Raw genomic sequence first — 57,671 nt, 5'->3', positions numbered from 1 at the left:
TTCACTCTGCTAGCCGATAATGCTGATGAGATTAATCAAGGCTCAACGTTAGTTTATCGCGGCATTGATGTGGGTAAGATTCATCAAACCCAACTAACTGAAAACGGCGTGAAGTTTTTAGCTAAGTTTGATAGTCAATACCAACACTTATTAAACGCAGATACCCAATTTTGGATTGCAGGTGCTGATATTTCTTTAGAGGGCGTTAAGCACGCTGCAAGGTTGATCACTGGTAGTGTAGTCAATGTACTACCTGGAGTGAGCGACAACGCGCTGCCACAAGAGTATCAATTACAATCTCAAGCACCGGACCTTATGCAAGCTAGCCAGTTGACCATCAAATTAACGTCTGATGAACACAGTGGTTTAAGCGCTGGGGCTGAGTTGCGTTACAAACAAATGCCTATTGGTGAGATTAGCCAAGTAAAATTATCTGATGACTTTAGCCGTGTTGAATACTCAGTGGACATTCAGCCTGAATATTCATCATTACTCACTGTGGACAGTTATTTTGTGTCTGAATCGGCGCTTGCCATAGATGCCTCCTTAGATGGCGTAAAGGTCAAAACCCGAGATATTAATACCCTGCTTGCTGGCGCTGTATCTTTGGTGCCAGGTAAAGCTAAGGCTGTAGTTAAACCTCAAGCAAAATTTTCGTTATATCAATCTGCTGATCAAGCCTTAACGGCCTTGAATAAATCATCAATGAGTACCTTGGCGCTAGACAGTATTGATGGCGCAGGTTTAGCTCATGGCTCACCGGTTTATTACAAAAAAATGCGTATTGGCTCTGTCTCAGAAGTAAATTGGAACAGTCAAACTGATAAGTTTTCAATCACGGTGGCCATTCAAAAAAGGTTTACTAACTTGGTTCGAAGTAACAGCGTATTTTGGCGAAATGATGCCGCCAGTATCAATGCAAGTTTATCTGGCATTGATGTTGATATCGCTCCATTAGAAGGCGCCTTAAAAGGCAGTATTAGCCTAGGTTTGTTGCCAGAAAACCAACAAGGCAATCAAACTCGTTTATATGATTCTAAAGAGCTGGCCCTAAAACAGGCCAAAGCCATAACACTATCACTACCAGCTGATGCCAAAGTAGCTGCAAAAGCAGCGATTCGTTATCAAGGCCATCAAGTGGGTGTGATCCAACAGGTTAAACTCAATCAAGACTTAGCCAACTTAACCGTGAGTGCTTATCTTTATGGTGAATACGCACAACATTTCACCAAAGAAGACAGTGAATTTTTTGTCGTCGATGCACAAATTTCATTAGTGGGTATTAAAGCGCCAGAAACCTTGATAACCGGCCCTTACATTGGCGTGTTACCTGGCACGTCAGAACGACAAGCAACACAGTTTGATGGTCTCCTAGCTGCGCGTTACGATGCGGATATCGATGAAGATGCATTAAAAGTGACCCTAGTTGATAGTCAGCTTGGTTCGATAAAAATTGGCACCCCAATTTTCTTCAGAGGTATTGCTATTGGGCAAGTGGATGGTTACTCATTATCTTACAATGGCAACCAAGTATTAATGTATTCACACATTGAAAAACAATATGCCCACTTAGTGAATCAAACAAGTCAGTTTTGGGATGCATCAGGTATAAAACTTGAAGTGGGTATTTTCTCTGGCGCTCAAATTGAAACAGGCTCTCTTGAAACGCTGCTTTCAGGTGGCATTTCAGTCGTGACCGAGGAAGTAACGGATAAAACGAATCAATTAGCTCTCGATGAAAGATTTACCCTGCATAACAAAATGAAAGCCGAATGGCGTAAATGGAAACCTGAACAAGTGAAGCCTTTATAACCTTTCTGCGCGTAGATAACATCCAATAAAAAATCGGCATTTGCCGATTTTTTATTGCTCGTTTAATAGCTGTTGTGCTTAGCCATAAAACCAATAACAAACGGCGATGGCAGCCATTATTCCGCCGACGTCTGCCGCTAAGCCACAGCCCAATGCATGGCGGCTATTTCGAATACCGACAGAGCCAAAGTACACCGCAAGTACATAAAAGGTGGTTTCTGTGCTTCCTTGAAAAATCGCCGATAAACGACCCGCAAAAGAGTCTACCCCATGATGCTCCATCGTTTCTAACATCATCGCCCTTGCCCCTGAACCACTAAATGGTTTCATTAACGCCGTAGGCATGGCATCGACAAAACGGCTGTCAAACCCCAACAAGCTCACTAGGCCTGCTATGCCTTGAAGGGCAAAGTCAAGGGCGCCCGATGAGCGCAATAATCCAATGGCGAGTAACATTGCCAACAAATATGGAATTAACATTATTGCTTGGGAAAAACCGCTTTTGGCCCCTTCGACAAACTCATCATAAATGGCGACTTTGCGGTAACCAGCAATCAGGATAAAACTCATAATTAAGGCTAATAATATGCCATTACCTAATACAGTCGATAATGTTCCAATGGCTTCAGCAGATAGGGTTAATAAATAAAACACACCCGCAATTAATATACTAAACAAAGTTGCGCAATAAGCCAGCACCACACTATTGATTAAAGAAATACGCTGAACAATTGCCACGACAGATAAACCCACTAAGGTTGATGCCACTGTGGTTAATAGAATAGGTAAAAACACATCTGCTGGATTGACTGCACCTTGCTGAGCTCGATACAAAAATACCGTCACTGGCACTAAAGTGACTGAGGAAGTATTGAGCACTAAAAACAAGATCTGCGCATTGGTCGCCACGTCTTTATTTGGGTTTAGGCTTTGTAAGTCTTGCATCGCTTTAAGACCAAGCGGCGTAGCTGCATTGTCTAGGCCTAACATGTTTGCGGTGAGATTCATGGTGATACTGCCGTAAGCTTTATGCCCCCTTGGCACCTCTGGCATTAACTTTGATAATAACGGCTCAAATAGTTTAGCAAATACCGTAACCACACCGGCTTTCTCACCCACTTGCATCAGCCCCATCCATAGCGCTAATACACCAATTAAGCCAATGGATATTTCAGCAGCTAACTTAGCGCTACTAAAAATAGCTTTAACCGACTCCCCTAATACCTCAACATGGCCATTAAACAATTGCACGATTATGGCGATTGCTGCCGTTAAGAAAAAAAACAACCAAACTCTATTTAGCACTGAATACTCCGTTATTTTTCACAGCTGTAGTTTTCAACATCATCTGTTAGCGAATGTGTTGGTTGCGCTTTCTTTAACAGGGTGAGCGACACCGTGAAAATGCATGATATAATCTATCGCATTATTACACAGTTGTTTTATCGATATTTTTACTATGGCTCAAATAAATCCGCAATACTTAACCCATATTGCTACAGAACTCCCCGCACATCTTAATATGGACGACTTTATTGCTGCCTGTAATCGTCCTTTACGTAAATCAATCAGAGTAAATACTTTAAAGATTTCCGTGGCGCAATTTACCCAAATAATGACTGATAATGGCTGGCAGTTTGAAGCTATCCCTTGGTGCGCTGAAGGGTTTTGGGTTTCAGTCAGCGATGATGTGCAAATTGGTAATATGATTGAGCATATTCAAGGCTTATTTTATATCCAAGAAGCCAGTTCGATGTTGCCACCTGTTGCGCTGCTACAAAATGATAACCACAGTAAACTGATCCTCGATGTCGCCTCAGCGCCTGGCTCAAAAACGACTCAGTTAGCCGCCTTAATGGATAATCAAGGCTTATTAATTGCTAATGAGTACTCTGCCAGTCGCGTTAAAATTTTGCACGCCAACGTGCTTAGAATGGGCGTAAAGCAATGTGCCCTCACCCATTTTGATGGCAAAGTCTTTGGGGAGTATTTATTTGAAAAGTTTGATGCTGTGTTGCTCGATGCACCATGCGGTGGCGAAGGTACGGTTAGAAAAGACGTTAATGCGCTTAAAAACTGGCAATTAGATGATGTTGTTGATATTGCCGAGACTCAAAAACAGCTGATCCAATCCGCCTTTTTAGCCTTAAAGCCCGGTGGCACATTGGTTTATTCCACTTGCACCTTAAGTCAGCTTGAAAATCAGCAAATTTGTCAATTTTTAAAACAAACCTATGCCGATGCGGTTGAATTTATTCCTCTAACTGATTTATTCCCTGGCGCAGAACAAGCCTGTACCCAAGAAGGTTTTTTACACGTTTGGCCACAAATTTATGATAGCGAAGGTTTCTTCGTCGCTAAAATTGCTAAAACCGCATCTGTTGAACGAATTAAAAAGCAGCCTAAGCCTCAGCGTAACTTCCCGTTTTCTGTTGCGAATGCCAAACAAGTATCCGCCATTGAACAATACTTTAGCACCACTTTTAATCTCACTTTACCTGCAGATCATACGGTGATGATCCGTGATGATGAGTATTGGTTATTTCCAGCTGAATTTAACGATTTCACCGGTTTAATGCGTTATCAACGCATTGGGGTAAAATTGGCCGATGTGATGAAAAAAGGCTTTAAGGTGAAACATGAAGCCATTATCTGCCTTAGGCGCTATATCAGCTCAGACGATAAAATTATCGAACTTGATGCTCAACAAGCGAAAGACTTTTTAATGGGCCGTGATATCGCCACTGATAGCTTTAGCGATTTAGACTTAACCCCAAAGGGCGAAATGATTGTCACTCATCACCACAGTCCATTAGGGGTGGTAAAGCATTTAGGCCATAGATTGAAAAATAATTTACCAAGAGAATTGGTAAAAGATAAAATAGAGTAGATACACTTTATTGCCGATAATTCAGCGACTTTTATCGTTTAACAATTATCAGTAGGCGCTAGTTGTTAAGCTATTGCGGCATAAAACACTGACCGGTTGCGCGATTTTTAGGCAAAGTATGATTAACGGGTCTATACTGAGAAGTAAGATTTTTAGTGAAATTGGTTTTCGACAGTAGCGCAAGGCTCTTTTCTAAAAGAGCCGTTCCCCTAGACCCAGAACAATTGGATAGTTTTGGGTCTCTTTTTGCCTAAAATTCAGCCTAAACTTAATATCAAAATTTACCACAAAAGCGTAAGTTAACGCTTGGCTAATATTGCAGCCTCTTTGAACAAGTTAAAAAAGTTCTCCGTGGTATATTCGGCTAAATCGATATATTTCTCACCCCGTAACTCGGCAACAAACTCAGCAACATCTCGCACAAAAGCTGGTTGGTTTTCTTGCCCTCTGTGCGGTACTGGCGCTAAATACGGTGAGTCAGTTTCAACCAGTAGCCTGTCTTTAGGTACTTTACGGATCACGCTACGAAGTTCACCGGCATTTTTAAAAGTGACAATACCTGACACTGAGATATAAAAACCTAAATCAATCGCTGCTTTGGCCATTTCCCAGTTTTCAGTAAAACAATGCAATACCCCACCCACTTTGTCTGCGTGGCCAGCTTTTAGCATGTTAATAGTATCTTCGCGGGCATCACGAGTGTGAACAATCAGCGGCTTATTCACCTCTACGGCTAAGGCTATTTGTTGTTCAAAGCATTGTTGCTGCAATACTTTCGTTTCAGGGGCATAAAAATAATCAAGGCCAGTTTCACCAATTGCCACGACTTTTTGATCAGTGGCAAATTGCTTTATTTCACTGACATTGAGACCGTCTTTAACGTCAAGTGGATGCACCCCTGATGATAAGAATATATTATCAAAGTCGGCCATTTTATCGCGCATGGCTTCAAAACCTTGCTGGCGAACATTAACACAAAGAAGATATTCAACCCCGCGAGATTTTGCAGCATCTACAATAGCGTGCAAACTAGCTTGATCTGGCGCGGATTTTAAGCGGTCTAGATGACAGTGAGAGTCGATTAACATGATGATTCTTTAAAGGCTTAAACAAGCCAGCAAGAATACCTAGGGGAGGATTATCTTTCAAGCTGATTTTCATATCAGCAGTTACCACAGTTTAATCAAAGGTTAGATTTGGTTTTGACATTTTTTGTTTAACTTAATTGTATTAGCCAAATAAAACCTATGATAGAGGAAGAACCTTTACAGTACCCTTGTTTAACTATTACATGGTACAAGTCATGTCACTTGAAGATAACTGAGTAGAAAGCAGCTTTTCAATATGATGTTTATGACTTTCAGGATCGGTTTTTATTTTTACGCCAATACCCGCAGGTCGGCCGCCTGATGCACCAAGTGGATTAATCCACACCACCACACCTTGAAAATCAGCCATTTGTGAAGTACCTGGCAACTTATAAGCTATGGATAACTCCTGACCTAGAAAGTGGCTTTCTGTGGTCGAAATAAACAAACCCGCAGGTTTAATGAATGGCATATATGCTCTGTACAACTGGTGCAGAGTATCAAAATTTACAACAAGATCGGTCATAGTGTAATTCTATTGTCTGTAATGAATAAGTTGTCTAAATTCAAGAATGTAGTCTTGACATAATGCAGGCGCGTTTATACTCGCCATCGTCGCTAATTTTTGGCACATTTGCGCGACTTTCGATGAGAAACCAATGATGTTACTCGCAGCTAATGCGTCGAGCTCTTTACTTTTTAACACATATTGCCTTAAGTACAAATATAAAACATTAAGTGCATCAATAATTTGTTGCTCTGATAACTTAATTAAACTGCCAGTCAAATGTCCTGATTTAATACTGTTTGCCCAATCGACTCGATATTGCAGTAGTTGTTGGTAATGTTGATTACCTAGGCTTTCAGCTAATTTCAACGGCCCACCAATCATACTTAAACACCAAGTCACATCATGGGCTTTCTCGCCATAAGGAGGTTGTGGTAATAATTGATGGGAAGACAGCCAAGCTAATACTTGGCGTCTATCAGGGGCATTAAAGGCCACATTCTGGCAGCGACTTTTAATGGTTGCTAACAATCTTGAAGGCACGTCTGTTTGTAAAATAATTAAAATATTATTACCCGGCTCTTCTAAGGTTTTTAATAACGCATTGGCTGACGCTAAATTAAATTGCTCGCAGTTTTGAATAATGGCGACACGTTGACCGCCTTGCTGGGCTGTGACCGTTAATTTTTGACATAAGTCGCGAATTTGATCGACCTTGATTTGATTGCCATCAGCTTTAATCACATGACAATCAGGGTGTGTTCCCGCTTTAAATAACAGACAGCTTTTACATTGACCGCATGCCCCAACAGGGGTTAAGTTTTGGCACATGGCGGCATGGGCCATTTCATGAGCAAATAAATACCCTCCTAGACCGGTATCTATGGTTAACAGTTGTGCGTGAGCACTATGCCCGTTTGCTAACTCATTTAAGAATCGCTGAAACGGTTCATCTAACCAGGGCAACTGATTTAATCCAAAAGCTTGCATCAATGACTCACTTTACGCTGTTTTAATCAAGGTCATTACCATTACACAAGATTCGCTGCTAATGCGACTCGGATCTGTTCATGGACTTGATCAATGGGTTTACTAGCATCAATAACTAAAATTGAGCTATCTTCAGCAGCAAACGCTAAAAAGGTTTCTCGAGCACGAATAAAGAAATCCAATTCTTGTTGCTCGATGCGATCTAACTCACCACGTTTGGCTGCGCGGGCTAAGCCTAATTGCGGTTCAATATCTAAATAAAGGGTTAAATCGGGCTTGAAGCCCTGTAAACAAGCATCACTAATGGATTTTACTAATGGCATTAATCCTCTACCGCCGCCTTGGTAAGCTAACGACGAGAGGTTATGTCTATCGCCTAATACCCAAGTTCCGTTGGCTAAAGCGGGCTTAATGACATTTGAAATTAACTGAGTACGGGCTGCGTAAAACAGTAAACATTCAGCCTCATCACACAGTGGATCACTATCATCAGCAATTTTGACTAAATCTCTAATTTTTTCTGCTAATGGCGTACCGCCTGGCTCACGGGTGCATATTGGCACTTGATGACAATGGTCTGTAATAATTTGCTTTACTAATTCAACTGCGCTGGACTTACCCGCGCCTTCTAATCCTTCAATTGTAATGAATTTAGCGTTGTTTTTACTCATTTTCTATTTCTCTGATATTCGTTAACTGCACGGTTATGTTGTGCAAGTGTCTTTGAAAAAACATGGCTGCCATCATTTCTTGAGACAAAGTATAAATAATCGACTTCAGCAGGTTTTGCTGCTGCAAACAAAGCAGCTTTACTTGGCGCTGCAATCGGTGTTGGCGGTAAACCATTTATACGATAAGTATTAAATGCCGTGTGTTCTCGTAAATCACTGCGAGTGATATTACCTTGGTAGCGATCGCCCATGCCATAAATAACGGTCGGATCTGTTTGAAGACGCATGCCTAATTTTAAGCGATTATTAAATACTGCAGCGACCCAATCGCGCTCTTCTGGCTTGCCTGTTTCTTTTTCGATGATTGAAGCAATGATCAATAACTCATAGGGTGTTTTTAGTTTAAGATCTTTATCGCGCTGTTGCCACGCAGCCTCTAAAGTGGTTTGCATTAATGTATAACTGCGTTGCAGCACCGACTCTAAACTATCGCCTGCATGATATTGATAGGTCTCAGGGAAAAACTTACCTTCTGGTAAATTTGAATCGTCACCATTTTTCAATAACACTCGATTGAACACTTGCTCATCAAAAGTTAGATGCGGTGATGTGGCCAACACTTGTTGCCATTCCTTAATGGTCTTGCCTTCGATTAACGTTACTGAAAAGCTGATTTGGTCACCCGAATTAATCTTATTCAGTAAAGAGGCCAAGCTGTCACCCGGCTCAATTTGATATAAGCCTGTTTTGATATGGGCATATTCAGGTTTAAGCTTAACCAGATATTTTAATTTCCAGCTATCTGTTAGCCATTGTTTATGCTCTAAATCTTTAGCAAGCTTGGTGACATTCATGCCCTGTGAAATAGTTAACTCAACAGGCGCATCGACGGTGAGAGTCTGATTGGGATAAGCAATTATCTGTTGATATCCCCAGTAACCGACAATGCAAGCCACTGTGGTTAGGGTCATCAAAAATGCGAGTAAAACGGTCAGTATTTTTTTCATATTAGAGTGATAATTGTAACTGTTTAATTAAGTTATGGCTCATAGGCCAGCTGGAATATTGGTTATCATCAAGATGATTAATATTAACAACGCCCAACAGGCTGTTGCTGATAAAAACATGATCTGCTTGCTTAAGCCTGGATAAGCTGATTGGTTCAGCATAAACGTTAATGTTGTTTTCTAATAACGCGATAATAACTTGTTGTCGCATCACCCCTGATACACCGCTGTGGCTGATTGCTGGGGTATAAACATTTTGGCCTTCTACAATAAAGACATTGGCCATTGATGATTCAACCACATTGCCATCGGTGTCAAGTACCAGCCAGTCATCGCAACCTTGTGGTAATAGGTTTTGCTTTATCAGCACTTGCTCAAGCCGATTAAGGTGTTTCATCCCAGCAAGTATTGGTTGGCGCGCTAAGCTAATCGCCGCTAAAGATAAACTGATCCCCTGCTGTTGCCATTGCTGATAGTGAGCGGGAAAATCATGTAAGGAAATGACGCTTGTTTGCTCCACAATGTCTGGGGCACTGTAACCTCGACCACCTACACCGCGGCTAATGAGTATTTTGATACAGCCTTGGTTTAAAACCTGGCCGTGCTGCTCAAGCTGATTTATTAACTCAAGTTGATTTTGTAATGCAAAGCCCAAACGCAAACATGCTTGCTGCAATCGCTCAATATGTTCATCAATGAATAACACCTTACCCTGTAACACACGCATGGTGGCAAATGCACCATCACCGTAGGCTAAACCTCTATCCAGTGGGTTAATTTGCTGTTGTGGTAATCCATTAACAAATACTGATGCCATTCTCGTTCCTGAGTGTTATCTGACTGCCAGCTTGATATTAGCATGTCGATTCAAGCGGTTTTACACAAAAGAATGGCCCCATTTGTAGGAGCCTTTCTGTGTCATCATTTTATCTTAATACAATTTTAATCCGCAAAACACGGCTATATTAAGCGTGCTAATATCTAGCGTGCCAATAAATGCTGTATTCTTGCTTTAAGAATATCGGTTGCAATACGGTTTTTACCACCACGAGGCACGATAATGTCAGCATGTTGCTTAGATGGCTCAATAAATTGTAAAAACATCGGCCTAACGGTCGCTTTATACTGAGAAATCACAGATTCCATGGTACGCCCGCGCTCAGCAACATCACGTGATAGACGACGTAAAAAACAGATATCTAACGGCGTATCCATAAATACACTGGCATCCATTAATTCACGCAGTTTAGGATCCGTTAATAATAAGATACCTTCTAAAATAATCACCTTTTTAGGTTGCATATCTAAGGTCTTGCCAATACGAGTATGTTCCTTATAGCTGTAGCAAGGAATATCAACCGACTCGCCTCGTTTTAGCTGTTTTAGATGCTCAGCCAACAACTGATGATCCAATGCTTTAGGGTGGTCATAATTGGTTTTAACACGATCTTCCATTGATAAATGGCTCTGGTCGCGATAATAGGCATCTTCATTGATTACGCCAATTTGGTCGGTACCTAAATCACGCTTTAACTCTTCAAAAATAGTTTGAGCAATTAAACTTTTACCTGATGCTGACGCACCCGCGATACCGATAATGACACATTGCGGAGAATTCATTATTTAAAACCTTACTCGTCGTCTGAAATACTAATTGATACTGTCTTTTTACTTTGTTGTTTGGCTAGTTGAGCCCCAACTTTACGAGCGATCTCACGATAAATCCCTGCCACTTCAGAATCAGGCTGACTCACAACTGCAGGGTTACCTTCATCCATTGATTCACGAATGTTGATATTAAGCGGCAAAGCACCTAATAACGGTACTTCATAACGCTCGGCAATTATACTGCCACCATGAGTACCAAATGGGTGTTCTTTATGGCCACATTCTGGACATAAATGAAAACTCATGTTCTCAATAATCCCTAACACTGGGATATCCACTTTTTGGAACATGGTAATGCCTTTTTTCGCATCTTCAAGGGCAATATCTTGCGGTGTAGTCACCACAACCGTGCCACTCACAGGAAATTTTTGCGAAAGGGTTAATTGGATATCACCGGTTCCAGGTGGTAAATCGATAACCAAATAATCAAGTTCTGGCCACTGGGTTTCAGTTAATAACTGATTTAAAGCACCGGCCGCCATTGGGCCACGCCATACTGCAGCTTCGCCATCACCTAACATAAAGCCGATTGATTGGGCAGTAATGCCATGAGCACTGGCTGCGGTCATCATTTTCCCGTCAGGTGAAGTCGGTTTAAAACCTTGTAAACCCAGCATCATAGGAATTGAAGGACCGTAAATGTCAGCATCTAAGATGCCCACTTCAGCACCTTCTGCTTTTAAAGCTAATGCAAGGTTAACTGCCGTGGTTGATTTACCCACGCCGCCTTTACCTGAAGCCACAGCAATGACTTGCTTAATATTTGGCAATGGCGCTACAGAGCTAACCGCAGAAAATACTCTTGGCTGAAAATCAATTTCGCACTCTACTTCATCAATAGCATCAAGTACGGCTAATTTTTTAGTCACATCCATGACAGTATCACGATATTGCGTCATACATGGGTATGGATAAACTAACCCAAGTGATAAACGTTTGCCTTCAATTGAAAGCTTAGTGACACAACCTGCAGATACAAGCCCTTCGGCTAAATATGGATCTTGATATGCATCTAAAATACTCAACACGGGACCTAATAGGTCAGCACTTAATTGATAATCTGTATGCGAAGTAGACAAAAGCAGAACTCCCAGCGATAAATTTGTTCAAGTGTACCAGAATTCAAGAAAAATGAGCGCAAATTTAGCCCATTTTGTTGTTGTTTGATGAAATAATCACTTTGATCGGTTAGTATCATCAACATATATTTGGTGTAATCGATTGTTGAGACAAAATGACAAATTCACAACGTAAAATTCTGGTGACAAGTGCCCTCCCATATGCAAATGGTCCTATCCATTTAGGTCATATGCTTGAGTATATTCAAACTGATATTTGGTCTCGTTACCAAAAACTTCGTGGACATGAATGTCACTATATTTGTGCAGATGATGCCCATGGCACCCCAATCATGCTGAAAGCCCAACAACTGGGTATTACACCAGAAGAAATGATTGCTCAAGTTCAAAAAGAACATGAACAAGATTTCGCTGATTTCAATATCAACTTTGATAACTTCCATAGCACGCACTGTAAAGAAAACTGTGAGCTTGCCAGCGATATTTATCTGAAGTTGCGTGATGGTGGTTACATTAAAACCAAAACCATTTCTCAATTATTCGATCCTGAAAAAGAAATGTTTTTACCAGACCGCTTTGTCAAAGGCACTTGCCCGAAATGTAAGAGTGAAGATCAATATGGTGATAACTGCGATAACTGTGGTGCGACTTATAGCACCACAGATTTAATCAATCCTTACTCGGTCGTGTCAGGTGCTACGCCAGTAATGAAGGACAGTGAACATTTCTTCTTTGACTTACCTGCATTTGAAACCATGTTAAGTGAATGGCTTGCATCAGGTTCACTACAACCTGAAATCGCCAACAAGCTAAGAGAATGGTTCGAACAAGGTCTGCAGCAATGGGATATTTCCCGTGATGCGCCTTATTTTGGTTTTGAAATACCAGAGCAACCAGGTAAGTTTTTCTACGTATGGTTAGACGCACCTATCGGTTACATGGGCTCGTTTAAAAACTTATGTGATAAACGTGGTGACCTTGATTTTGACGAATTTTGGAAAAAAGACTCTACAACAGAGCTTTATCACTTCATTGGTAAAGATATTGTCAACTTCCACGGTTTATTTTGGCCTGCAGTGCTAGATGGCGCGGGTATTCGTAAACCTACTGCTGTTTATGCACATGGTTATGTTACGGTAAATGGTGCCAAAATGTCTAAGTCAAAAGGCACGTTTATTAAAGCGCGTACTTATTTAGATAATTTAGATCCTGAGTATCTTCGCTATTACTACGCGGCGAAATTAAACAGCCGTGTTGATGACTTAGATTTAAATCTAGAAGACTTCGCACAGCGAGTGAACTCTGATCTAGTTGGTAAATTAGTGAACTTAGCTTCACGTACCGCTGGTTTTATCAGTAAACGTTTTGACGGCAAGTTAGCTAAAATCAACGATATGACTTTGACTGAGGCCTTTTTAGCTAAACAGGATATCATTGCTGATTTATATGAGACTCGTGAGTTTGGTAAAGCGATGCGCGAAATTATGGCTTTAGCTGACATGGCAAATGCCTATGTTGCTGATGCCGCGCCTTGGCAGTTAATCAAACAAGAAGACAAGCAAGATGAAGCCCATCAAGTGTGTAGCAATGCACTTAACTTGTTCCGCATCTTAGTCACTTACCTTAAACCGGTACTACCTAAGCTAGCTGACAATGTTGAAGCTTTCTTACAGACGCCATTAACATGGGATAATTTAGCTGTAGATCTAGCTGGCCATGAAATTGCTAAGTTTAAAGCATTAATACAGCGCATTGAAATGAAAAGCATTGAAGCTATCATTGAGGCATCAACTGAAAACTTACAAGTAACTGCAAGTAAAGTGACTGATGCTGCGCCGGAAGCTACTCAAACTGAGCTTGAGAAAGAGCCCCTAAGCCCTGAAATTACTTTTGATGATTTTGCCAAAGTTGATTTGCGTATCGCGCTTATTTCAAAAGCTGAGCATATTGAAAAAGCCAATAAACTACTCCGTTTAGAGTTAGATTTAGGCGGCGAAACCAAGCAGGTTTTTGCAGGCATTAAATCTGCTTACGCACCAGAAGATTTGATTGGCAAACACACTGTGATGGTTGCCAACCTTGCACCACGTAAAATGAAGTTCGGTGAATCTGAAGGCATGGTATTAGCCGCCGGCCCTGGTGGAAAAGATATCTGGATTTTAGAGCCTCATGCAGGCGCGAAACCTGGCATGCGAGTCATGTAATTAGCAACAAAGCTTGAATAGTAAGGCCATCAAAAGATGGCCTTTTTTATGGCACTAGCACTCAGATTTTAGGCTGAGATTTATACTAGACTTTGAGATGGTTTTTGACTTGGATTTTGACAATCATCAGAGCTATCACAAGGCGCCTCTTTGGCAAAGTTACGGCTATTATAAGCCTCTGTATCTGCTTCAATGGCTTGCTTCATTCGCTCTTCGTAAAGCATAAACAGACTGATGAAATCATTGCCATAGCGTTCACCTTCAGGTCGCTTCAACCATTCTTTATATAAGGCATCTGCCGCTTCTTTTTCAACTCTTTGATATGTTAGCTTTTGCTGACTGACTAACTCATCAGAAAATCCCATTGCCCGCATCGACGCCGCACCAACTTTCAGGGCGGAGTGGAAGGTTTCTGACTCGACAAAATCTGCGCCAGCTTCTCGCAATAAGTGCCCATGACCACGGTCAAAAGCACGGCTGATGACTTTAAGCTGTGGGTATTTATGTTTAAGGTACTTAACCAACTCAATACTACTTTGCTGATCATCAATGGCAATGACAAAGGCGGCAGCGTTGGCAACACCTGCTGTTTCTAATAAATCAGGCCTGGTGGCATCACCATAAAAGGCTTTGGTTTTGATTTTTCTCAATGTATCCACTTGGGATGCCTGACGGTCTAGTACAACCGTTTTCACCCCGTTAGATAACAGTAATCGATTGACTATTTGACCAAAACGACCGATACCGGCAATGATCACCACACCTTGCTCATCAACCGTATCTTGTTCCCGCTCGTTTGAGTTCTTTTCATATTTGGGCACAATAAACTTTTCATAGAAGATGAATAAGCCTGGAGTCAAAAACATCGACAAGGCAACCACAATAGATAATGGCTGGGCGATATGAATGGGTAATACATCATTTTGTTGGCTAAAGCTCAATAACACAAAACCGAATTCACCCGCTTGAGCGAGACTTAGGGTAAACAGCCACCTATCACTACCTGTAATTCGGAATATAAAAGACAATATAAATAACACCAATGCCTTTAAAAACATCACCCCAAAAGTAATGGCTAAAATGGCTCCTAGATATTGCCATAAGATGTCAAAATCAATCCCCGCCCCCACGGTAATGAAAAATAGCCCCAGTAATAAACCTTTAAACGGCGCAATATTCGCCTCAAGTTCATGCTTAAACTCACTATTAGCCAGTACCACACCTGCTAAAAATGTGCCTAAAGCAGGTGAAACCTCAACCAAACTCATTAATGCCGCAATGCCAATAACTAACAATAATGCCGCAGCAGTTGAAATCTCTCTGACACCAGAATCTGCAACAAATTTAAAAATGGGTCGAGTTAAATAATGGCCGCCAAAAATAACAAAAGCGATTGAGAGCACTAAAACGATGGCATACACACCACTGGAGAGTTCAGCCACCAAGGATAACTCTTCATGATGGGCTGCTGCCTCAGACACCGCTGTTTGTGTCACTGCGACTAATTCAGGTAACGCTAGCAATGGGATTAACGCCAACATGGGGATCACGGCAATATCTTGAAACAGAAGCACTGAGAATGCATTTCGACCGGCAGGCGTTTTAATTAAGCCTTTTTCATTAAAGGTCTGCAATACAATTGCTGTTGAAGACAATGAAAAAATCAAACCTATGGTTAATGCGATTGACCATTGAATATCAAATAACATCGCAATGGCCATCACACCGCCCACTGACAAGCCAACTTGTAAGCCGCCCATGCCAATAAGACGATGCCGCATGGACCACAGCATTTTAGGCTCTAACTCTAAGCCCACCAGAAATAACATCATCACTACACCAAATTCAGCAAAATGCTGAATGGTGCTGGTTTCACTGCCAACAAGGCCGATGATGGGACCAATGACCAGTCCGGCAATTAAATAGCCAAGCACTGAGCCAAGCCCTAAACGCTGAGCCAATGGTACGGCGATAACTGCAGCTGATAAATATATAAACGCTTGTAAAAAATACTCAGTCATCCATTTATTCCTTATCTGTAGTTATTTTGCGCTCAGGTGACAAACATTACACAGGGTTCACAATATCAATATAGTGATGGGTTAAACCAAATTCATTGGCTAAATGTTCACCTAAAGCTTTTATACCAAATTGCTCTGTAGCATGATGACCGGCGGCAAAGTAATGGATCCCTTGCTCCATAGCGCAATGAAAGGTCCTTTCTGACACTTCACCACTGATAAAGGCGTCAACGTTCAAGCCTGCAGCATGATCAATATAATCCTGCGCCCCGCCAGTACACCAAGCAATAGATGAAATAACCTCAGTCTCGTCACCAATGTGTAATGGCACTCGATTAAGCTTCTCTGTTAACAATGCATTAACTTGTGCAACAGTTAATGGCTGAGGAAATTTCCCCTGCCATAGTAAATTTTGCGGTATATCGGTACACACCTCAACATCGACAATACCTAATTCTTTAGCTAATTCAGCATTATTACCCAGTGTTTGATGTGCATCTAAAGGTAAATGATAGCCGAATAAATTCATATCGTGGGTCATTAGTGATTTTATTCTTTGGTATTTCATACCAGTAAGCACTTCGGGTTCATTTTTCCAAAAAAAACCATGGTGCACTAAAATCGCGTCTGCATTTAATGCTGCAGCTTGATCGATTAATGCTTGGCAAGCGGTAACGCCAGTCACAATCGTGCTGATGTGTTCAGTGCCCTGCACTTGCAGCCCATTGGGAGCGTAATCTTTAAACTGATTCACATTCAGAAAATCATTGAGATATTTAGACAATTGTTGGCGAGATACAGACGTTAATGACATAAAACTAACCCTAAATTTATTGATAGTAATAGTGTAACGCAGACCAATACTTATTGAAAAACCCTTGTTAAGATTGGCTAATAGCTGAGCGATATTTGCATAAATTGGACTTTTAAGTACATTAAACATTAAAATTAGCCCACGGGATGTTGAACACATTAAATAAACTATTCAATAAATAAAAATAGGTCTCAAAATGTCAAACTTGACAAAAGAAGCGCTTATCGCTGAATTAACCGCGGCTCTTGAAAATCAAACTGGTAAATCTGTTGAAATTGAACAGAAAGGCAGTTGGTACAAAATTGATGGCGGCAAGTCGATACGCTTTAGCGAACTTGAGAAAATGCACCTTGAAGCCACACAAGGTCAAACCGCTGTTGCGCCTGTAGCAGATAAGCCGGTTAAAGCAGTTGTCGCAAAAAAAGCAGTTGCTAAAAAGCCTGCTGTTAAAGTTGCAAGTACACCAGCAACGTCAACTTCTGGTGGTAAAACGCCAAAAGAATTATGGCGTGAAAAACTAGCTGCGGCAGGTAAAAGTACCTTACCTCGCGGTTTCTAGTTTCAGGTGCGTTTACACAATAAAAAAGGAGCTTAGGCTCCTTTTTTATTGTGTCCTTTTTTATTGTGTAAATTACATCCAGACTTACATGGCTAAATCAACTCTGACATAGCCTTTTAGATAAACCACCCTCACTTCGTCACCTGCGTTAAATGCCATGCCAGGATCTTGATCTTGAATCACCATCACTTGGCTACCATCATCAAGGTTTATCATCATTTCAATGAGTTTATATTCTAATGTTCTGGTCGTGTTTCCATACTGATTTGCAGCAGCGCCGCCCACTAACGCACCAAGCACAGTTGCAACATCTTGGCCTGAGCCACCACCAAATTGATGGCCAATAACGCCGCCCACCAAGGCGCCGCCAAATGTTTTCCAGCCAACATTTCGATCTTCCACCAACTGGGTTTGAGTGACATGTTTAATTGATTCAACTTGGCCGTAGACAACCTTTTCTACTGGGACAGCTTGATTTCGGTCGTAGGCCGCACTTGCTGGCACTGAGATTAAGATAAACAAAATCGCACTAAAAAGTGCTCGAGAACAGTTTGTGAGTTTCAACATAGGCAAAATTCCGCTAACGTATGCATAAGGTCTACTCATTAATATACTCAATTGTGAACTCACTGTCCTATTTAAATAAACTGCCTTTGTTTCCTGATCCACAACAAGCATTGTCAGATCCCAATGGTTTACTAGCTGTTGGTGGTGATTTAAGCCCGCAACGCCTTGTGGAAGCCTACTATCAAGGCATATTCCCTTGGTTTAATGAACACGACCCCATCCTTTGGTGGTCACCAGATCCTAGAGCCATTTTTATCCCCAAGCGACATGCAGTAAATAAAAGTATGTTAAAGCTGCTCAAAAAAAGTCCATGGCGCTTTAGTATTAATAAAGCCTTCACTGAGGTTATCCATGCTTGCTCACAACCTAGGCTCACACAGCAAGGCACTTGGATTTCATCTGACATCCAGCAGGCCTATATACAGCTGCATAAACTGGGAAAAGCACATTCAATTGAAGTGTGGGATAATGATGAGCTAGTTGGCGGCTTATACGGCATTGCAGTGGGAAGCGTGTTTTGTGGCGAGTCAATGTTTCATCGTCAATCTAATGCCTCAAAAGCGGCCTTTGCTATGCTCAACCAGCATTTATTCGACAAGGGTTTTAAACTCATTGATGCACAAATTATGAACCCTCACCTAGCCAATTTAGGCGCCGTAGACGTTCCCAGAAAAGCATTTTTAGCTCAACTAAAACAATTACGAAATCAAGTTATTAACGATGATACTTGGTTACAACAAGAGGTCTATTTTGAGTTCTAGAAGCATTAGCGTTGGCCTAACCCAGCCGTTTGATTGTAATTATATTGACGGTTTACAAGAGCAATTACTTGTTATTCAAGAGTCTGAACTTGACGCAAACTTATTCGAACAATTGTTAGGAATAGGTTTTAGACGTAATGGCAGTTCAATTTACAAACCCAGATGTCCTAGCTGTCAGGCTTGTCAGTCCATTCGAGTGGATGTTGGCCAGTTTAAGGTATCCAAAAGACAAAAAAGAACCTTAAAGAATAATCAAGATTTAACCTGGAAAGTTACGCACGAGCGTACGGCGGCACATTATCAATTATATGAACAATATATTATTGGTCGCCATTTTGATGGTCCTATGTATCCTCCCTCTGAGAGCCAGTTTAACGACTTTCTTGCTTGCCAGTGGCTACCTGATACCTTCATTGAAGTTTATGACCAACAAAAGCTCATTGGCGTTGCTGTAACCGATATGATGACGCATTCAATGTCGGCAATTTACAGTTATTTTGACCCCGAATATGCAAAACGTTCCTTAGGGTCATATATGATTTTATTGCAATGCCAGCTCGCGCAGCAAAAACATAAGCAATTTCTTTATTTAGGCTACCAAATTGATGAAAATCGTAAAATGAATTACAAGCGTTTATATCGTCCTTATCAAATCTTAACAGCTCAAGGATGGCAACATATTGAAAAAGAACCTATGCTTTAGTGTTTCAAGCCTTTACAGCTCGCGCTTTTTACGGCATGATACGGCGAATTTTTTATATTTGAAGGCATAAAGGTAACCAATTAATGGCGAAAGAAGACAACATTGAAATGCAGGGCACTATCCTTGAGACCTTGCCAAATACAATGTTCCGCGTAGAACTTGAAAATGGTCATGTAGTGATAGCACACATTTCTGGCAAGATGCGCAAAAACTACATCCGTATTTTAACGGGTGATAAAGTCACTGTTCAGTTGACTCCTTACGATTTAAGTAAAGGTCGTATCGTCTTCCGCGCACGTTAATCCTGCCTCATATATTAAAAACCCGGCTTTAATGTCGGGTTTTTTATTTGCTAGCTATCCTGGCAAATACTAAGAATTAGCAGTAATTTTTAGTAATAGTAATTAGGCGATTAACGTCAAGAAAAAATGGCTATCTGAAAACAGATAGCCATTTTTATTTGAGCCAAATAATTAACAAGGTTTAAGAGACTTTCTCTTCACATTCGCAACTGATCACCAGCTCATTATCTTTGACATCAACTTTTGCTATTCCACCAGCTTCAAGCTTGCCAAATAAGATTTCATCAGCCAATGGTCGTTTGATTAACTCAGTAACAACACGGCTCATCGGGCGAGCGCCCATATTTTTATCGTAACCCTTTTCAGCTAATAAAGTGCGCGCTTCATCAGTGACCTCGAGGGTGACACGCTTCTCATCTAACTGCGCTTGCAGCTCAATAAGGAACTTATCGACAACCTTAGCAATAATGGTCATATCAAGATGATTAAACCAAATAATCGAATCTAAACGATTTCGAAACTCTGGTGAAAACACTTTATTAATTTCTGACATCGCATTAAGGCTGTTGTCTTGTTGCTTAAAGCCTATTGAAGTACGGATAGACTCTTGAACGCCAGCATTGGTGGTCATCACCAAGGTCACATTTCTAAAGTCTGCTTTGCGACCGTTATTATCGGTTAAGGTACCGTGATCCATGACTTGCAACAGCAAATTATAAATGTCAGGGTGAGCTTTTTCGATTTCATCTAGCAGCACCACACAATGCGGGTTTTTAATTACGGCATCAGTAAGTAAACCGCCTTGCTCGTAACCGACATAACCGGGTGGTGAACCAATTAAACGTGAAACCGTATGTCTTTCGGTATACTCAGACATATCAAAACGGATAAGCTTCATGTTTAAACATGATGCCAACTGATTAGTCACCTCGGTTTTACCCACCCCAGTAGGGCCGGCAAATAAGAAACTGCCCACAGGCTTTTTCTCTGCACCTAAGCCGCTTCGAGATAAACGTATGGCAGAGCTAAGGCCCTCAATGGCTTTGTCCTGCCCGAATACCAACATCTTAAGGTTACGTTCAAGGTTCTTAAGTAAATCTTTGTCAGTAGACGATACGGACTTCTCAGGAATACGTGCTATTTTGGCAATAATGGCTTCAATTTCTGGCTGACCGATGGTTTTTTTACGTTTGCTAGCTGGCAGCATCACCATTCTAGCGCCCGCCTCATCAATCACATCAATGGCCTTGTCAGGCAAGTGACGGTCATTAATGTGCTTAGCTGACAAGCTGGCCGCAGAACTGATTGCAGCCTGAGTGTAACGAACCCCATGATGTTCTTCATACTTTGATTTAAGTCCCAGTAAAATCTTAGTGGTTTCAGCAACCGAAGGTTCGTTAATATCAATTTTTTGGAAACGACGGGCTAAAGCCCTGTCTTTCTCAAAAATACTTTGGTATTCCTGGAATGTGGTTGAGCCCATACATCGAAGTGAGCCGTTGGATAACAAAGGTTTTAACAGATTTGAGGCATCCATTACCCCTCCTGAAGCGGCACCTGCACCAATGATGGTATGAATTTCATCAATAAATAAAATCGCATGTTCATTTTTGGCCAGCTCTTTTAATAGCCCTTTAAAGCGTTTTTCAAAATCACCACGGTATTTAGTGCCCGCGAGTAATGAGCCTAAATCTAACGAATACACAGTAGCATCTTTGATAACATCAGGTACTTGCTCATTAACGATACGGTAGGCTAAACCTTCAGCAATGGCTGTTTTACCCACACCAGCCTCACCGACCAATAATGGGTTATTTTTACGACGACGACATAAGGTTTGAATCGCACGCTCAACTTCATCATCACGGCCAATGAGTGGGTCTATGACCCCATCTTTAGATAATTGATTTAAGTCTGTAGCAAATTGAGCCAATAAACTTCTATCTTCACCGGCTTCAGTGCCTTCTTCGCTGGCTTCTGGGTTATTTATCTCTTCGTCACTATCGTCTTTTGGTAAACCGTGGGAGATATAGTTAACCACATCTAAACGCGTTATTTCGCAGCGACGCAGTAAATATACAGCCTGAGACTCTTGCTCACTAAAAATAGCAACTAAGACATTGGCACCTGTGACTTCATTACGACCTGATGACTGCACATGAAATACTGCACGCTGAAGCACACGTTGAAAGCCTAAGGTAGGCTGAGTTTCACGTTCTTCTGTGGTGTCAGCGATTAATGGGGTTGTTTGTTGGATGAAGTTAGATACTTCCTCGTGTAAACGAGACAGATCTGCACCACAGGCTAATAGTGCTTCTTTAGCCGATGGGTTATTAATTAATGCTAATAATAAATGTTCTACTGTCATATATTCATGACGTGAATCTCGAGCTTGTTGAAAAGCGAGATTCAAGGTGACTTCAAGATCTTTGTTTAGCATAGCACCCCCTAAAAATACTCAAATACTGCAGAGTTACCGGTTGTGAACAGCAAGTTCACTATGCGGCTTCTAATGTACACAGCAACGGATGTTCGTTTTCTCTGGCAAATTGATTTACTTGTAAGACTTTGGTTTCAGCGATCCCAAATGAAAAAACACCACATATTCCTTTACCTTGGTGATGGATAGCCAACATGATGTCTGTGGCTTGCTGTTCATCCTTGTTAAAAAAGCGTTGAAGCACTTCAATAACAAAATCCATCGGTGTGTAATCATCGTTATTTAACACGACCTTATACATTGAAGGTGGTTGTAGCTCCGATTCAACACGCTCTTTAGTGTGCTCTACGCTGCCTAATCTACCCATGTGTTAATACTAGCCTCTAGTTTGGTACAAGACCAATTGATATTATTAAATTAATTAAATGTTGTCATTTTGTTAATTTTTACTTGACATCTTTTCGTACAAATTTCATTCTGTTTGCAGGCGGCACATGTAGACCGCTCTTAATAAGTTTTACTATCTTACTGGTAAGTAGGCAACAGAAGGAAGTGGAAGTATGGCAAGCGGAACTGTTAAATGGTTCAACAACGCCAAAGGATTCGGGTTTATATGCCCAGATCAGGGTGGCGAAGATGTTTTTGCACATTATTCAACTATTGAAATGGAAGGCTACAGAACGCTAAAAGCGGGTCAGCCTGTCGATTTCGAAACTGAGCAGGGCCCAAAGGGCATGCATGCTTCAGCCATTTCACCAACAAAATAGTCGGTGAAACTATAAATCAAAAAGGCAGAGATTTTAATCTCTGCCTTTTTTATTGGGCAAATAAAAAGTAAATATTAAACTGTTTGCCCAAAAAAACACCTAATCGTAAATAAAACTGAGGTTCAATTCATCTTAACTTAAGCAACTTCAACCTCCGGCGTTAACAAATTTGCTGACAGAGGCTAAATCTCACTGAGCCTAGTTTCAGTATTCAAGCCTTGAAAGCTTATCCCATTAACTGAGTGCGATTAAAATCAGTCGAACTGGCTATGGCGGCAAACAGGCACAAAAAAGCAGAGAGCAAGCCCTCTGCTTTACGGCATCAATTTTATGCCTTCAATTTAGCCACAAAAAAACGCTTAATGTGTAATAAATTGATTTAGTAATGCACTTGGACGCATGGCAGCTTCAGCTTTTGCTGCGTCTAAACGGTAGTAACCACCTAAATCAACAGCAGGGCCTTGTGATGCATTCAATTCCGCCACAATTGCCGCTTCGTTAGATGTTAGCGACTCAGCAAGTTCAGTAAACTGCGCAGCTAATTCCGTATCAACAGTTTGCACTGAGACAGCTTGAGCCCAATACATGGCTAAATAAAAGTGACTACCACGGTTATCAAGCTCACCAACACGACGTGAAGGTGATTTATTGCTATCAAGGAATTGGCCGATAGCAATATCTAACGTATCCGCTAGCACCTGTGCTTTAGGGTTATTTGCTGTTTGGCTTAAATGCTCTAAAGAAGCCGCTAATGCCAAAAATTCACCCAGTGAATCCCAGCGTAAATGGCCTTCTTTCTCAACTTGTTGAACATGCTTAGGTGCACTACCACCCGCGCCTGTTTCAAATAAGCCACCGCCATTCATTAACGGCACAATTGATAGCATTTTAGCACTAGTGCCTAATTCAAGAATTGGGAATAGATCAGTCAGGTAATCACGCAGTACGTTACCCGTTACAGAAATAGTATCTAAACCTTGTTTAACGCGAGCGAGTGTCACTCGAGTTGCTTCTACTGGTGCAAGAATTTGTATATCCAAGCCGTCAGTATCATGATCTTGAAGATAAGCTTCAACTTTAGTGATTAATTGAGCGTCATGAGCACGCTTACTGTCTAACCAGAAAATTGCAGGCGTGGCACTTAAACGTGAACGTCGAACTGCTAACTTAACCCAATCGCGGATTGGTGCATCTTTTACCTGGCACATTCTGAAAATGTCACCAACTTCAACATTATGCGTCATCAACACCTTGCCAGCACGGTTAACAACGTTAACAACACCTGCTTGTGCAATTTCAAATGTTTTATCATGACTACCGTATTCTTCGGCTTTTTGAGCCATCAAACCGACGTTTGGCACACTGCCCATTGTGGTTGGGTTAAATGCGCCATTGGTTTTACAAAATGCAATTGTTTCTTGATACACACCGGCATAACAACGATCAGGGATCATTGCTTTGGTGTCTTTAAGTTGGCCATCTGGGCCCCACATTTTACCTGAAGAACGAATAGCTGCAGGCATAGATGCATCAATAATAATATCACTTGGTACGTGTAAGTTAGTGATGCCTTTATCTGAATCAACCATCGCCAATGCTGGACGTTTAGCATAAACCGCAGCAATATCAGCCTCGATTTCTGCGCGCTGGGCTTCTGGTAATGTGGCAATTTTTGCGTATACATCACCAAAACCATTGTTAACATCAACGCCTAATTCATCAAACAGCACTTGGTGCTTGTCAAAAACCTCTTTAAAGAAAACTTTTACAGCGTGACCAAATAAAATCGGGTCTGATACTTTCATCATTGTTGCTTTAAGGTGCAATGACAATAGTACATCTTCAGATTTAGCCGCTTCGATTTCTCGCTCGTAAAAGGCAACTAAAGCTTTGTTGCTCATTACTGCGGTATCAATTACTTCACCGGCTAATAAAGATAAGCCCGTTTTCAAAGCTACTTTTTGGCCATCTGCTTGGGTTAGCACGATATCTACAGTATCAGCATCAGTCAGGGTGACTGATTGCTCACTACCGTAAAAATCACCTTCATTCATATGCGCAACGTGTGATGCTGAATCACTTGCCCATTTACCCATTGAATGCGGGTTTTTCTTAGCGTAATTTTTTACCGATGTTGGCGCGCGGCGATCAGAGTTACCTTCACGCAATACCGGGTTTACTGCACTGCCTTTAATCTTGTCATAACGTGACTGAGATTCACGCTCTGCATCAGTAGATGGCTCATCTGGGTAGTTTGGTATGTCGTAACCTTTCGCTTGAAGTTCAGCGATACAGGCTTTTAACTGTGGAATTGACGCACTGATGTTAGGTAACTTGATAATATTAGCTTCAGGCGTATTTGCCATTAGGCCTAACTCAGTGAGTGCATCAGCAATTTTTTGCTCTGCAGTTAACTTTTCAGGAAAGTTAGCAATAATACGGCCAGATAAAGATATATCTCTAGTCTCGACTTTTACACCTGCAGCATTGGTAAATGTGCGGATGATAGGGAGTAATGACAGCGTAGCTAATGCGGGGGCTTCATCAGTTTCAGTATAAATGATCGTTGGAGAATTATCTTTCATGCTTTTTCCTACATTATTGAAATAAATAGTTTTTATAAATTATTATTGTAATAAGTATCTACCTAAAAAGACCTTTAATCTATTGTTAAAGTGTAATTTTGCGGCACAAATCCATATGAAATTTGAAAAATAAATAGTGGCTGCTTGTTTTTTAAAAACGGGTACAGATCACATTTTTAGGCCAACATCATAGACCATTATGTGCAAGATTCAAATTCCACTAAGGCCCAATGCCGAGTAAACTATACAAAATGAATCAATTTCATCATTAAAGGCTTTTATATGTCAGTCAATGGCAAACCAAAACGTTTCAGTAATAAATTTGCATCCCCAACATCAACTCGCCCAATGAAAAAAGGCTTTAAACGCCCAGTAGCTAAGCCAGTATCCGATCCCGTAATTGTGTTGTTTAACAAACCTTTTGATGTTTTATGTCAATTTACCGATGAATCTGGTCGCCAAACCTTAAAAGATTTTATTCCAGTAAAAGACGTTTATGCTGCAGGACGTTTAGATAGAGACAGTGAAGGCTTATTGCTACTCACTAATGACGGTAAGCTGCAGGCGAAATTGACCCAGCCGAAAAAGAAAACCTTTAAGACTTATTGGGCTCAAGTTGAAGGTGAGCCAGATGCAGCGTCAATAAAAGCACTCTGCCAAGGGGTTGAACTAAAAGATGGCATGACCTTGCCAGCAAAAGCAAAAGTAATCGATGAACCTGCGGTTTGGGAGCGAACCCCGCCAGTGCGTGAGCGAAAGTCTATTCCAACAACCTGGTTAGAAATTCAAATTTGTGAAGGCAGAAACCGACAAGTGAGACGCATGACCGCGCATATCGGCCACCCTACTTTAAGATTAATTCGCTATAAAATAGGTCAATGGAGTTTAGATGACATTAATTGTGGTGAATATAAAGTCCACAAACAAGAAAGTTAATCTGTCACACAAGATTTTTAGGCAATAGGATAAGTCATGGTGAAACCACGTTATAAACCCAATACCACTGTTGCTTGTGTTATCCATTGTGATAATAAATTTTTATTAGTTGAAGAAATTATTGATGGTGAAGTGCGCTTTAACCAACCTGCAGGGCATTTAGAAGCCAATGAAACCATCATTGATGCCTGCATTCGGGAAGTAAAAGAAGAAACCGGATTAAATATTACTATTTCGGCACTCGTTTGCATCTACCAATTTAGTGCATCAAACGCATTGTCTTTTATGCGATTTACTTTTTGCGCACAAGTAAACAAATGCGTTGAATGCACCCCAATAGATCCTGCTATTAGTGCCTGCCATTGGTTAACTATAGAACAGGTAAAAGCCCGTCAAAATCAACTTCGCAGCCCATTAGTACTCAAATCTATTGAAGACTATTTACATAAACCCCACAGCCCATTATCACTGATTAATAGTGAACTGCAGATCATAGCCGCAACCAATAATGCATGATAGAATATGCGCCGCACATTTTGGAGATTTATAGGTTCATTTGTCAGCGCACTTGAAATGCACTAACGGCGACCACATTATGATCTCTAACTACCCAAACACTCATGGTTTCTAGGTTTTATGACATTAAGTACTCCCAATCCAAATGGTAAAAAAGTCATCGTTGGCATGTCCGGCGGTGTAGATTCTTCTGTTTCTGCGTATTTGCTTATGCAGCAAGGCTACCAAGTAGAAGGATTGTTCATGAAGAACTGGGAAGAAGATGATACCGATGAGTATTGTGCGGCTTCTGAAGACTTAATAGATGCCCAGTCCGTCTGTGATAAATTAGGCATTAAACTTCATACAGTTAACTTTGCGGCAGAGTATTGGGACAATGTTTTCGAGTATTTCTTAGCGGAATATAAAGCAGGTCGTACCCCAAATCCCGATATCATCTGTAACAAAGAAATCAAATTCAAAGCATTTTTAGAATTCGCTGACGAAATTCTTGATGCTGACTATATTGCTATGGGCCACTACGTTCGCCGTTATGACAGTGCTGACGGAACTCAAATGTTACGTGGTGTTGATGGCAATAAAGATCAAAGTTATTTCCTCTATACCCTTAGTCATGAGCAAGTGGCTAAAAGTTTATTCCCTGTGGGCGAATTAGAAAAACACCAAGTTCGTGATATCGCCAAAGAAATGGGCTTAATCACCCATGATAAAAAAGACAGTACTGGCATCTGCTTTATCGGTGAGCGCAAGTTTACTGACTTTTTAGCAACCTACTTACCTGCTCAGCCTGGTGATATTGAAACCGCTGATGAAGGTGAAGTGATTGGTACCCACCAAGGATTGATGTACCACACACTAGGCCAGCGTAAAGGTCTGGGTATTGGTGGCTTGAAAAATAGTAACGATGATCCTTGGTATGTGGTTGATAAAGATTTAACCCGCAATGTGCTCGTTGTGGCCCAAGGTGGTAAGCATCCACGGTTAATGTCTACTGGCATGTTGGTCAATCAATTACATTGGGTTGACCGCAAAGGCCCAAGCGCACCAGCAAAAATTACCGTTAAAACTCGTTATCGTCAGCAAGATGTGCACTGCACTGTGACTTATGATGATGACAGTAACTTAAGGGTTATTTTTGATGAACCCGTTGCTGCGGTAACGCCGGGGCAATCTGCAGTATTTTATGATGGTGAAGTCTGCCTTGGCGGCGGAATCATTGATTGTTTAATTAGAGGATAGTCTGTGAGCCAAGTCTTATTTGAACGCACTATGGCGTTTGCCGGAATATTACAAGCTATTGCTCAAGTACAACATATTGCTCGTCATGGTGATTCAGATGAAAGCGCACTTGCTGCAAGTCTGAACACCATCATGGTCACAGATCCTGATTCTATTAGTGATATCTATACCGATAAGCAAGCACTTAATAAAGGTTATCAGCTCATTGAAAACCAATTGGGTGATGGTAATAGCAAGGATGTGGAAACCACCCGCTACCTTGTTGGTATGTTAGCACTGGAGCGCAAACTGGCTCGCTCAGCAAATGGCTTAGGCATGTTAGCTGAACGCATCAACCAAGTGCATCGACAACTACACCATTTTGCGATTACTGATGAACAAATCATCGCCAGTCTTGCCAGTATTTACAGTGATACCATCAGTGAACTGGGACCTAAATTGCAAATTTCTGGGAATCCAGCTTATTTACAACAACCGCAAGTACAACAAAAAATTCGTGCTTTATTGCTAGCAGCGATGCGCAGTGCCGTTTTATGGCGTCAACTGGGTGGCAAACGTCGTCACTTAGTTTTTGCCCGTAAAGCCATTGTGGATACCGCTATCAGTAGCCGTAAAAATAATTAACGATTCACCCTACAAATATTCCAACTTACAATAAAAGTTCATCAAGGAGCTTCAAATGGATCTTTCTGCACTGACAGCTATCTCGCCGATAGACGGTCGTTACGGTAGTAAAACCACCTCTCTACGAGGTATTTTCAGCGAATTCGGTTTAACAAAATACCGTGTTCAAGTTGAAATTAACTGGTTAAAACTACTTTCAAGTTGCCCAGAGATTGAAGAAGTTCCGCCATTTAGTGAAGACGCATTAGCGTTACTAGATAGCATCAAGGATAACTTCAGTGAAGAAGACGCTTTGCGCGTTAAAACGATTGAAAGAACCACTAACCATGACGTTAAAGCGGTTGAGTATTTCATCAAAGAACAAATTGCAGATAACGCTGAATTAGTTGCAATCGACGAATTCGTACATTTTGCTTGTACTTCTGAAGATATTAATAACTTATCTCACGCATTAATGCTTAAAGAAGCACGTGAATTAGTATTAGCGCCTCAGTGTCTAGAAATTGTCAATGCGCTTAAGCAATTAGCAAGAGACAACAAATCAGTACCATTGATGTCACGTACACATGGTCAACCGGCTTCGCCTTCTACGCTGGGTAAAGAAATGGCTAACGTTGCCGTTCGTTTAGAACGCCAACTAGACCAAATCAATGCAGTAGAAATCATGGGTAAAATCAATGGCGCTGTGGGTAACTACAATGCTCACCTTTCTGCTTACCCAGAAGTTAACTGGCATGAGCTGTCACAACGCTTTGTGACAAGTTTAGGTATTAACTGGAACGCATACACCACTCAAATTGAGCCCCATGATTACATCGCTGAGTTATTTGATGCTATTGCCCGTTTCAACACCATCTTAATCGATTTCGATCGTGACATTTGGGGCTACATTGCATTAGGTCACTTCAAGCAACGCACTATCGCTGGCGAGATTGGTTCATCAACCATGCCGCACAAAGTTAACCCAATTGATTTTGAAAATTCTGAAGGTAACTTAGGTATTGCTAACGCGTTAATGCAGCATTTAGCCGCAAAGCTTCCTGTATCAAGATGGCAGCGAGATTTAACTGACTCAACAGTATTGCGTAACTTAGGTGTTGGTATGGCGCATTCATTAATTGCTTATCAAGCAACAATGAAAGGCATCAGCAAGCTTGAAGTGAATGAAGCAAACCTTCGCGCTGAGTTAGATAAAAACTGGGAAGTATTAGCAGAGCCAGTACAAACAGTGATGCGTCGCTACGGCATTGAAAAGCCATACGAGAAATTAAAAGAGTTAACCCGTGGTAAGCGTATCGACGGCGATCAACTTGCAGTCTTTATCGATGGTCTAGAGTTACCTGATAACGTTAAAGCTGAACTTAAAACAATGACGCCAGCCAACTACATTGGTCGTGCTGAAGCATTTGTTGACGAGTTAAAATAATCTTCCACTCAATAACAACTATTGATTGTTGAATAAGGATAGGCGGCAGTTCCATAAGGATTGCCGCCTTTTTTAATACTATGTATACATTAAATTTTGATACTGCTGAGTTCATCAGTAAATATTGGCAACAAAAACCTATAGTCATCAAAAATGCCTTTAAGGCATTTGAAGATCCAATATCGGCCGATGAACTTGCAGGCCTAGCCATGGAAGAAGATATCTCTTCTCGCATCGTTAAAACTGAAACCGATGACTGGAAAGTGATTCAAGGGCCGTTTGAAGACTATGACGAACATGGCGATGACAAATGGCAGTTACTTGTACAAGCGGTAAACCATTGGTATCCGGAGTCTCAACCACTGGTTGAAGCATTCAGATTTTTACCTGATTGGCGTTTTGATGACTTAATGGTATCGTTTGCCACCCCACAAGGCGGCATTGGGCCACATATTGATAATTATGATGTGTTCTTGATCCAAGGAGAAGGGGAACGCCGCTGGAAAGTGGGCCATAATGGCGAACATCAATGCCGTGGTGGAGATCCATCAAGTCCATTAGTAGATGACTTTGAACCCATTATTGATGTGGTGCTCAGCAAAGGCGATATGTTATATATTCCGCCAGGCTACCCTCATTGCGGTGAAACCTTAAGTCTTGCAATGAGTTATTCTATTGGTTTTAGAGCGCCAAGTCAGCAAGAGTTATTAACTGAGTTGGCTGATTCGCTGATTGATAACAGTGCTGGCCAACATAGATTTACCTCTAGCGAAGAAGCTGCAAGCCATGGCCTAGTCAGTCAAACTCAGCAGCAAGGGATCATGGATTTACTGGCTCAATTAGCAACTGATCCTGCCCAATACCAAACTATGCTAGGTAAGTTACTCAGCCAAAATCGTTTTGAACTCGATATCAATCCCTTTGAAGCGCCAATTTCAACAACAGATGTTAAGGAAGCCATTGAAGATGGCGCTAACATGCAACGTATTGGCGGCTTAAAGGTATTAAGCCTAGAGGCTGATACCCAAGCGCAGTTGTATATCAATGGTGAAGTGGTTTGCGCCGCAGGGATTGAACAAGACATCATCGCCGAGATCGCCAATAATCACCTACTCACTCAATCGCAGCTTCAAAACTGGCTCAATGATCAGCAAGTCATGACGGTATTAACCCAGCTTATCAATCAAGGTTGGTATTACTTTTCAGAGTAACCGTTAATTAAAGTGACATCTTAGCGCCACACTAATTTTCCTTTAACCAAAAAAAGCACTCATCGAGTGCTTTTTTGGTTTATTAGTTATTCAAATTAATAGATTTTTGCTTGTCCTTCTGGACGGGTTTTAAGGAATTTCAAAAACCACATATATTGCTCAGGGTAAGCTTGAATAACTTGCTCAACCATTTTATTTAAAGCAATGGCTTCGTTATCCTTACCTTGCATATCTTCAGGCTTAACTTGCGGCATCACGGTCAACTTAAACTGGTAAGCTGCTTTGTCGTAACCAATTTTTACCGGTAAAACCTGCGCCTTACCTGCTTGCGCTAAACGCCCTACTACCGGTAAGGTGGCTTTTTCTGTTGCCAGCAATGGAGCAAATACACTTTGCTCAGGACCTAAATCTTCATCTGGTAAATAAAAGAAGCTATTATCTTGCTTTAATTCAGTGATTAGCGCGCGTATGCCCGCCTCTCGCATGTAAACGCGGCCATTCTTACTACTGCGTAGTCGATTACTAAACCAATTGAATAAGCCGTTATTATGAGCTTTGGCCATGGTAACCATAGGCAGTTCGATATTTAAACGCAGCCCGGCATAATCAATCGGCCATACATGGGGCATGATAAAAATAATCGGCTGGCCAGCATCACGCGCGGCTTGCACATGTTCAAAACCTGTAATACTGACTCGACGCCTTAGATGCGCATCTGAGCGAATTAATAATTCAGCTTGAGATACCAAGGTTAAAACAAACATATCGACGTTGGCGTTAATTAACTCATCCACCTCAGTCGCTGACTTCTCAGGAAAACATGTTTGAATATTGATACGCGCAATATTGATGGGTTTTTTCGCATAAGACAGTACCAGCTTGGCTAATAGTCGCGCTATAGGATCTCGCAACCAAGCAGGCATCACCCCAAACATAAATAACACCATAATGGCTAGCCATGTACCCCAATATTTCGGGTGCAATAAAGATAGGGTAAAGCGACGATCGAAATGTTTTGCTTGTCTAGCCAAAAGAAACCTCAAAGATTACATTAACACAGTGAAACAAAGAGCCTAAGGAATTGGCCATAATACCAATTTATCAGCGGGACAACATCTGAATATTGTAAAATTGCTACTTTGAATCTTGCTTAATTTGTTAAAATAAAAAAGCCACTCAATGAGTGGCTTTTTTATTAAACAGTGAAACTACTTCTTTTCAGCATTTGCTTCTTCAACACGTGTTTTGAGTTTTTGTCCCGGACGGAACGTCACTACACGGCGAGCTGAAATAGGAATATCTTCACCAGTTTTTGGGTTCCTTCCCGGTCTTTGGTTTTTATCGCGCAAATCAAAGTTTCCAAAGCCAGATAACTTGACCTGCTCACCACTTTCAAGTGCTTCTCTAATCTCTTCAAAGAAAGACTCAACCATCTCTTTGGCTACACGTTTATTCATGCCAAGTGTTTCGAAAAGATGTTCTGCCATTTCGGCTTTGGTAAGTGCCATACTTTTAATCCCTCAACAATGCGTTGAACTCGCTCTTAAGTGCCGAGACAACTGAATCAACAGTTTCAGTGATGTCTTTTTCTTCAAGTGTACGAGTAATGTCTTGTAATGTAAGTGCGATTGCAAGGCTCTTTTTGCCAGCGTCAACACCTTTACCCCGGTATACATCGAACAAGTTTAAGCCAACCAACTGATTTTCGCCAACTTTTCTTATCAAATCCATAACATTAGTTGCAGAAACTTCTTCGTCTACAACGACTGCAATATCACGTCGATTAGCAGGAAACTTAGATACAGCCTGGGCTAGCGGCAAACTGGCTTGCAGTAAAGCGTCCAGTTCTAACTCAAAAACAATTGTTTTGCCATTAAGGCCAAAAGGCTTCTCCAAACTCGGATGGATAGCACCTATAACACCAATGACTCGATTATTTCTCAATATTTCAGCACATTGCCCTGGATGAAGAGCTGAATGTGTTGCACTTCTAAAAGTAAATTCAGAAGTCGAAACTGTCAAGCCGATTATTGATTCTAAATCGCCTTTTAAATCAAAGAAGTCGACAGTTTTAGATTCCATTGACCAATGTTCATCATTTTGAACACCAGAAATTACTGCACCAATCATAGCTTCTTGTCTAACACCAGAATCTGCTTTGGCATCAGGAACAAAGCGTAAACCGGTTTCAAATAAACGTACGCGACCTTGTTGACGACTTTGGTTATAACCAACAGAAGTTAACAAACCGGTGAACATCGATAAACGCATCGCTGACATTTCAACCGAAATAGGATTCGGTAAAATCATTGCTGGCTCATTTGGATGAACAATGTTTTGTAACTTAGGATCAACAAAGCTATAGGTCACCGCCTCTTGGAAACCGCGCGCCACTAATACACTGCGCACTTTGCTTAATGGAATATTCGCTTCTTTGTGATCAGACATACTTAATGAAGCAACAGGTGCAATATTTGGGATATTGTTATATCCATAAATACGGGCAACCTCTTCGATTAAATCTTCTTCAATGGCCATATCAAAACGATATGTTGCCGTGGTCACATTCCAAGCGTCAGCAGTTACTGCAACAGTAAATCCAAGACGCTCAAGAATTTCTGTTACATCAGTATCAGGAATATGATGACCAAGAATTTTGTCTAACTTGCTGCGACGCAAAGTGATTTGAGCCGGCTTAGGTAAATGCGCTTCAGACACTGCTTCAGCAACAGGACCTGCTTCACCACCACAAATATCAAGTACTAAGCGCGTAGCTCGGTCCATCACTTTATGTTGAAGCTCTGGGTCTACACCACGTTCAAAACGGTGTGATGCATCTGTGTGTAAGCCTAAGCGACGCGATTTACCCATAATGGCTAAAGGCGCAAAGAATGCGCACTCTAATAAAATATCTTGGGTCTTTGCAGTTACGCCTGACGCTTCACCGCCAAATACACCCGCTAAGGCAACGGCTGCTTTATCGTCAGCAATCACTAGGGTGTCACTTGGTACTGTAATTTCGTTACCGTCAAGTAAAGTAAGCTTTTCAACGCCGTCGCTTAAACGCACTTGAATAGCACCATTTAAGGCTGCTAAATCAAACGCATGCATTGGCTGACCATATTCAATCAATACGTAGTTAGTAATATCTACAATGGGATCGATTGAGCGAATACCGCTACGACGTAACTTCTCTTGCATCCATAAAGGCGTTGCTGCCGCTAAGTTTACATTCTTAACCACACGGCCTAAATAACGAGGACAGGCATCTGCTGCAATAACGTTAATTTCAACTTTATCATCGATAGTTGCAGTAACAGGATCCCACGTCGGCTCAGCAACCGCTTGACGGTTTAATACACCAACTTCGCGCGCTAAGCCTGCCATACCTAAACAATCTGCACGGTTAGCGGTTAAATCAACGTCGATGATGGCATCGTTTAGTTGAAGATATTCACGGATATCTTTACCAATCGGCGCATCTGCAGGTAATTCAATAATACCGTCACTTTCGATATCAATACCGATCTCACCGTATGAACACAACATACCAAATGATGGCTGGCCGCGTAGTTTGGCTTTTTTAATTTTAAAATCGCCAGGTAGCACTGCCCCAACCATTGCTACCGCAACTTTTAAGCCTAAACGGCAGTTTGGTGCACCGCAAACGATATCAATTAACTCATCGCCGCCAACATTAATTTTAGTTACGCGTAATTTGTCAGCATCTGGATGCTGACCACACTCAACCACTTCACCAACAATCACACCGCTAAATTCGGCTGCAACGGCATCAATACCGTCAACTTCAAGACCGGCCATTGTGATTTGGTGTGATAATTCTTCACGGCTTACAGATGGGCTAACCCATTCACGAAGCCAAGATTCACTGAATTTCATCTTTATATTGCTCCGTTATTTGAATTGCTTAAGAAAACGTAAATCGTTTTCAAAGAAGGCACGTAAGTCGTTAACACCGTAGCGCAGCATAGTCAAACGCTCAACACCCATACCAAAAGCAAAACCAGAGTATTTTTCTGGGTCGATACCGACACTGCGAAGGACATTAGGGTGCACCATGCCGCAACCTAATACTTCAAGCCACTTACCGTTTTTACCCATAACATCAACTTCAGCTGAAGGCTCAGTAAACGGGAAGTAAGATGGACGGAATCGCACTTCTAAATCTTCTTCGAAAAAGTTACGTAAGAAGTCATGCAAAATGCCTTTCAGCTCTGCAAAGTTAACTTTTTCATCAACTAACAAACCTTCCACTTGGTGGAACATTGGCGTGTGAGTTTGATCGTAGTCGTTACGATAAACACGACCTGGAGAAATGATACGTAAAGGTGGCTTTTCATGCTCCATGGTACGAATTTGTACCCCTGAAGTTTGCGTACGCAACATCACTTTTGGATTGAAATAAAAGGTGTCATGATCAGCACGAGCTGGATGATGCTCAGAAATATTCAATGCATCGAAGTTATGAAAGTCATCTTCGATTTCAGGACCATGCTTAGTGGTAAAACCAAGCTCGCCAAAGAAAGTTTCAATACGTTCAATCGTACGTGTTACTGGGTGTAAACCGCCCATTTCAAGCGTACGACCTGGTAAGGTTACATCGATTTTATCTGCGATAAGTTGCGCTTCTAATTCAGCAGCCTTTAAGCCTTCAATACGCTCAGAAAGTTGCTTCTGTACCGCTTGCTTAGCTTGGTTGACTGCTTGTCCAAAGGCAGGTTTCTCTGCTGGACTTAAGCTACCCATCATTTTCATCATGTCAGTGATCTTACCTTTCTTACCAAGGTAGTCGACACGGATATCATCCAGTGTCTTTAGATCACTGGCCTTACCTATTACTTCTAAGGCTTGTTCTACGATCTCTGTTAACTGCTGCATTTTCTCATCCACTGCATTTTTGCATATCAAATGCTATTGGGCGCCTGATTATCAGGCGACATAGTAGTCTAGGCACAAAGTCAACTTTATGCCTAAAGCATGGGGGTAAAACAAAAGCTGGAATTTTACGTTAGCTAAGCTTAATTTACTAGCATTTATTACGATTTTATTGAGTAAAATGCGGCATTTAAATTAAATCGAATTTATATTTTCGATAGTATAATTTAATACAAATTAACGACCTATTAACTTAAGCGCCATTTATGAGCAGCAAATGCTTATAAGCTAATCAATCACCTTGAGAACCAATGAACATTATTACAACAAGTGATAGTAAATTATTGAATTTTTTACAAATACCAAGGGCTAATACGATAACAAAAAAGCTCACTGGCAATGTTAAATACCAGCGAGCTTTTATGTTACCAACAAACTAAATTCGCAACTTAAACGACAAAATTGTGCAATGGCTAATAAGTTATCACCATTGAGAGCGTCTAGCGGTTTTTTTCTAAACGCGCTAACAAACTTGAAGTATCCCAGCGGTTACCTTTCATGGCTTGTACTTCAGAATAAAATTGATCCACTAAGGCAGTAACTGGTAACTGGCTACCATTACGACGCCCTTCATCTAAAGCAATAGCTAAATCTTTACGCATCCAGTCAATGGCAAAGCCAAAGTCATACTCACCTTGCCACATGGTTTGATAACGATTTTCCATTTGCCAGCTTTGAGCTGCGCCCTTGCTGATCACCTCAACCACTTTTAAACCATCAAGACCTGCACTTTTAGCAAAGTGTAACCCTTCGGCAAGCCCTTGCACCACTCCTGCGATACAGATTTGATTGACCATTTTGGTTAACTGGCCCGCGCCAACCTCCCCTAATAATTCTGCGCAGCGACTATAGGCCTCAATGACCGGTTTTACTTGGTTAAAAACGGCTTCTTTTCCGCCCATCATCACAGTTAACACGCCATTTTCAGCACCGGCTTGACCACCTGATACGGGCGCATCTAGAAACTCAACCTCTTGCTTAGCAAGCACGGCTGCCAGTTCACGAGCAACATCGGCAGATGCGGTGGTGTGATCGACCAAAATTGCACCAGCTTTTATCCCATGAACAATGCCATCTTCCCCTAAAACCACTTGGCGAAGATCGTCATCATTACCCACACAAGTAAACACGATATCTTGCTCTACTGCCGCAAGTTTTGGGGTCAATGCTAACTCACCAGAATATTGCGCTGCCCATTGCTGCGCTTTTGCTGTGGTGCGATTATAAACCGTAACTTGATGCCCTTGGTTAGCCAAATGCCCTGCCATTGGGTATCCCATCACGCCCAAGCCGATAAATGCTACTTTAGCCATATCATTCCTTCGTTCATTATTATTGTGGTTGTTTATTAAAAATAGTGTTGATTGTGCTACAAGCCAAAACGAGTCAGGCTTTATGAGTAAGCGATTGAATTTTGGCTAATACATTGATTACAAAGCCGGTTTTACATGGGCTTCCATTTCAGAGCCAATTTTTTTGCGCATATCCATTAAACGTAATGCTGAATCCCTCAAACGAATATCATCATCTGTTTGGGGGACCCACTCAGGTACTGATGTAGGTTTACCATCATCATCAACTGCGACCATAATCACGATACAATGGGTAGTAAGATGACGTTCAGGCTCTTTAGGGTCACCCGCTTTAACCGCTATACCAAAATGCATGGACGATGTGCCGGTATAAATAACTTTGGCGCTTACTTCAACAATATTGCCCACATGGATAGGCTTTACAAAACGAATACCACCAGCATAAGCGGTAATGCAATATTTACCACTCCAACCTGCAGCACCAGCATATGCAGCTAAATCAATCCATTTCATCACCGCGCCACCATGCACTTTGCCGCCAAAGTTCACATCTGCAGGTTCAGCTAAAAACCTTAAGGTAATTTCTCTTTCTAATCCGGCCATAACGACTCCTAATTCAGCTAATTAATGTCAGTTTACGATAATTAATCAAAGAAATGAGTAAAAATTATGCCTAAATGAAAATATTTGATGAAAGAGTACTTAATTGCTATTTGGTAGTTCAAAAAAATACTGCTGCGTTTCAAAAAACAAAAAAGCACAACTTAAAAAAGTTGTGCTTACTAAAACTGACACTATAAAGGGTTAGCTAATGGGTGGCTCTTGAATTACCACTGAATACATCAAAAACGATAACCTAAATTTAAAGTAAATGAACTTCTTGTTTCACCTTTATTGTACAGCCCTGTCAAATTTAAATGACGACCTATCTGTTTATTAAAACCCACTAAATAAGCCCATTGTTCTAACCCTACACCCACATCAAAAGTAAAGTCTTCACCGGTTCCCAATATATCGCCTAAATTACCAGTCATCGAAGGCTTAAGGCCTTGATATTCTGCGCCGATAAAAATTTGTGCTCGCGACTCAAGGAATTGATAACCAAGCATTGGCTGGATAGTCACAATACCATCTCCCCAATCCTGGCCATCAAGACGAGTTTTAGAGTAAGTTGCAGTAACAGATGCAAAAAATTCTTTATAACCGACAGAAAGCGTTGTCCCCAAACCTGCCAGATCATATTCTAAATGTAGCGGCACTTCGACTCTTCCTGGTGAGCATAAATCAGCGCCCTGATTTTCTAATAAACTGCATGCCAAACTGCCACCGATAACCCCGAGCTTATCTTCAAACACATCTTTAAGTTTTCCGGTATATTGGGCATCAACGACTGCATCCACATTCACCTTGCCCACTAAAGCATATATATTCCAAAACGGTAAAATATTGACATCAGCTCTGAATGAATAACTTTCAGCATTAACAGTGCCAACTGAGCTCGATGGATCAAACCATTCATCCAAATCTACCCCCATAATATTAAAACTATCAAAACCAAAATCCATATCTTGATTTCGATAAGCGACCGAAAAACCAAATGGCAGTGGCACATCAATACCTTGCTGGCGAACTAAATCACTCATTAACGGAAAGAGTCTATCTAAATCGACCTTTTCTTCACGAATGCGCGGATCAGAAACCATTTTTAATGACGCTTCATCAAAAACTAATGCACCATGTTCATCATCATAAAATGCCACGGGCTTGATAGTTGCGTGATAACTTGCTTCTTTGTTACCTTTTTTACCAGTAGCGTGAATCACTTTATTTGCAATGGCTGTGTGTCCGTTAACCAGTGTCATTAAATCAACTTCTTGACGATAATGTTCGACACTAAACGCATCAAAATCAAATGGTTTTGAATTGGTCATGACCATTTTGGTTGCAACACCATTTACTACAGTAAGCTTAACCCGCATAAAACGAAAATAAGCAATATCTTGCGGTAAACCATATTTAGAGTAATTAAAGCTTATTTCTATTTCATTGGCAGATATCTCATCAACAACGACGGAAGACTTATCATAACTTTCCATGTAATTTTTCAAGCGATATTCTGTTTTAGTTATTTGTTCGATAGTTTTTATGACATCCTCATTATCATCTAATTTAGATTGGTCATATTTAATTCTCAGATCAATATTACCGCGAGTATCTGTACTTTGAACCAAAAACACATCTGAACTTTTTACCTTATCGCCGACTTCCAAGGTTCTAACCACACGCTCAACTTGCTGATCACCTAGTGACAGCGAGCTTAAGCCTAATTTCAAAATATCTTCTGAAACGCCGTATTGTTGAAAAACATTTTGCTCCGCTGAATTAATGAGTTGTTTGTTGTTTTTATCTTCAACAAAAATACTTTCCTGCGCATAACTTACGTTTGAGAGTGTTAACAATATGGCTATTGGTATTGCTTTTAGAATACAGCGAGAAGTAGAAAAATGATTAAGTGAACAAAATAGCGTTTGATTCATTAATAGTACCCTTTGAAAGCCAATCTATGGCAAATAAGTTATCGAATCATTTCCTGATTCAAATTTCGGAAAAACATAATGCAAGTTCAGCAAACGTTATTGGCTAACGCGCTTTTTCCGTTCAATGGGAATATTGTATGTGTTTATTTATTAGATATTTAATCGCTATTGATGGATTAAACCCTACATGAATAAAAACCACTACTGAGATAAACAGCAAATCAGCATCAAAATTACCTAAGTAGATAAAATAAAAACGGATCAAAACCAATAGAAGGATTAGGGGGTTAAACTGGAATTATATATAAAAGAATGTAAATTCGAGGCTATTAATGACGCTCAATGCTGTATTGAGCGTCATGAGGAAATCTTATTTCTCTTATTTGAGCATAAATAATTGATTATAGAAACGTGCAACAATCACGGTAATCATTAATATGACCAGTATCAGCAATGGCGTATTAATGTCATAACTAGGCGTTAAATGTAATGCACTCATAGTCATTACCATAAGTAAATTGCCACCTAGCATACGCACTAGCATCATTGCAGGCTTTGGAAAAAGTCCCCAAATGAGGAAAACGTTAATCATATAAAAACCAACTAACTGCCAAAGCTCTGTAAATGCGGGCATTATAAAAATATATTGCAGTAAAAAAAACACTCCCCATAGCAGTGCAGATAATATCACCTGCTTCATTAAAGGAAATGGTAAACTGACTGTTATATTGGCAAAAATTGAACCAAACATAGGGATAAAAATACCACCAGGTAAGGCAAAATATATCCATGCGCCATAACAAGTTGAGGCTATTGCAACCGCCTTTATAACTCTGTTAATTCTCACTTTCAATAAATTTTCTTTTACAGCCTCTTTCGAGTTTTGGGGCTTTATGCTCTCTTGCTTCCAGTAGTTAGCTAAAATTTCAACATCTAACTTTTCGCCATTAATGGCATTATCAAGCATTTTAATTTCTTGGGAAAAATAACCTAACTGTTGCAACTTATCATCATTGGGTTTATCACTGGATAACAACTTGATGGTGGATTTGCTATGCTGCAGAACGTGAGAAAAACCATCGACTATGACAGTCCATTTATCTTTTTCATGTTGAAGTTTATAACTGGAACTCAATGGCATACTGATCAAGTCACTTAATTTATCAATCAGTAATTGTGCATCGACTAATAAGTCTTGAATATTATCATGATGAGCACTTTTTGCAGCCTCGTTAAGCGCGTTATCTATTTTATGAAAAGCATTTAACGCAGAGTCAACGCTGCTAAAGAATAAAGATTCAGTGTTTAAAGGCCAAATAAAACGATAAACAATTGAATAAACTAGCACTCCAAGTAAATTATCTTGTATTCGTAAAACCGCAATATCAAATGAAGCTTCACCATTAAAGCCTCCCATTACCGCAACAATAGTGCACACAGTAAAGCCCATGGTAAATGCATAACCATAACGCAAATTATCAGCAAACCACACGCTAACAGCCAAAAGCAACAGTAAACAACCAATGAATAACATCGGAGTCTGGGCAAAAAAGCTCACCAGAAATAACGCCACACTAACGCCGCAAACTGTACCTATAAGGCGGTTTTTACCTTTGTGTAAGCCATGCCCAAGAGTTTCATTTGAAGCAATGGCAATAACGGTAATAGCAGCCCAATACGGTTTTTCCCATTGAAAAAACAATGCTAAGGCAATTGCTATACCGACAGAGACAGAAACTTTTATCGCTTCCTTAACGGGTAAACTGAGCATACACATTCTCACTCTATAAAATTTAATGCTTCAGAATTTTTACCGATGCCGTCATACCAACTCGCAGCTGAATATCTTCAGGTAACTTATCAAGTTTTATCTTAACTGGAATGCGTTGTGCTAAGCGGATCCACTCGAAATTCGGGTTCACATTAGGTAGTAACGAATTGCCGGTACTGCCATCAGTTTTCGAAATGCCGTAACCAATACTTTGTACTTTACCTTCTAAAGTGACTTGGTCATGCATCATTAATGTGACTTGGGCTTTATTATCAATAGCCACATCTTTTAAATCAGTTTCTTTAAAAAAACCGTCAATCCAAAAGCTGTTTTCATCAATCAAAGCAACAACAGGCGAATTAGCAACGACTTGTGAGCCTGCTCGATAATTCAAATTAGTAATATAGCCATCTGTTGGTGCAGTAATTTTTGTGTAAGCTAGATTTAATTTAGCTTCTTCCACTTGGGCTTTTGCCATTAACAAGTTCGCTTGTGCGGTTTCAACTGCATTTTGTAGATTATTAAGGGTTAACACTGACTGAGCACCAGGGGTTAGCTTTTCTAATTCAATAGCGCGACTAGACTCGTTCTGAGCCTTACGAACTAAAGCTTGAGATTGCTTTTGAGTTGCTACCGCTTTATCTAAACTGGTTTTATACAAGCTAGAATCAATCTCGAATAGCACATCGCCTTTTTGTACATGGCTATTATCTGTAACATTAACGCTAACTATTTGACCCGTCACTCGTGGGGTTACTTGGATAACATAGGCTCTGACTTGACCGTCTCTTGTCCAAGGATTATCAGTGTAAGTTTGATACTGACTATACAAAACACCTATTGCCGCCGCCATCAGCAACAGGGTAATAAAATAACGTTTAAACATTGGCGTTACCTACTTAAAATATGGAAATAAATTGGCTAATTAAGCCGATAAAAAGAATAACCATAGACAATTCAACTATGGCCGGAGCTGCGACATATTTATGTAAACCAATTTTAGTACCAATAGCGGTAACTACGCCGGTTAATATATATGCCATAGCGGCAACCAGTAATAATGGCGGAAAATACACATCACCGATTACCACTTCATGGGGCATTATGCTCATACGCCTATCACCTAAATAATATTAACTATTTAAAAAACATTGACTTAATGTCTTCTTACTCATTTATGCATATATTTTAATGGCGGCAGAGAAAATCTTGTAATCATCTATGATGGATCTCACCCATCGAAATCTATAAACAATTGTTTTTATGTGTGATAAATTGTGATTTAAGTGACGGTATAACCCCAAATGCATACCACATCGCATTTTTCATTATTTGAAGAGACAACTATGAACTTTAGTTTGGAACAACTTCTTGCCTTTGTAACTGTCTATGAGCAGAAAGCTTTCAGTAAAGCAGCGGTGAAACTGGACAAACATCGTACAACTATTGGCCAAGTCATTAATAACCTTGAAGATCAATTAGCCATTACCCTGTTTGAACGGATCGGTAGAACCGTTGAACCGACTGAAGATGCAGTACTACTTTATAACTATGCCAAACAGGCTATTGAGCAATCCAAAACCTTTGACCAAGTGGCCATGAGCTTGGCATTTGGTGAGCTTAATTCAATTACAATTGGGTATTGCAGTTTTATACCGCAACAAGTGATATCTGAGATTAGAAAACAACTGCTAATTGACAGCCCATCATTAAAAGTTAACTTCCTCGTCAGAACCAAAAATGATATTAAAGTGGGAATACAAGACGGCAGTATTCATTTTGGAATTGTGAATATATACGAAAGCAAAGTGCTAAACAGCATCGATCATACTTTTTTATGTAACATGTCATTTGCCGCTTTCACCAACAAAGACGCTGACCTAGCAACACTAAACTCTGAAGCAACCTTGGCTAAAATGAAGACTAGCCGTCAGTTTATCTTAAAATCCATGCTTGATGATGATATGAGTAAAAAAATCATTGTCTCCTCCAATTATGAAGTGGTAGATCAACTGACTCTCATCATTAAAATGGTTGAAGAAGGTCTTGGGTGGAGCATTTTCCCATTGTTAATCAATTCCATGGAATATACTGCACACGATCTTATACCGATAGAAATAGAACAAATACAAGACGCATTACAAGTACCTATATCACTTTGGAACCCACACTCAAAACAAATTATGCCGGCCAAAAAGTCTATCACATCAGCCATAGCTAACTATATAAATAGAGTTAGATCCAAATAATAGCATCATATTTGTATTAGTAGCCTCTGCATTAAGAGGCTTTCATCCCTTTAGTTATCTTCAGCAACTTCAATGCAGGGTTTCATCCTTCAAATGAGATTGTCTATAAAACTGACTGCACTTTATTATGACTGCATAACACCACACTGTATTGATTATCGTTGGTGATATTTTACCAAGGGTGAATATCCCTACTATGTAATTAATATATACAGTAATGAGTATTGTTGGCATAAATCGCTCCAAAATAAAGTAGTCATAATTATGGAAACAATTGAAAATTTATTTCATTCCAACCCATACATCACTTTTGTTTTAACATTAGTAATAGGTTTTTTAATCGGCTTAATTAGCATGCACAGAGTTGTGTTTGGTATTCTGGCTAGTTTTATCGGTGGTTGCATCACCATCACACTGCTTCATCTCCATTTAGAGCCAGAACTTGGTGTACTGCTATTGGGTATATTTATCTATATCATTGGTTTTTTATCTGGCTCTAAATATACAGAGAGTAAACTCTTGTTAATGGATCCATTTAAGCCAAAAAATATCAATACCACTAAAAATATTGTTTCTCGCTCATTTGAAGTAAATAACGATAGTACGGTCGTCGATAAAACCTTGTTACAACTTAATGAGGCAGCAATTGATGTGAGTTTTGAATTAACCTTAAGCCAAAACCTTGATAAACAACAGCCTGATATGATTGCAGCAGGTGATATTGTGACCATTACCGGACCTAATAATGCACTTTATTATTATGATGATAATATCATTGGTACTGAAATCGCTATTGATGATAGCAACATTATTGAAACGACATTTGAATACGTGATTAAGCCTAACCACTTAGTTGGTCTGTCACTAAAAGCGATTAAAAAAATGCTGAATGCCAATACCGACAGTTCAGTATGTATTACAGCACTTGCCAGAAATAAATTTGATATGTTGATTACTCCTGATCTGATAACTGAAGAAGGCGATCATATTCAATTAGTGGGTAAGAGTAACGACATTGAGCGAGTACAGCAGCGACTAATAAAACTGTAAGCTTTAATTAATTTAAATAAAAAGGCAGTCACTTTTAAAGTGACTGCCTTTTTATTACATTTTAATCACGTTACTTTTTAAATAAAAGTGAACCATTAGTGCCACCAAAGCCAAATGAGTTACACAATGCATAATCAAAACTATGGGGTTTGGCTACGTGCGGTACAAAATCTAAGTCACAACCTTCATCAGGGTTATCCAAATTAATGGTAGGCGGTACAATTTGATCCCGCAACGCTAAGATTGTAATAATTGCTTCAACTGAGCCCGCAGCACCTAATAAATGTCCGGTCATAGATTTAGTAGAACTTACAAGTAAATCATAAGCATGGTCGCCAAACACCGACTTAACCGCAGCCGCTTCAGCTTTATCACCTGCTGGAGTCGAAGTGCCATGGGCATTGATATAACCAACCTCTTCATTGGCAATTTGCGCATCATTAATGGCATTAACCATTGCTGCAGCAGCGCCCGCACCATCACTTGGTGGTGATGTCATATGAAAAGCATCTCCACTCATACCAAAGCCAACAAGCTCTGCATAAATTTTAGCGCCGCGCGCCTTAGCATGCTCATACTCTTCCATCACCAACACACCTGCGCCATCACCGATAACAAAACCATCACGGTCTTTATCCCATGGGCGGCTTGCAGCGGTTGGATCGTCATTACGAGTTGACAAGGCTTTGGCGCTGCCAAAACCAGCAACAGCTAACGGACAAGTAACATCTTCAGCGCCGCCAGCAACCATAACGTCGGCGTCACCGTAGGCAATCGTACGCGCTGCAAAACCAATATTATGCACACCCGTTGTACAAGCTGTTGTCACTGCAAAGTTTGGCCCAGTCATGCCATACTTAATAGATAAATGACCAGAAATCATATTAATAATGGTGCTAGGAACAAAAAATGGCGACACTTTTCGAGGGCCACCTTTAAGCAATGCTGCATGATTTTGCTCAATTAATGGCATTCCGCCCATACCAGCACCAATCGCTGTGCCAACTCGCGCTGGATTTTCTTGTTCCATATCAAGACCTGAGTCTGTCATTGCTTGTATACCTGCAGCCATGCCGTATTGGATAAATAAATCCATTTTACGGGCATCTTTGCGAGACATATAATGCTCAACATCGAAGTCTTTTACCGAGCCACTGAAACGAGTACTAAATTCAGTTGCATCAAATTTGGTAATAGGTGCAATACCACTTTTACCAGCTAATAAAGATTGCCAAGAAGATTCGACATCGTTACCCACTGGAGTAACTAGTCCTAAACCTGTAATTACCACACGACGTTTAGACACAGCATTCACCTTTGTATTTTATTAGGCATTCGCCAAGAGATATTCTGTTAACCCACCACCAATCAAAGGAAAAAGATCAAACGGATGATAAGAAATGATGGGTTAACTCACTTTTATAGAGAGTTAAGTCGACATTTATTCGACGCCACAAACAAAAACAGGCGGCATAAATGCCACCTGTTTTAGTGAATCAGGGATTACTGATTTTTTGAAACGTAATCGATCGCTGCTTGAACAGTAGTGATCTTTTCAGCTTCTTCATCAGGGATCTCAGTGTCAAACTCTTCTTCTAGAGCCATAACCAATTCAACAGTGTCCAGAGAATCTGCACCTAAATCGTCTACGAATGATGCAGCTGATTTAACGTCTTCTTCCTTAACGCCAAGTTGCTCAATAATGATTTTCTTTACACGTTCTTCGATGTTGCTCATTAGTTTTCTTTCCTATTCAAATTACACACTTGCGTAAGATTGAGAGTAGTTTATTCGATCCAGCTGACATTGCAAGCTTAGTTTTCGTGGTCTAACCACGAAAATTATCATACTTTGATATCAAACGAGATTCAATAAAAGTCGTTATCAATTATGGTCCTTAGACCATGTACATTCCGCCGTTTACATGCAAAGTTTCACCAGTGATGTAAGCTGCAGAGTCAGAAGCTAGAAACAATACCGCATTGGCAATCTCTTGCGCCTGACCGAGTCGAGCCATTGGAACTTGCGCCATGAAAGCTTTTTGCTGCTCTTCATTAAGCTCATCTGTCATGTCTGTTTGGATAAATCCAGGGGCAACAGCATTAACGGTAATTTGACGAGATGCAACCTCTCTTGCAAGAGATTTTGTAAATCCAATCAAACCAGCTTTAGCTGCTGAGTAGTTTACTTGCCCGGCATTACCCATGGTTCCGACCACAGAGCCAATATTAATTATACGGCCGCTGCGCTTTTTCATCATAGACCGCATAACCGGCTTGGATAATCTAAACAGTGATGTCAAATTAGTGTCAAGAATATCATGCCACTCATCATCTTTCATGCGCATTAATAAATTATCACGTGTGATACCAGCATTGTTTACTAAGATATCAACATCACCGGCTTTTTCTTTTATCTGGCTGAATAATTGTGTAACTGATTCACTATCAGTCACATTTAATACTAAACCAAAGCCGTTATCACCAAGGTAATCTTGAATTGCAGCGGCACCTTTTTCACTGGTTGCAGTGCCGATCACGGTAGCGCCTGCTTCAACCAGTGTTTCACTAATGGCACGGCCAATACCACGACTTGCGCCAGTAACTAACGCGACTTTACCTGTTAAATCAAAGCTAATGCTCATGAATATTCCTTATTGGATTAAAGCTGATAAAGTGGCTGCATTATTAATTGCTTGCCCTTTTAATGACTTATTAATTCTTTTTGATAACCCAGTTAATACTTTACCAGGGCCAATTTCAGCTAAATCAGTAATCCCCTGACTTGCCATTAACTCAACTGTCTCACTCCAACGTACCGGGCAATATAATTGGCGAACTAGCGCATCTTTAATTGCAGCTGCATCATTAGGGCTTGCTACATCAACGTTATTAATCACAGAAATAACCGGCGAGTTAAACTTGATATTCTCTAATGCAAGTGCCAGTTTATCAGCTGCAGGTTTCATTAATGCGCAATGTGACGGCACACTCACAGGTAAAGCAACTGCCATTTTAGCGCCAGCAGCTTTACATGCGCCAGCGGCTCTTTCTGTGGCTTCTTTTTCACCCGCAATAACTACTTGGCCAGGACTATTAAAATTCACAGGGCTAACAACAGCGCCATTTGCTGACTCTTCACATGCCTTAGCAATTGCATCATTATCTAAACCAATAATGGCGTACATAGCACCGGTACCTGCTGGTACTGCTTGCTGCATTAATTGACCGCGCAATTCAACTAATTTTACCGCATCTTCAAAGGCAATAATGCCAGCACACACTAATGCTGAATACTCACCTAAACTATGGCCTGCTAAAACAGCAGGTTTAATCGTGCCACTTGCTTCGATAACGCGCCAGATAGCCACACTTGCGGTTAATAATGCAGGCTGAGTTTTATCTGTTTCATTTAGAGTTTCAGCAGGTCCATCTTGCACCAATGCCCATAAGTCGTAACCTAATACGGCACTCGCCTGAGCAAATGTCTCAGTTACTACAGGGTAATCAGCTGCTAAATCAGCAAGCATACCAACTGATTGCGAGCCTTGACCTGGAAAAACAAACGCTATATTTTCCATTATAATTATTACCTTTATTCGTTTTTGAAAAACAACTTTTTATTTTTTGCTAGCTGTAAAATATAAATTAATCGCGTTATATCCTACTGCTATTTATCAATGATATCTAGAATCTAACTAGCGCACTGCCCCAAGCAAATCCACCGCCAAATGCTTCAAGTAAAATAAGCTGTCCGCGTTTAATACGGCCATCTCTTACTGCCTCATCTAACGCGATAGGCACAGAAGCTGCTGAAGTATTACCGTGCTTTGCCAGCGTTAATACCACTTTATCTAAACTCATATCTAACTTTTTGGCGGTCGCTTTAATAATTCTAAAGTTGGCTTGATGTGGTACTAACCAATCAATTTCAGACTTGTCGATATTATTAATTCGCAGGGTTTCTGTCACCACATGGGATAATTGCGTCACCGCAAACTTAAAGACATCATTGCCCTTCATGGTCATAAAGCTCACAGCTTCTGATGTTTCGCTGGCCCGAGGCGGGAATGTGCACTTTAGCAAATCCCCCTGGCGGCCATCGGCATAAATATGGGTTGAAATAATACCCGGTTGCTCACTGGCGCCAATAACCGCAGCGCCAGCACCATCACCAAATAATATGATGGTACTGCGATCTTCAGGATCGCACAGGCGTGACAACACGTCAGCGCCCACCACCAATATTTTCTTAGCGGCACCGGTTTTAATAAATTGATCTGCAACCGACAATGCATAAACAAAGCCTGAACATGCGGCAGCAATATCAAATGCAGGAATAGTATGAATGCCTAATAATTTTTGTATTTCGCAAGCCGCAGCTGGAAATGCATTATTGGCACTGGTTGTACCACAGACAATCATATCTAATTCGCTTGCTTCAACACCTGCCATTTCTAAGGCTTTCAGCGCAGCTTGATAACCCATGGTAGTCACAGATTCATATTCAGCAGCGATGCGTCGCTCTGAAATACCCGTACGTTCCACAATCCATTGGTCAGAGGTGTCGACCATTTTTTCTAGATCGTGGTTACTACGAACTTGCACCGGCAGATAACTACCAGTTCCGAGAATTTTTGTATACATATTATGAGATCAGCTATTGATGTCTAAAAGAATCGTCTCCAGACGATCTTTAATCATTTCCGGTAAACGACGTTTTGCTTCCGTTGCAGCTAAATTGATTGCTTGTAAATAAGCGGCTTCATCAGCATTTCCGTGACTTTTTACTACTATTCCGCGCAATCCTATCAGACTTGCACCATTGTAGTGGTCGGGGTTCATCTTACTCAGTACAGCTTGGATACGTGGAGCGAGGAATTTTGATAACAAACGAACGAAAAAGCCTTGAGTTAATCCATGTTTTAATTGATGAACTAATAACTTAGCAATACCTTCAGATGTTTTTAATGTAATGTTGCCAACAAAGCCGTCACAGACGATAACATCGACTTTGCCGGTAAATATCTCATCACCTTCAATAAAGCCATCGTAATTGACTTGAGAAGTGTGTATCAGGTGCTGAGCTGCTTGTTGGACTTGATCGTTACCTTTAACGTCTTCAATACCGACGTTAAGTAACGCAATTTTTGGTCTAGAGCGTTTATGCACAACTTCACATAACACCGAGCCCATGACAGCAAACTGAAACAAGGTTTCAGAATCGCAAGAAACGTTAGCACCCAGATCGAGTAAATAGACTGGTTTACCTGTCATAGCAGGTAAACAACTGACTAATGCAGGTCTATCTACACCGGGCAAGGTTTTTAATAAGATCTTTGATAGCGCCATTAACGCGCCAGTATTACCCGCACTCACACAGGCCTGAGCCTTACCATCTTTAACTAATTCTAATGCTAAGCGCATTGAACTTTGTTTTTTAGAACGGATAGCATGAATTGGTCGATCACACATAGTGATGACTTCAGTGGTATGGATAATTTGAATTCTTGCTTGAATAGCCGTTTCAATATCAATTAGATATGGGTCTATTTCGGCTTGATTACCGACTAGATAAATTGATAATTGAGGGTTAAATTTCAGTGCCTGCAAGGCTGCAGGCACTGTGACGAGGGGGCCATGATCGCCCCCCATCACATCTAACGCGAGCGTCAGATTCGTCATAAGATTAGCAACAATTACTTGTTGATAACCTTTTTACCGCGGTAAAAACCATCAGCAGTCACATTGTGACGTAGATGTAATTCACCGCTAGTAGCGTCTACAGATAATTGAGCTGTGCTCAATGCATCGTGTGAACGGCGCATGCCGCGCTTTGAACGTGATTTTTTATTCTGTTGTACAGCCATTTGACCTGTCTCCTAGATTACTTGCTCTTCAGTTTTTCTAACACTGCAAACGGATTTGGACGCTCCTCATGAGAGGGGTCAATCTCGCCTACAACTACGTCGCTCGTTCCTAAATTGCAATCATCATTCTGATGCATAGGAATAATTGGCATAGCGATTATCAATTCATCTTCAACCAATTGATGTAGACGAACTTCACCAATTTCATTGCACTCAATCGGCTCATACGCATCCGGGAGCTCATCGATTTCATCTTGGGTCTTACAAAGACCAAAGCTGAAGTCGACCGTAACCTTTGTGGTATATGGTGTCATACAACGTTGACATAGCAGAGTGAGCTCCGTCACAGCCTTCCCGCGAAGGTAGACTATCCCCTGAATATCGACGCCACATTCTAACGACACTGTCACATCGGAACAATCGCCAGCACATAATTCATTTAATCGCTTATTTTGAACCCCAGGCACTATGCCTTCATAACGAAGACCACTGGCTGCAGTTCGAATAGGATCAATTGATACTGGTATCTTTACTGTTTGCATAAGGCGCGCATATTATAGTTTGAAAACGCTAGAGTCAAAGAAAATTTATCCAAATTGTGGTTAATGATTTAACCAAACAAAATAGACTCATTACTTAAACACCAACATTAAAATGGATCGAAGCGAAATTTTACCTGTCACAGCCCGCGATCACAAGCGCGATCCGACTAAAATTACTCCATTCAGTCGCTTTTTTATCGTATTATAGAAGTAATTGTCTAATTCCCCGAATAGTGAGCCATGAACACTAAAATCATCCTAGCTTCCACCTCTATTTATCGCAAAGCGTTATTAGAAAAATTACAACTGCCGTTTGAATGTGTCAGCCCAAAAACCAATGAAACGCCGCTTAAAGATGAAACAGCGCAGCAATTAGTTTTGCGTTTAGCGCAATTAAAAGCACAAGCTGGTGTTGAGTTATTTAATCAAACGAGCTGTCAGCAAGCGCATATTCCTGCTGTGATCATCGGCTCTGATCAAGTGGCCGTCATTAATGGACAAATCATTGGTAAACCACTAAACAAACAAAACGCAGTTAAACAACTTAAGCAAGCCTCAGGTCAATCTATTACCTTTTATACTGGCTTAAGTGTTATCCATAATGTCACACAGCAAGCTTATAGCATTGTAGAACCCTTCACTGTGCACTTTAAAAAATTAACGACTGCAGAAATTGAGCGTTATGTTGATTTAGAGCAGCCTTTATATTGCGCAGGTAGTTTTAAATCTGAAGGACTGGGTATTGCTTTATTTGAACGCCTTGAGGGAGATGACCCTAATACCCTCATTGGTCTGCCATTAATCCGCTTAATCGAGCTATTAAAGCGCCATAATATAAACGTGCTATAAACTTTTTGATGCTAAAAATTATTTACACAATGCTAAATTTTCAACAAGACCGTCTTTAGCTTGCACAATGCCGCTTTGGCTAGCTGTCAGTTCAACTGGTAATTGGCTCACAAAAAAGCCGATGCGGTTAACATCGGCTTTATGAATTACAAAAGTAAGCAAAGCGTATTATGGCTCTGCTTATATATGTAATAAAATATCTTTCGGCTGATTAACTGTGGCTGTGGGCCCTTCAGTTAACAGATCCTCTAGGCTATGGGCGCCATAGGTGACCGCAATACTGTTTACCTTAGCATTGTTCGCCATCGCAATATCAAGTTTTGAATCACCGATCATCACCGCTTGATCCGCGTTAATATTTAACTCTTCGAGCAAAGATAAAATCATCGATGGATGCGGTTTCGAATGCGCTTCATCGGCTGAGCGAGTCGCGACAAAATATTGCCCTAAACCAGTTTCAGCCAACATTCGGTCTAAGCCCGCCCGCCTTTTACCAGTGGCAATTGCCAAGGTGTAACCAGCGGTTTTGAGTTGTGCAAGTAAATGCTCTATGCCGTCAAACAAAGGCGATGGTGTTAGATTAACATTAAGGTAATAGTGTTTATAACCTGCGATTAATTCATCGTACTTATTCCCATGATGAGGAAATAATTTTTCTAACGCAGGTAATAAAGACAAGCCAATGATATCCCTAACCGCTTGCTCAGAGGGAATATCAAGTGCTAATGATTGCGCCACGCTTTGCATACAATCGACAATTTTACCGACTGAATCCATTAAGGTGCCATCCCAATCAAAAATCACTAATTGGTACTGCTTTATATTATTTAGCTTCATGCACGAGTCAATTTATCTAAAGTGGCTAACAAAACATCATCAAGTGGCGCTTTGACTGTGGTGACTTCATCATTGTCAGGATGTTTAAATTTAAGCTCTGCAGCATGCAAGAACAAACGATTTAAACCTTTAGCCCGCATAGAATCGTCAAATTTTTGCTCACTGTATTTGTCGTCACACGCAATAGCATGGCCGGCATATTGACAATGCACGCGAATTTGGTGAGTTCGACCTGTCACTGGACTGGCTTTGACTAAGGTACATCCTTGGTAACGCTGCATAATTTTGTAACGTGTTTCAGAAGGTTTACCTTCTTGATTGGCACGAACAATACGTTCGCCGGATTTTAAGGTAATTTTTAGCAAAGGCACTTTAACCACTTTGTCTTTTGCCTGCCAATCACCTCTAACTAATGCAAGGTAATCCTTTTGCATCGTTTTGTTTCTAAGTTGCTCATGCAAATGCTTAAGTGCACTGCGCTTTTTGGCAATAAGCAACACGCCAGAGGTGTCTTTATCTAAACGATGTACTAGCTCTAAAAATTTTTGCTGTGGCCTTAAAGAACGTAATCCTTCAATCACACCGTAATCGACACCGCTACCACCATGAACTGCGATACCTGCAGGTTTGTTCAGCACGATAAGATGATTATCTTCATGAATGATTCTGGTTTCTAACTGGCTTACTTTAGACAGTTTTGCAGACGGCGCTGTGCGGTTGTCTTTTTCCGCAATTCTAACTGGCGGAATACGAACAACATCTTCAAGTTGAAGCTTGTATTCTGGCTTCACTCTTTTTTTATTAACCCTCACCTCACCTTTACGCACGATTCGGTAAATCATGCTTTTAGGTACACCTTTCAATTTGGTGAGAAGAAAATTGTCAATGCGTTGTTCGAAATGGTCTTCATCAATAGTGACCAATTGAACTTTTGTGGGAGTTTCTGTATTCATGATGCGCCTTAAGTTATTACGGCGCGTATTGTAACCTAAGTTTCTACCTGATGGGACAATAAGAATGAGAGTTTTGATTGCTGTCTAAATTGATTATTGCTATATTTGCGCTGTGATTGAGGATAAACAGTGGATAAAATGTTCACAAACTCAATTTATTACGGTGTTTTTTCAGTAGAATTCATGAACAAGACTGGTAGCAAGTCATTGATTTGCAAATTGTAAACATCACAAAACGAAATAATTCGTTTTTACAATTAAACCGTCGGTGTCATCTTTATTTTAAAAGTTTTCCTGAAAAATACCATCCCAAATTCGAACAAATTTTAGCTTGTTATCAAACAAACCAATTCGACTTGGGCATTATCGGAAGAAATATTAAATTTATGGGGTTGGTTGATAATGAACAACCAATTCCTTGTTTTTGTAATTATTAAAAAATAAGCCATAAATAGGATGCGACACGCAGCGATGCGTCTTACAGTAATGCGCACCTAACTTGCCTAAAAACCAGCCGCGAGGCTTTGTGCATAACCATTTTAGGCCCGTAATGCAGCGAATTTACTTTGTTTGATGACCTTATTAGAAGAATTAAGTCATCATGAAACGTATGTTAATTAATGCAACTCAGTCTGAAGAGTTGCGTGTTGCCCTAGTTGATGGGCAACAATTGTATGATCTGGACATCGAAAGCCCAGGCCATGAACAAAAAAAATCAAATATCTATAAAGGTACTATCACCCGCGTAGAACCTTCTTTAGAAGCTGCTTTTGTTGACTATGGTGCTGATCGCCATGGTTTCTTACCGCTAAAAGAAATTGCTCGCGAATACTTCCCTAAAGGTTACTCTTTCCAAGGCCGTCCAAATATCAAAGAAGTGGTATCTGAAGGTCAAGAAGTTATCGTTCAAATTGATAAAGAAGAACGCGGTAATAAAGGCGCTGCGCTAACAACCTTTATCAGTCTTGCAGGTTCTTACTTAGTACTTATGCCTAATAACCCACGTGCTGGCGGTATTTCTCGTCGCATTGAAGGTGATGAGCGTACTGAACTTAAAGCGGCAATGTCTGAGTTATCAGTGCCAAACGGTATGGGCTTAATCGTTCGAACTGCAGGTGTTGGTAAAGATGCTGCTGAATTAAAGTGGGACTTGAAAGTTTTACAACATCACTGGGATGCAATTCAAGAGGCCGCGCAAACCAAACCTGCACCTTTCTTAATTCACCAAGAGAGTAACGTTATTGTTCGCGCAATACGTGACTACTTACGCCGTGATGTCGGTGAAATTCTAATCGACCACCCGCGCATTTTTGAAGAAGCTAAACAGCACATAGGTTTAGTTCGACCAGATTTTGTTGAGCGCGTTAAGCGTTATGAATCAGAAGTGCCGTTATTTACTCACTTCCAAATTGAATCTCAAATCGAGTCGGCTTTCCAACGTGAAGTACGTTTGCCTTCAGGTGGTTCAATCGTTATTGACCCAACTGAAGCGTTGACCTCTATCGATATTAACTCTGCACGCGCAACCAAAGGCGGTGATATCGAAGAAACAGCATTAAACACTAACCTAGAAGCTGCTGATGAAATTGCCCGTCAATTACGTCTTCGTGACTTAGGCGGTTTAGTGGTTATCGATTTCATCGATATGACCCCTGTTAGACACCAACGTGAAGTTGAAAATAGAATGCGTGATGCGGTTCATTTAGATCGTGCCCGTGTTCAACTCGGTCGCATCTCACGCTTCGGCCTGATGGAAATGTCTCGTCAACGTCTTCGTCCTTCTCTTGGTGAATCAGCTGGCCATTTATGTCCTCGCTGTCACGGTCAAGGTACGATTCGTAGCACTGAGTCTTTAGCGCTTTCTATTCTTCGCTTAATGGAAGAAGAAGCAATTAAAGAAAACACCACTCAAATAGAAGCAGTAGTGCCTGTCGATGTAGCGGCCTTCTTGTTAAATGAAAAGCGTAAAGCAATTCGTATTACTGAAGAGCGCCATAAAGTTGAAGTTTATGTCATCCCAGATGCACATATGACCACACCAGATTACCGCGTATCACGCCTCAGAAGCGATGATGAAGTGGTTGAGTCAAGCTACAAGCGTGTTGAAAAGCCTGCTGCAAAACTTTACGAGCCTCGCAAATTAGAGCGCGCGGAAGCACAACAGCCAGCAATTAAAGGCTTCGGTACCCCTAAAGCGGCGCCAGCAGCTACAACTGCAGCTAAACCTGCTGCAGTAGCCAAACCGGCTGCGCCTGCAGAGCCTGGGTTCTTCTCAAAAATTGTTGCTGCTATTAGTGGTTTATTCGCCTCACCAGAGCCAGTTAAAACTGAAACTAAATCTGCTGATAAGAACCGTAAAGAAGCACAAAACAACCGTCGTAATCGTCGTAACGACTCTCGTAATGACAGTCGTCGTAACGATTCTCGAAATGACAACCGCCGTAATACTCGCAACGACGCTGATAATAAAGGTCGTGATAATAAAGCGCGCAATAAAAAGTCGGACAGAGATGTAGCTAATAAAGAACAACTTGATAAGCGTCCAACTAAAGCAGAGCCAAAAGCGAAGACAGAAAAGCCACGTCAAGATGCTGAGAAATCGCCTAAGCAAGAAGCAGCGAGAGAGCGTCGTCAACGTCGTAACATGCGTCGTAAAGTGCGAATTGAAAATGAGCAAAACGAAGCAAAATTAGCGGAAACCACCACTTCACAGGTTGAAGTTGCAGTTGAACCTAAAGCTAAGCCAGAGACCAAACAGGATTCAAAACCTGCCCGTACTCGCCGCCCAAGAAAAGACGCTGAAGTTATCACTAAAAATGATTCAGCTAAATCTGAAGCTAAGGCTGCTGTTCCAGTGACTAAAGACGTTAGCACTGAAACTGACATTAAAGTAGAAGCTGAAACGCCAGTTGAAGCGCAAGCACCGATTCAGGCGCCTGTTACTGAAACCGCTGTTGCTAACACAACATCTGCAGAAGAAATCACAGCAACTCAAGATGCTTCTGAAACCGTAAATGAAGATGCTGATGACAAGCGTGAAGGACAGCGCCGTAGCCGTCGTAGCCCTCGCCACCTTCGTGCAGCGGGTCAACGTCGTCGTCGTGATGAAGATGATACCTCGTCAAGCCCTGCTGTATTTACATCTGTTGATGAGCTAGAAAAACAACTTGATGCAGAGCAAGCTAACGAAGCTAAAGCTGCACCTACTGTAGAAACGCCAGCTGTCGAAGTTAAAGCCGAAACACCTGCAGTAGAAGTTAAAACTGAAACGCCAGCGGTTGAAGTTAAAACTGAAACGCCAGCAGTTGAAGTTAAAACTGAAACGCCAGCAGTTGAAGTGAAAACTGAAACGCCAGC

At 40.9% G+C, this 57,671-nt stretch carries 53 protein-coding genes (1 of these 53 running past the window's edge); 18 read left to right on the top strand and 35 right to left on the bottom strand.

Translation table 11 applies throughout. The features are described 5' to 3' along the window. On the top strand, positions 1-1,812 hold the 3' portion of the coding sequence (locus tag BCU94_RS19195) for an MlaD family protein (RefSeq protein ID WP_102477254.1). 828 nt of this gene lie to the left of the window's left edge; 1,812 of the gene's 2,640 nt are visible here — the last part of the coding sequence; its start codon lies off the left edge, out of view; the stop codon is at positions 1,810-1,812. A 78-nt stretch (positions 1,813-1,890) separates the two neighbouring features. Here the strand turns inward: BCU94_RS19195 and BCU94_RS19190 are convergent, their stop codons facing one another. Beyond that, positions 1,891-3,117: a spore maturation protein gene (locus BCU94_RS19190; RefSeq protein WP_102477253.1), complete on the bottom strand. Its 1,227-nt coding sequence runs from the start codon at positions 3,115-3,117 to the stop codon at positions 1,891-1,893. Positions 3,118-3,271: 154 nt separating this feature from the next. Between BCU94_RS19190 and rsmF the strand changes: the two genes are divergently transcribed. Then, positions 3,272-4,702, top strand: coding sequence for a 16S rRNA (cytosine(1407)-C(5))-methyltransferase RsmF (rsmF, locus tag BCU94_RS19185; RefSeq protein ID WP_102437841.1), 1,431 nt, complete (start codon positions 3,272-3,274; stop codon positions 4,700-4,702). Between the two features lie 299 nt (positions 4,703-5,001). On the opposite strand, the gene BCU94_RS19180 is transcribed toward rsmF, so the two are convergent. The 8 genes from BCU94_RS19180 to apbC all read right to left on the bottom strand — a co-directional run bounded on the left by BCU94_RS19180 (position 5,002) and on the right by apbC (position 11,713). Next, positions 5,002-5,790 (bottom strand): YchF/TatD family DNA exonuclease, encoded by a 789-nt coding sequence (locus tag BCU94_RS19180; protein ID WP_102477252.1) that lies wholly within the window; start codon positions 5,788-5,790, stop codon positions 5,002-5,004. A gap of 199 nt (positions 5,791-5,989) precedes the next feature. Then, complete coding sequence (locus tag BCU94_RS19175) at positions 5,990-6,316, bottom strand: PilZ domain-containing protein (RefSeq protein ID WP_076536275.1); 327 nt, start codon at positions 6,314-6,316, stop codon at positions 5,990-5,992. Positions 6,317-6,325: 9 nt separating this feature from the next. Next, positions 6,326-7,288 (bottom strand): DNA polymerase III subunit delta', encoded by a 963-nt coding sequence (holB, locus tag BCU94_RS19170; RefSeq protein WP_102437845.1) that lies wholly within the window; start codon positions 7,286-7,288, stop codon positions 6,326-6,328. A gap of 41 nt (positions 7,289-7,329) precedes the next feature. Beyond that, positions 7,330-7,959, bottom strand: coding sequence for a dTMP kinase (gene tmk, locus BCU94_RS19165; protein ID WP_102477251.1), 630 nt, complete (start codon positions 7,957-7,959; stop codon positions 7,330-7,332). After that, complete coding sequence (mltG, locus tag BCU94_RS19160; protein ID WP_102437848.1) at positions 7,956-8,966, bottom strand: endolytic transglycosylase MltG; 1,011 nt, start codon at positions 8,964-8,966, stop codon at positions 7,956-7,958. Before mltG ends, tmk begins: the two co-directional genes overlap by 4 nt. Position 8,967: 1 nt before the next feature. Next, positions 8,968-9,783 (bottom strand): aminodeoxychorismate lyase, encoded by an 816-nt coding sequence (pabC, locus tag BCU94_RS19155; protein ID WP_102477250.1) that lies wholly within the window; start codon positions 9,781-9,783, stop codon positions 8,968-8,970. 164 nt (positions 9,784-9,947) lie between these two features. After that, positions 9,948-10,586: a uridine kinase gene (gene udk / locus BCU94_RS19150; protein WP_102437854.1), complete on the bottom strand. Its 639-nt coding sequence runs from the start codon at positions 10,584-10,586 to the stop codon at positions 9,948-9,950. 11 nt (positions 10,587-10,597) lie between these two features. Beyond that, positions 10,598-11,713: an iron-sulfur cluster carrier protein ApbC gene (gene apbC, locus BCU94_RS19145; RefSeq protein ID WP_102477249.1), complete on the bottom strand. Its 1,116-nt coding sequence runs from the start codon at positions 11,711-11,713 to the stop codon at positions 10,598-10,600. Positions 11,714-11,868: 155 nt separating this feature from the next. Between apbC and metG the strand changes: the two genes are divergently transcribed. Then, complete coding sequence (gene metG / locus BCU94_RS19140) at positions 11,869-13,917, top strand: methionine--tRNA ligase (RefSeq protein WP_102477248.1); 2,049 nt, start codon at positions 11,869-11,871, stop codon at positions 13,915-13,917. Positions 13,918-13,997: 80 nt separating this feature from the next. On the opposite strand, the gene BCU94_RS19135 is transcribed toward metG, so the two are convergent. Then, complete coding sequence (locus tag BCU94_RS19135; RefSeq protein ID WP_102477247.1) at positions 13,998-15,938, bottom strand: monovalent cation:proton antiporter-2 (CPA2) family protein; 1,941 nt, start codon at positions 15,936-15,938, stop codon at positions 13,998-14,000. A gap of 46 nt (positions 15,939-15,984) precedes the next feature. After that, on the bottom strand, positions 15,985-16,752 hold the full coding sequence (locus BCU94_RS19130) for a Nif3-like dinuclear metal center hexameric protein (RefSeq protein ID WP_102437905.1): 768 nt from the start codon (positions 16,750-16,752) through the stop codon (positions 15,985-15,987). A 196-nt stretch (positions 16,753-16,948) separates the two neighbouring features. On the opposite strand from BCU94_RS19130, the gene BCU94_RS19125 reads away from it, so the two are divergent. Beyond that, entirely contained in the window at positions 16,949-17,311 is a 363-nt protein-coding gene (locus BCU94_RS19125) for a hypothetical protein (RefSeq protein ID WP_102437862.1), read from the top strand. 84 nt (positions 17,312-17,395) lie between these two features. On the opposite strand, the gene BCU94_RS19120 is transcribed toward BCU94_RS19125, so the two are convergent. Next, complete coding sequence (locus BCU94_RS19120) at positions 17,396-17,878, bottom strand: glycine zipper 2TM domain-containing protein (protein WP_102437864.1); 483 nt, start codon at positions 17,876-17,878, stop codon at positions 17,396-17,398. Positions 17,879-17,931: 53 nt separating this feature from the next. Between BCU94_RS19120 and aat the strand changes: the two genes are divergently transcribed. The 3 genes from aat (at position 17,932) to infA (ending at position 19,644) form a co-directional block, all read left to right on the top strand. Further along, positions 17,932-18,639 carry a leucyl/phenylalanyl-tRNA--protein transferase gene (gene aat / locus BCU94_RS19115; protein WP_102437907.1) on the top strand — a complete coding sequence of 236 codons (708 nt, stop codon included), beginning with the start codon at positions 17,932-17,934 and terminating at the stop codon, positions 18,637-18,639. Next, a complete protein-coding gene (locus tag BCU94_RS19110) occupies positions 18,599-19,342 on the top strand; it encodes an arginyltransferase (RefSeq protein WP_102477246.1) in 744 nt (247 codons plus the stop codon). The genes aat and BCU94_RS19110 overlap by 41 nt, the downstream gene beginning before the upstream one ends. Positions 19,343-19,425: 83 nt before the next feature. Continuing rightward, positions 19,426-19,644 carry a translation initiation factor IF-1 gene (gene infA / locus BCU94_RS19105; protein ID WP_011496276.1) on the top strand — a complete coding sequence of 73 codons (219 nt, stop codon included), beginning with the start codon at positions 19,426-19,428 and terminating at the stop codon, positions 19,642-19,644. 181 nt (positions 19,645-19,825) lie between these two features. Here infA and clpA read toward each other — a convergent pair whose 3' ends face one another. Both clpA and clpS read right to left on the bottom strand, forming a co-directional pair. Further along, positions 19,826-22,084: an ATP-dependent Clp protease ATP-binding subunit ClpA gene (clpA, locus tag BCU94_RS19100; protein ID WP_102437868.1), complete on the bottom strand. Its 2,259-nt coding sequence runs from the start codon at positions 22,082-22,084 to the stop codon at positions 19,826-19,828. Between the two features lie 58 nt (positions 22,085-22,142). Continuing rightward, positions 22,143-22,451 carry an ATP-dependent Clp protease adapter ClpS gene (clpS, locus tag BCU94_RS19095; protein ID WP_102437870.1) on the bottom strand — a complete coding sequence of 103 codons (309 nt, stop codon included), beginning with the start codon at positions 22,449-22,451 and terminating at the stop codon, positions 22,143-22,145. Between the two features lie 193 nt (positions 22,452-22,644). On the opposite strand from clpS, the gene cspD reads away from it, so the two are divergent. Then, positions 22,645-22,851: a cold shock domain-containing protein CspD gene (gene cspD / locus BCU94_RS19090; RefSeq protein WP_055024439.1), complete on the top strand. Its 207-nt coding sequence runs from the start codon at positions 22,645-22,647 to the stop codon at positions 22,849-22,851. 359 nt (positions 22,852-23,210) lie between these two features. Here the strand turns inward: cspD and BCU94_RS19085 are convergent, their stop codons facing one another. Further along, complete coding sequence (locus BCU94_RS19085) at positions 23,211-25,436, bottom strand: NADP-dependent isocitrate dehydrogenase (RefSeq protein WP_102437872.1); 2,226 nt, start codon at positions 25,434-25,436, stop codon at positions 23,211-23,213. A 282-nt stretch (positions 25,437-25,718) separates the two neighbouring features. Between BCU94_RS19085 and BCU94_RS19080 the strand changes: the two genes are divergently transcribed. The 6 genes from BCU94_RS19080 to BCU94_RS19055 all read left to right on the top strand — a co-directional run bounded on the left by BCU94_RS19080 (position 25,719) and on the right by BCU94_RS19055 (position 31,388). After that, a complete protein-coding gene (locus tag BCU94_RS19080; protein WP_102477245.1) occupies positions 25,719-26,372 on the top strand; it encodes an rRNA large subunit pseudouridine synthase E in 654 nt (217 codons plus the stop codon). Between the two features lie 39 nt (positions 26,373-26,411). After that, positions 26,412-26,888 (top strand): NUDIX hydrolase, encoded by a 477-nt coding sequence (locus tag BCU94_RS19075; protein WP_102437909.1) that lies wholly within the window; start codon positions 26,412-26,414, stop codon positions 26,886-26,888. Positions 26,889-27,008: 120 nt separating this feature from the next. Then, positions 27,009-28,127: a tRNA 2-thiouridine(34) synthase MnmA gene (mnmA, locus tag BCU94_RS19070; RefSeq protein WP_102477244.1), complete on the top strand. Its 1,119-nt coding sequence runs from the start codon at positions 27,009-27,011 to the stop codon at positions 28,125-28,127. A gap of 3 nt (positions 28,128-28,130) precedes the next feature. Next, entirely contained in the window at positions 28,131-28,751 is a 621-nt protein-coding gene (gene hflD / locus BCU94_RS19065; protein ID WP_076536241.1) for a high frequency lysogenization protein HflD, read from the top strand. A 55-nt stretch (positions 28,752-28,806) separates the two neighbouring features. Further along, the gene (gene purB / locus BCU94_RS19060) at positions 28,807-30,177 is read left to right on the top strand and encodes an adenylosuccinate lyase (protein WP_102437878.1); all 1,371 of its coding nucleotides are present in this window, start codon (positions 28,807-28,809) and stop codon (positions 30,175-30,177) included. An 80-nt stretch (positions 30,178-30,257) separates the two neighbouring features. Then, positions 30,258-31,388 carry a cupin domain-containing protein gene (locus BCU94_RS19055; RefSeq protein WP_102477243.1) on the top strand — a complete coding sequence of 377 codons (1,131 nt, stop codon included), beginning with the start codon at positions 30,258-30,260 and terminating at the stop codon, positions 31,386-31,388. A 95-nt stretch (positions 31,389-31,483) separates the two neighbouring features. On the opposite strand, the gene lpxM is transcribed toward BCU94_RS19055, so the two are convergent. The 10 genes from lpxM to BCU94_RS19005 form a co-directional block, all read right to left on the bottom strand. After that, positions 31,484-32,419 carry a lauroyl-Kdo(2)-lipid IV(A) myristoyltransferase gene (lpxM, locus tag BCU94_RS19050; RefSeq protein WP_102437882.1) on the bottom strand — a complete coding sequence of 312 codons (936 nt, stop codon included), beginning with the start codon at positions 32,417-32,419 and terminating at the stop codon, positions 31,484-31,486. Positions 32,420-32,596: 177 nt separating this feature from the next. Continuing rightward, positions 32,597-32,896, bottom strand: a complete 300-nt coding sequence (gene ihfA / locus BCU94_RS19045; protein ID WP_102437883.1) for an integration host factor subunit alpha — start codon at positions 32,894-32,896, stop codon at positions 32,597-32,599. 4 nt (positions 32,897-32,900) lie between these two features. After that, a complete protein-coding gene (gene pheT / locus BCU94_RS19040; protein ID WP_102477242.1) occupies positions 32,901-35,288 on the bottom strand; it encodes a phenylalanine--tRNA ligase subunit beta in 2,388 nt (795 codons plus the stop codon). A 15-nt stretch (positions 35,289-35,303) separates the two neighbouring features. Continuing rightward, positions 35,304-36,287: a phenylalanine--tRNA ligase subunit alpha gene (pheS, locus tag BCU94_RS19035; RefSeq protein WP_076536230.1), complete on the bottom strand. Its 984-nt coding sequence runs from the start codon at positions 36,285-36,287 to the stop codon at positions 35,304-35,306. Positions 36,288-36,784: 497 nt separating this feature from the next. Next, entirely contained in the window at positions 36,785-37,657 is an 873-nt protein-coding gene (locus BCU94_RS19030; RefSeq protein WP_102437887.1) for an NAD(P)-dependent oxidoreductase, read from the bottom strand. A 117-nt stretch (positions 37,658-37,774) separates the two neighbouring features. Then, positions 37,775-38,260, bottom strand: a complete 486-nt coding sequence (locus tag BCU94_RS19025; RefSeq protein ID WP_102437889.1) for an acyl-CoA thioesterase — start codon at positions 38,258-38,260, stop codon at positions 37,775-37,777. A 239-nt stretch (positions 38,261-38,499) separates the two neighbouring features. Beyond that, entirely contained in the window at positions 38,500-40,194 is a 1,695-nt protein-coding gene (locus tag BCU94_RS19020; RefSeq protein WP_198589307.1) for a hypothetical protein, read from the bottom strand. Between the two features lie 379 nt (positions 40,195-40,573). Further along, positions 40,574-41,971, bottom strand: a complete 1,398-nt coding sequence (locus BCU94_RS19015) for an FUSC family protein (RefSeq protein WP_102477241.1) — start codon at positions 41,969-41,971, stop codon at positions 40,574-40,576. A gap of 16 nt (positions 41,972-41,987) precedes the next feature. Then, positions 41,988-42,851, bottom strand: coding sequence for an HlyD family secretion protein (locus tag BCU94_RS19010; protein WP_102477240.1), 864 nt, complete (start codon positions 42,849-42,851; stop codon positions 41,988-41,990). 13 nt (positions 42,852-42,864) lie between these two features. After that, positions 42,865-43,077, bottom strand: a complete 213-nt coding sequence (locus BCU94_RS19005; protein ID WP_102437895.1) for a DUF1656 domain-containing protein — start codon at positions 43,075-43,077, stop codon at positions 42,865-42,867. A 234-nt stretch (positions 43,078-43,311) separates the two neighbouring features. Between BCU94_RS19005 and BCU94_RS19000 the strand changes: the two genes are divergently transcribed. Together BCU94_RS19000 and BCU94_RS18995 are read left to right on the top strand one after the other, a co-directional pair. After that, entirely contained in the window at positions 43,312-44,214 is a 903-nt protein-coding gene (locus BCU94_RS19000) for a LysR family transcriptional regulator (protein ID WP_102477239.1), read from the top strand. A gap of 354 nt (positions 44,215-44,568) precedes the next feature. Continuing rightward, a complete protein-coding gene (locus BCU94_RS18995) occupies positions 44,569-45,264 on the top strand; it encodes a TrkA C-terminal domain-containing protein (RefSeq protein WP_157936432.1) in 696 nt (231 codons plus the stop codon). A 70-nt stretch (positions 45,265-45,334) separates the two neighbouring features. Here BCU94_RS18995 and fabF read toward each other — a convergent pair whose 3' ends face one another. The 8 genes from fabF to yceD all read right to left on the bottom strand — a co-directional run bounded on the left by fabF (position 45,335) and on the right by yceD (position 51,675). After that, positions 45,335-46,570: a beta-ketoacyl-ACP synthase II gene (gene fabF / locus BCU94_RS18990; RefSeq protein ID WP_102477238.1), complete on the bottom strand. Its 1,236-nt coding sequence runs from the start codon at positions 46,568-46,570 to the stop codon at positions 45,335-45,337. Positions 46,571-46,767: 197 nt separating this feature from the next. After that, positions 46,768-47,001 (bottom strand): acyl carrier protein, encoded by a 234-nt coding sequence (gene acpP / locus BCU94_RS18985; RefSeq protein ID WP_011496723.1) that lies wholly within the window; start codon positions 46,999-47,001, stop codon positions 46,768-46,770. Positions 47,002-47,161: 160 nt separating this feature from the next. Continuing rightward, positions 47,162-47,908 carry a 3-oxoacyl-ACP reductase FabG gene (fabG, locus tag BCU94_RS18980; RefSeq protein ID WP_102477237.1) on the bottom strand — a complete coding sequence of 249 codons (747 nt, stop codon included), beginning with the start codon at positions 47,906-47,908 and terminating at the stop codon, positions 47,162-47,164. A 9-nt stretch (positions 47,909-47,917) separates the two neighbouring features. Next, positions 47,918-48,844: an ACP S-malonyltransferase gene (gene fabD / locus BCU94_RS18975; RefSeq protein WP_102440292.1), complete on the bottom strand. Its 927-nt coding sequence runs from the start codon at positions 48,842-48,844 to the stop codon at positions 47,918-47,920. Between the two features lie 106 nt (positions 48,845-48,950). After that, a complete protein-coding gene (locus BCU94_RS18970; protein ID WP_102440291.1) occupies positions 48,951-49,910 on the bottom strand; it encodes a beta-ketoacyl-ACP synthase III in 960 nt (319 codons plus the stop codon). Positions 49,911-49,919: 9 nt separating this feature from the next. Further along, entirely contained in the window at positions 49,920-50,948 is a 1,029-nt protein-coding gene (gene plsX / locus BCU94_RS18965) for a phosphate acyltransferase PlsX (protein WP_076536206.1), read from the bottom strand. A 14-nt stretch (positions 50,949-50,962) separates the two neighbouring features. Then, positions 50,963-51,133, bottom strand: coding sequence for a 50S ribosomal protein L32 (gene rpmF / locus BCU94_RS18960; RefSeq protein WP_011496728.1), 171 nt, complete (start codon positions 51,131-51,133; stop codon positions 50,963-50,965). Between the two features lie 17 nt (positions 51,134-51,150). Then, the gene (gene yceD, locus BCU94_RS18955) at positions 51,151-51,675 is read right to left on the bottom strand and encodes a 23S rRNA accumulation protein YceD (protein WP_076536204.1); all 525 of its coding nucleotides are present in this window, start codon (positions 51,673-51,675) and stop codon (positions 51,151-51,153) included. Between the two features lie 240 nt (positions 51,676-51,915). Here yceD and BCU94_RS18950 point away from each other — a divergent pair, with 240 nt between their 5' ends. Then, positions 51,916-52,524, top strand: coding sequence for a nucleoside triphosphate pyrophosphatase (locus tag BCU94_RS18950; protein WP_102440290.1), 609 nt, complete (start codon positions 51,916-51,918; stop codon positions 52,522-52,524). A 180-nt stretch (positions 52,525-52,704) separates the two neighbouring features. On the opposite strand, the gene BCU94_RS18945 is transcribed toward BCU94_RS18950, so the two are convergent. Both BCU94_RS18945 and rluC read right to left on the bottom strand, forming a co-directional pair. After that, positions 52,705-53,361: an HAD-IIIA family hydrolase gene (locus BCU94_RS18945; RefSeq protein WP_102440289.1), complete on the bottom strand. Its 657-nt coding sequence runs from the start codon at positions 53,359-53,361 to the stop codon at positions 52,705-52,707. Continuing rightward, positions 53,358-54,314 carry a 23S rRNA pseudouridine(955/2504/2580) synthase RluC gene (gene rluC / locus BCU94_RS18940; protein ID WP_102477236.1) on the bottom strand — a complete coding sequence of 319 codons (957 nt, stop codon included), beginning with the start codon at positions 54,312-54,314 and terminating at the stop codon, positions 53,358-53,360. The genes BCU94_RS18945 and rluC overlap by 4 nt, the downstream gene beginning before the upstream one ends. A 601-nt stretch (positions 54,315-54,915) precedes the next feature. Here rluC and rne point away from each other — a divergent pair. Further along, positions 54,916-57,671, top strand: a 2,756-nt coding sequence (rne, locus tag BCU94_RS18935) for a ribonuclease E (RefSeq protein ID WP_102477235.1), incomplete at its 3' end; no start/stop codon positions are given.

This window comes from Shewanella sp. 10N.286.52.C2 (assembly GCF_002874545.1).
In the GTDB taxonomy this organism is placed as follows: Bacteria; Pseudomonadota; Gammaproteobacteria; order Enterobacterales; family Shewanellaceae; genus Shewanella.
This window is presented reverse-complemented; position numbering and strand designations above follow the sequence as displayed.

Bases quoted from the DNA above. Each gene is read 5' to 3' on its own strand.
- rsmF (WP_102437841.1), top strand. From the start codon at position 3,272: ATGGCTCAAATAAATCCGCAATACTTAACCCATATTGCTACAGAACTC.
- BCU94_RS19180 (WP_102477252.1), bottom strand. From the start codon at position 5,790: ATGTTAATCGACTCTCACTGTCATCTAGACCGCTTAAAATCCGCGCCA.
- BCU94_RS19175 (WP_076536275.1), bottom strand. From the start codon at position 6,316: ATGACCGATCTTGTTGTAAATTTTGATACTCTGCACCAGTTGTACAGA.
- holB (WP_102437845.1), bottom strand. From the start codon at position 7,288: ATGCAAGCTTTTGGATTAAATCAGTTGCCCTGGTTAGATGAACCGTTT.
- tmk (WP_102477251.1), bottom strand. From the start codon at position 7,959: ATGAGTAAAAACAACGCTAAATTCATTACAATTGAAGGATTAGAAGGC.
- mltG (WP_102437848.1), bottom strand. From the start codon at position 8,966: ATGAAAAAAATACTGACCGTTTTACTCGCATTTTTGATGACCCTAACC.
- pabC (WP_102477250.1), bottom strand. From the start codon at position 9,783: ATGGCATCAGTATTTGTTAATGGATTACCACAACAGCAAATTAACCCA.
- udk (WP_102437854.1), bottom strand. From the start codon at position 10,586: ATGAATTCTCCGCAATGTGTCATTATCGGTATCGCGGGTGCGTCAGCA.
- metG (WP_102477248.1), top strand. From the start codon at position 11,869: ATGACAAATTCACAACGTAAAATTCTGGTGACAAGTGCCCTCCCATAT.
- BCU94_RS19135 (WP_102477247.1), bottom strand. From the start codon at position 15,938: ATGACTGAGTATTTTTTACAAGCGTTTATATATTTATCAGCTGCAGTT.
- BCU94_RS19130 (WP_102437905.1), bottom strand. From the start codon at position 16,752: ATGTCATTAACGTCTGTATCTCGCCAACAATTGTCTAAATATCTCAAT.
- BCU94_RS19125 (WP_102437862.1), top strand. From the start codon at position 16,949: ATGTCAAACTTGACAAAAGAAGCGCTTATCGCTGAATTAACCGCGGCT.
- BCU94_RS19120 (WP_102437864.1), bottom strand. From the start codon at position 17,878: ATGTTGAAACTCACAAACTGTTCTCGAGCACTTTTTAGTGCGATTTTG.
- BCU94_RS19110 (WP_102477246.1), top strand. From the start codon at position 18,599: ATGATACTTGGTTACAACAAGAGGTCTATTTTGAGTTCTAGAAGCATT.
- infA (WP_011496276.1), top strand. From the start codon at position 19,426: ATGGCGAAAGAAGACAACATTGAAATGCAGGGCACTATCCTTGAGACC.
- clpA (WP_102437868.1), bottom strand. From the start codon at position 22,084: ATGCTAAACAAAGATCTTGAAGTCACCTTGAATCTCGCTTTTCAACAA.
- clpS (WP_102437870.1), bottom strand. From the start codon at position 22,451: ATGGGTAGATTAGGCAGCGTAGAGCACACTAAAGAGCGTGTTGAATCG.
- cspD (WP_055024439.1), top strand. From the start codon at position 22,645: ATGGCAAGCGGAACTGTTAAATGGTTCAACAACGCCAAAGGATTCGGG.
- BCU94_RS19085 (WP_102437872.1), bottom strand. From the start codon at position 25,436: ATGAAAGATAATTCTCCAACGATCATTTATACTGAAACTGATGAAGCC.
- BCU94_RS19080 (WP_102477245.1), top strand. From the start codon at position 25,719: ATGTCAGTCAATGGCAAACCAAAACGTTTCAGTAATAAATTTGCATCC.
- mnmA (WP_102477244.1), top strand. From the start codon at position 27,009: ATGACATTAAGTACTCCCAATCCAAATGGTAAAAAAGTCATCGTTGGC.
- purB (WP_102437878.1), top strand. From the start codon at position 28,807: ATGGATCTTTCTGCACTGACAGCTATCTCGCCGATAGACGGTCGTTAC.
- BCU94_RS19055 (WP_102477243.1), top strand. From the start codon at position 30,258: ATGTATACATTAAATTTTGATACTGCTGAGTTCATCAGTAAATATTGG.
- ihfA (WP_102437883.1), bottom strand. From the start codon at position 32,896: ATGGCACTTACCAAAGCCGAAATGGCAGAACATCTTTTCGAAACACTT.
- pheT (WP_102477242.1), bottom strand. From the start codon at position 35,288: ATGAAATTCAGTGAATCTTGGCTTCGTGAATGGGTTAGCCCATCTGTA.
- pheS (WP_076536230.1), bottom strand. From the start codon at position 36,287: ATGCAGCAGTTAACAGAGATCGTAGAACAAGCCTTAGAAGTAATAGGT.
- BCU94_RS19030 (WP_102437887.1), bottom strand. From the start codon at position 37,657: ATGGCTAAAGTAGCATTTATCGGCTTGGGCGTGATGGGATACCCAATG.
- BCU94_RS19025 (WP_102437889.1), bottom strand. From the start codon at position 38,260: ATGGCCGGATTAGAAAGAGAAATTACCTTAAGGTTTTTAGCTGAACCT.
- BCU94_RS19020 (WP_198589307.1), bottom strand. From the start codon at position 40,194: ATGAATCAAACGCTATTTTGTTCACTTAATCATTTTTCTACTTCTCGC.
- BCU94_RS19015 (WP_102477241.1), bottom strand. From the start codon at position 41,971: ATGTGTATGCTCAGTTTACCCGTTAAGGAAGCGATAAAAGTTTCTGTC.
- BCU94_RS19010 (WP_102477240.1), bottom strand. From the start codon at position 42,851: ATGTTTAAACGTTATTTTATTACCCTGTTGCTGATGGCGGCGGCAATA.
- BCU94_RS19005 (WP_102437895.1), bottom strand. From the start codon at position 43,077: ATGAGCATAATGCCCCATGAAGTGGTAATCGGTGATGTGTATTTTCCG.
- BCU94_RS19000 (WP_102477239.1), top strand. From the start codon at position 43,312: ATGAACTTTAGTTTGGAACAACTTCTTGCCTTTGTAACTGTCTATGAG.
- BCU94_RS18995 (WP_157936432.1), top strand. From the start codon at position 44,569: ATGCACAGAGTTGTGTTTGGTATTCTGGCTAGTTTTATCGGTGGTTGC.
- acpP (WP_011496723.1), bottom strand. From the start codon at position 47,001: ATGAGCAACATCGAAGAACGTGTAAAGAAAATCATTATTGAGCAACTT.
- fabG (WP_102477237.1), bottom strand. From the start codon at position 47,908: ATGAGCATTAGCTTTGATTTAACAGGTAAAGTCGCGTTAGTTACTGGC.
- fabD (WP_102440292.1), bottom strand. From the start codon at position 48,844: ATGGAAAATATAGCGTTTGTTTTTCCAGGTCAAGGCTCGCAATCAGTT.
- BCU94_RS18970 (WP_102440291.1), bottom strand. From the start codon at position 49,910: ATGTATACAAAAATTCTCGGAACTGGTAGTTATCTGCCGGTGCAAGTT.
- plsX (WP_076536206.1), bottom strand. From the start codon at position 50,948: ATGACGAATCTGACGCTCGCGTTAGATGTGATGGGGGGCGATCATGGC.
- rpmF (WP_011496728.1), bottom strand. From the start codon at position 51,133: ATGGCTGTACAACAGAATAAAAAATCACGTTCAAAGCGCGGCATGCGC.
- yceD (WP_076536204.1), bottom strand. From the start codon at position 51,675: ATGCAAACAGTAAAGATACCAGTATCAATTGATCCTATTCGAACTGCA.
- BCU94_RS18950 (WP_102440290.1), top strand. From the start codon at position 51,916: ATGAACACTAAAATCATCCTAGCTTCCACCTCTATTTATCGCAAAGCG.
- BCU94_RS18945 (WP_102440289.1), bottom strand. From the start codon at position 53,361: ATGAAGCTAAATAATATAAAGCAGTACCAATTAGTGATTTTTGATTGG.
- rluC (WP_102477236.1), bottom strand. From the start codon at position 54,314: ATGAATACAGAAACTCCCACAAAAGTTCAATTGGTCACTATTGATGAA.